We start from the raw sequence: 44,281 nt of genomic DNA, 5'->3' as shown, positions 1-44,281 counted from the left end.
CACTACAAACAAATTGAGACTAATCCTTGTCCTGATTTGAAACTGATACAGTTTCTTAATTTCGAAACAGTTGCAGTGACGGCGACGCTCCTGTATGATTGTCCCCTTGTCAAGTTGGACATGAGACTGAATCTACGGAGCTGATCACAGATGATACAAACTATCAAGAAAGCATTCCCGGCGGGGGTCTTGGCTTTAAGCCTGTTCGCTCTAATGATTCTCGTCGCCTGCTCTGATGGTGCTACTGAACCTGCGCCCCCGCAACAGGCCGCCGCGCCGACAACGGCTCCCGCAGCTACGGCGGCTCCGACCGTTGCACCCACTGTGGCGCCAACTCCCGAACCCGAACCCCTCACCATTGTGACGACCATGAGCATCACTGCCGACTGGGTAAGTAACATCGGCGGCGACAGGGTCAATGTTATCAGCCTGCTTCCCGCAGGCGCCGACCCGCATCTATATCAGCCTACTCCGCGAGATGTCGCAACAGTCGCGGATGCCGATCTGGTGCTGCCCGTCGGTTTGGGGCTAGAAGCGTCCTGGCTCGACGATTTGCTGCATACCGCTGCGGCAGACGAATCTGCCATCGTTGCGTTGGCGGAGCTCGTCGATCCAATCCCGTTCGAAGACCCGCATGCTGGAGCCGGGATGTCCCTTGCTAACGCGGTTCTCGATGTCGTCCACGAAGTTGAGGACGGGCACATAAGCGCTGACGAGGGCTTGCACGAAATTCATGAACTAATCGAACATGCGATGGAAGAGGAAGAAGCACACGACCACGGCCACGGTCATGGGGAAGAAGAGCATTGGGAAGACCATGCCCTTGAGTTGATCGAGCAGGCGGAAGCCGGCCAGTACGACGTTATGATGGCGATCGAAGAGATTGATCACATCGTCCATGAAAGCGGAGAGGCGATGGCGATGGATCACGATGATCATGGCCCTGAAGACGAACACGATGGCCACGGCGAGTCCCTTGTTGCGGCAATTCTCCATGTCGCTCATGAAGTTAAGGACGGTCACATAAGCGCGGATGAAGGCATCCATGAGATCCACGAGCTTATGGAGGCGGCGGAAGAAGAGGCGGGGCATGATCACGCTCACGAGGAAGAATGGGAGCACGAGATCCACGAGATTGTCGCGCAGGCAGAAGCCGGCGAACTCGACGCTATGAAGGCGATCGAAGAGATTGATCATATCGCCCACGAAGAGATGGATGGCCACGACGAACACGATGCTCATGACGATCATGATGACCACGGCGAGGCCCTTGCCATGGATATTCTCGATGTCGTTCACGAAGTTGAGGACGGCCACATAAGCGCGGAGGAAGGCGTCCATGAGATTGAGCATCTCATGGAGGCAGCGGAAGAAGAGGAAGGGCACGCTCACGAGGAAGACTGGGAGCACGAGATACATGAGATTCTCGAGCAGGCGGAAGCCGGCCAGTTCGACGCTATGATGACGATAGAAGAGATTGACCATGTCGCCCTTGAAGTGGTAGGCGATCACGACGACCATGATGATCATGGTCATGACGACCATCATGGTCACGACCACGGCGAGTTCGACCCGCACTTCTGGCACGACCTTGTTCGGGTGCAGGTCGCCTTAACCGACGTCGCGGTTCGCCTGTCTGTTCTCGACCCAGCCGGCGCCGATACCTATATGGCAAACGCAACCGCGTACAACGCGGAGCTGGACAAATTGCACCATTGGTCGGAAGAGCAACTCGGCACGATACCGGAAGACCACAGGCTGCTAGTTACCACGCACGAAGCCTTTGGGTATTTCGCGCATGTGTATGATTTCAAAGTTGTAGGCACCATCCTGCCGTGGACGACGGAAGTGGAGCCGACGCCTGCTGAGATAGCGAAGCTGAGCGACGACATCGAAGCCTACGGCGTGTCTGCCATATTCAGTGAGACTACCATAAGCGATCGAGTCGCCAAAGCCATTGCGGACGAGACCGGCATTTCGTTGCACAGTCTATATTCCGAATCGCTCGCAGCCGACGGCGAGGCGAGTACCTATGTCGGCATGTTCCGCGCAAATGTCAACACCATTGTTGAAGCGTTGAAGTAGAATTGATTCGACTATTTCCAAACATGGGTCGTTCATCGGTTACCCTCCCCGATGGCGGCCCATTCTGCCATGATTACGGCTCAGATAATGCTGTCCGTCCAACCGTTCACAATTACGCGACCGGAATTGGTGAAGTTGGGCTGGGAGCACTCGGGCGGGTGACGGCGCCTTTCGGGAGGGCAAATGACATGAGTCCGTACAGTCCCCGACTTGTCATAGAAGACTTGTCAGTCGAACGCGGCGGTCATATTGTGCTGGAAGACCTGAACTTCGAGGTCGAGCCCGAAACGATGATAGGCGTGATAGGCCCAAGTGGCGGAGGCAAGAGTACGCTATTCCAGACGCTTGCCGGCATACTGCCCCCCTGCGAAGGCGGCATCGAGTTTCAAGGGTCGCTGAACGGCAAGGGTGATGTGGCGTATGTGTCGCAGTCTGAAACGATGAACTGGCAGTTCCCGGCGACGGTGTTCGACGTCGTATCGATGGGCAGATACACGAATGGCAACAGCTGGCTGGGCTGGCTAGGCAGACGCGACAAGGAAATGGTGCGCATGTGCCTCAACCAAGTTGGGATGTGGGAGCGGCGCTCTTCTCTGGTAACCGACCTGTCCGGCGGCCAACGACAACGTGTCTGCATCGCCCGCGCGCTTGCGCAGGAGGCGAGCGTCATCCTGCTTGACGAGGCACTCAGCGGAGTCGATGTAGGCGCGGAAGAGGGCATACTCGATCTGCTTCGCACTTGCTGCGTCGCCGGCAGGATCGTTATGCTCGCAACGCACGACCTGACGGATGTGATGGAGCGCTTCGACAAGCTGCTCTGCATCAACTGCAACTTGCATGCCTACGGTTCGCCTGAAGAGACATTTTCTCCGGAGCTGATCGCAGACCTGTACGGGGCGCGGAGTTTCGAGATTCAGACAGCGCGGTAACTTTATCGGAGCATGTCCTGTGCTCGGCTACATCTTTGACCCCCTCCAGTATAGCTTCATGGTGCGCGCCCTCATTGTGTCGGTGCTTGTCGGCGTCATGTGCCCGATCATTGGCGCGTATGTCGTTACGCGCGGACGCTCATTCTTGGGAGACGCCCTTGCTCACTCCGTATTGCCGGGCATGGTCGTGGCGTTCCTTCTTGGCATCAGCCCGTTCTTCGCTGCGGTGCCTGCCGGCGTGGTTGTCGCGTTGCTGATGGGCACGGTGAGCAGGCACACCGGCATCAGCGAAGACACATCCATCGGCATCGTGTTCGCGGGAATGTTCGCGCTCGGCATGGTTATGCTCTCCAAGGCGAGCGACAGCATTAATGTGAGGATCGAAGACCTGCTGCTTGGGCAAGTTCTCGGCGTTACCCAAACCGATGTGTATGTTTCGGTTGTCCTAGCGGTGCTTGTCGTGATAGGTTTATACATATTCCATCGGCAATTAGTATTTACCACATTTGACGAGATTGGCGCTTCGGCGGCAGGAATCAGAACGGGCGTAGTCGAATATGTTCTGCTGGGATTCCTGGCGCTAGTGGTAGTCATAGGCATTCAGGCGGCAGGAATTGTGCTTGTGATGGCGATGCTAATCACGCCCGCCGCGACCGGCTATTTGATTGCAAGGCGCTTCGTGGGAATGATGTTTGTGGGCGCGATAGTGGGCGCATCATCAGCGGTAGCAGGGATGTACTTGTCTTATTACGCCGACCTGCCTTCGGGCCCCACGATGGCGCTGCTGTCCACCGGCTTGTTCGCCGCAGCTGCGCTGTACAGAGTCAAGTGGCCTAGAACCAGAGACTAGATGTGAGGTGCCTGATTGGCTACAACCCAGACGAACGCTAGCATCCGCTACGAACCGGATGAAAATCCACCGCTTCTAATTGTCATTGGCGCCGGCGTTCAAGCCGCGCTCATCAACTTGGCGGCCGTCGTCCTCGCCGTCGTGATAGTCATCCGCATCTCCGGGGTGTCCGAAAGTTACATCCCTTGGGCGATATTCGCCACGCTCGTCGTCAGCGGTATTTCCACTTTCTTGCAGGCTGCGCGAGTCTGGCGAATCGGCGCTGGGCATGTGCTCGTGATGGGCACATCGGGCGCGTTCTTCGCCGTGTGTGTCGCCGCGCTTGCAAACGCCGGTCCCGCAACGATGGCGACGCTGATTATCGTCTCCTCGCTCTTCCAGTTCCTGTTGGCGTCTCGTCTGTCGCTGCTGCGCCGCATATTCACGCCTCTGGTAACCGGCACGGTCATATTGCTGATTGCCGTAACGGTAATGCCCCTCGTTTTCGACTTGCTGACCGATGTGCCGGAAGGCTCTTCACCGATAGCCGCGCCAATTGCCGCGATCGTGACGCTTGTGGTTATCGCGGTGATGGTGATGCGTGCGCCGCCGTCAATGCGCCTGTGGTCCCCTATAATCGGCATCGTCATCGGCTGCCTGGTCGCTGCTCCGTTCGGCTTGTACGACACGGAAGCCATCATCGACGCGGCGTGGTTCGGAGTGCCGCTCGGCACATGGCCCGGCATTGAATTAACGCCCGGGGTCGAGTTCTGGGCGCTGCTGCCTGCGTTCGTGGTCGTTACCCTGGTCGGCGCAATGGAGACGGTCGGCGATGGCGTTGCTGTGCAGCAGGTATCGCGCCGTACTCGCCGCGCAACGGACTTCCGCGTGGTACAGGGTGCGCTAAACGCGGATGGCGTGGGCAATCTGCTATCCGGCTTGCTCGGCACGCTACCTAATACCACATATTCGTCGAGCGTTTCGCTTGTGGAGGTAACCGGCGTGGCGTCGCGGCGAGTAGGAATCGCGATAGGCGTCGTATTCTTGATACTCGCATTCCTGCCAAAGGCGACAGCGCTACTCATCGCCATCCCGCCGCCGGTAGCCGCCGCGTACTTCACCATCCTGATAGTGATGCTGTTCGTGCAGGGCATGCGAATGGTGATGCAGGATGGCGTGGACTATCGCAAGGCGATGGTGATAGGTCTGGCGTTCTGGCTCGGCACGGGCTTTCAGCTAAAGGTCATATTCCCGGATTTGCTCACCGGATTCGTGGACGTGCTGCTCAGCAACGGCATGACGTCCGGCACAATCGTGGCAATCGTATTGATGCTGTTCCTGAACTTGACTGGACCGCGCCGCAAGCGCCTGACCACGCAGTTCAGCGAAGATGCGTTGCCGGAGATCGGATCCTTCCTGCGCGAGACCGCCTCCGCCGGGCACTGGAATTCCGAGTCAGCCGACAGACTGTTAGCTGCCGGTGAAGAGGCGTTGACCGTGTTGCTGAAAGAGTCGACGGAGTCTGACTCGGACAGCCGTCGCAATCTGGTGCTGTTTGCGCGGCGCGATGGCAGAACCATCGAATTGGAATTCGTTACTGCGCTAGAAGGCCAGAATATGGAAGACCAGCTGGCGTATCTCAACGATCTGCCGCCGGTGCCGGATGAGCACGAGGTATCGTACCGCCTGCTGCTGCACTATGCGTCGTCCGTGCGCCACCAGAAATACCACGGCATCGACGTAATCACGATTACGGTTGAGCAAGCGTAAGGGAGGCGGGCAGCGCAATCACGGACCGACGCCGAGCGGCACTGGCGGCAAGTCCAGAATGTCGTAGTCGTTTGCGCCTTCGCGTATGCTGATGTGGCTGTCGAGCGGCACATTCCTGAAGTCTTGCCGTATCCTGGATGCGGGCCAGTGTACTTCCAGCGACGCAATCTCTTGTGCCCGCCCTAGTCCGATTTCTTGCGTCAGCGTGGATGCGCCGAAGCTGCTGCCGTTGCTGACGGTCGAATATATGCTGCGCCGGGTGCCGTCCGCATCCACGACCGTAATCCTGACGCGCGCGCCTATGGCGGCGCGGTTCGACTGGCTGCCGACAAGCTTGACCGATAGCCAGTGGTTGCCGTGCCCGGGATTCTCGTACAGCGCGTTCACGAAACCGTCGCCGGGATAGAAGCCGCCAATCTGCACGAATAGGTCTTGGTCGCCGTCGTTGTTCAAGTCGCCAAACGACGCGCCGTGTCCTTTTTGCAAATGCCCGAAGCCGCCGGAGAATGTAACATCTTGGAATCGCTTGCCCGCATGGTTTCTATACGCCATATTGGGCGCGAGTGCGTCATAGGACGGCGCGCCGGTGCCGAGGAAGATGTCCAAATAGCCGTCGTTGTCCAAGTCGCCGAAGTTTGCGCCCATAGAGAGATGCACACGCCATAGACCGCTCTCACGCGTTACATCCTCGAAACCCACCCCTCCCAGATTGCGATATAGGCGCGGTCTAGTGCCGTCGTTCTTCACGCCCATGTAGTCTGCCGCCACGTCTTCGATGTCCTCGCCATATCCGGCGACGAATATGTCGAGCCAGCCGTCGTTGTTGTAGTCCCAGAACCATGTGGCGAAGCTGTCGGATGGCGCGGTAATTCCCAATTCGGCCGCCACATCGCTGAAAGTGCCGTCGCCGTTGTTGTGGTATAGCCGATTATCTTCGCCGAAATTGGAGACGTACAGGTCCGCGTCGCCGTCGTTGTCGTAGTCGCCCCACGCGCTGCCCTTGCAGTACCGCCAGTTCTGCACGTCAGCATCCTGCGCCACATCCTCGAAGCGTCCGTTGCCATCGTTGCGGAATAGCCGGCTTGGAAACATCAGCGCCGTTGACTCTACGCCCGCCTCGCGCGTCGATTCGTTGCAGGAGAACAGGTCCAAATCGCCGTCATTGTCGTAGTCCGCCCACGCCGCGCTCTGGCTCGGATAGGCAGGCTTGGCAAGCCCGGCGGATTCCGTAACATCTCTGAAAGTTCCATCGCCGCTATTGCGCAGAAGCGACATTCGCATCTGCCCGCGCGCCTTCATCCAGCCGCCCCTCATCACCAGCACATCAATCCAGCCGTCGTTGTCGTAGTCCGCTTGCGTTATATTCAACCCGCCCAGCTGCCCGGACAAGCCCGCCTTCTCGCTGAAGTCTGCGAATGTGCCATCGCCTTTGTTGCGGTAGTAAGCGATTGGCTCGCACGGGTCCCATGTGGAAGTCATCACATCCGGCAGCCCGTCATTGTCGAAGTCATCGACAATGCTTCCGCCCGCTGTGTTGACCGCGTACAGCGCGGCGTACGGCGCGATTTCCTTGAACCTGCCGATGTCGTATTCGGACTGCAGTGTGTCCGGCGCGACTCTGTATTCACTTGGCACGCCGCCCGGATATGTCCCCAACGCCATGTGCGCCACATTCAGCAGCCAAATCGCTCGAATATTCTTGTGAAAGTCGTCCGCTTCAATCTCCATCAATTGCGTCAGGTATTCCACTGCGCCGCTTGCCCCTCGCTTGTCCGCATGTGCAAGATTGGCGTCCAATGGCAGCGCGCATATCAGCCGCCCGTCGGGACTAACGCAGTTGTCCAACTCGCCCATCTTCATGCTTGCGATTGCCAATTCTTCCAGCAGTTCCGCTTCGTGCCGCACCTCCGGATTCTCCTGCCGCTCGATGTGCAGCGCATCCGATAGCAGGCGTATTGCCTCGCTCGCATCGCCAAATCGCAAGTGGTCTCGCGCTAACTCCCGCGTAATGCTGATGTGCCAAGACAGGGTAGGGAAGGTTGGATGTTCCAACTCCGCCGTCAGCCTTTCGCGCTGCTGCGTGCCGAAGAACGGATCGCCGCTGTTGCGCAAGTTCGTGCAGTACGCGGCGATGTCAGCGTGCTCGGATTTGCTATCTGCCACGGGCGTGGCTGTCGCCGGAATCGTGGCGACCGGAGTCGTTGTGGTAGCACGACTTTGCGATGTGCAAGATAGACTTGCGAATAACGCAAGAATTAGCGTGAAGGCTATGGCCTGGCGCATCGTTGTTTTCATAATCCATGGATGATTAGGTTGGGTCAATCTGTGGCGTATATTGCAGGCGCGAATCGCAATCATATCGCAAGTTGGATGCAGAGAATTGGCTATCGTTCATTGTAAGGCTTGGATGTTATAATGGCGCAAGTGTGACTATGTGCAGGAACATCCGTCAACCCTTCGCCCTCATCGCCCTGATTTGGGCGATATTGGGCTGCTCTTTCATTGCGCCGGCCGATGAGCAGTCTCAACCAATTGTACTTTCATCTTCGTCTGAATCCACTGCCGGCAACACGCCCGCCGCGCCGACAACACAGGTCACGCCGTTCACTAATGTTGCGAGTACGGCGTTGGGCGGTGACTTTCAGCTTTGGAATGACCGGCCCGGAGTCGCCGTTTTCGATTACGACCGCGACGGCGATTTGGACTTCTATGTAACTTCGCACGGCGGCGAGCCGAATCGCCTTTACCGCAACGATGGCGATGCCACATTCACCGATGTTGCGGCGAGCTCGGGCGTTCAGGCGACCGACAGCCACAGCACCGGCGTCGTCGCATGCGACCTGAACAATGACGGCTTTCAAGACTTGTATGTCGGCGCTTGGGGCAATCCGGACGACGGCTTGGGCTTTCGCTCGCAGCAGCAGGGCAACATCGACAGCTTGTTTCTTAACAATGGCAATGGCGGATTCCGTACCATCACGCAGTCGGCGTTCGGTGATGGCGTGAATGTGCGCTCTGCGACTGGCATCGCTTGCGCGGATGTCAACGGCGACGGCTGGCTTGACATCTATGTTGGCAACATCATGGATAACGATTTTCGCACATTTTCCGATTATAACCATCCTGGGCACTACAATGTTCTCTACTTGAACAGCGGCAACCTGACATTCACCGAAATCGCGCATGCCGCGGGCGTCGCCGGTCCGCAGATAACGATGATTAACCCGGACGGCACGCATGTCGTCCATGAACATCCTGTAACGGGCGCAAAGTTCGAGGGCTACGATCCCGCGAGCGTGGACGACATGGGCAACCGCGCAGGCGAGCCAACGGGTCAGACGCACGCCGTCGCGTTCTTCGACTACGACGATGACGGCGACCCAGACCTGTTCGTCGCCAACGACGGCGACCGTATGCACCTGTTCCGCAACGATTCGACGACGGACGAAGTGCGATTCGCGCCTGTCGCGCGGGAACTGGGCATTGACCTCGCAGGCTCATGGATGGGCTTTGCGGTTGGCGACTACGATGCCGACGCCGATCTTGATGTGTTTTCCACGAACATCGGCTTTCACCCGCTTCTGCAGGAGCCGGTCGAAGAACCGCGCGGCAACTGCGAGTATGTTGGCAGATTTCGCTGGGGCACCTGCGCGCACTTCCTGCTGCGAAACGACGGCGGCGGCAAACTGCTGGATGTCGCGTCCGTTACCGATGTCGCGCCGAGCGAATGGCTGCCACCGGAGTCGCTTGATGCGTCTGTGTTCAACAAGGCACACCATGTTCCGACCGGTCTCGCCGCGTACGATTTCGGCTTCGGGACGACATTCCTCGACTACGACAACGATGGCTATCAGGACTTGTACTGGTTCGGTTCGACGCTCGGCAGAGGCGAGGGACCGGGCGGGCAGGTCTTTCCGGCGGCGGGGCGAATGCTGCGCGGTCTTGGCGACGGCTCGTTTGAAGACATTACCGTTCGCGTGCGCCTGCTCGACATTTCGCGCGTGAACTACGAAGGCTTGGAGGACGACGATGCGGCGAAGGACAACCCGGTGCTGCTTAAGGTCCGCCGCATCGACACCGCTCTGCACGAGAATGGCAAGGGGCTGGCGCACGGTGACCTGAACGGCGACGGTTACACCGACCTTATCGCGACGAATAGCAGCGGGCCGATATTCTCCGGTCCATTCGACCCGATGGCAGGCGCGGCGCCAACACGAGATGCGCCGGGGCCGATGTTCCTGTGGTTAAACGGCGGCGGCGACAGCAATTGGCTGACGCTGCGGCTGAAGGGGCGCATGGCAATCGATGGCACGGGCAGCAACGCGGATGCGGTCGGCGCGCGCGTGTATGTTACGACACGTCCTAATGGCGGAGGGCATCCTCACGTCCAAGTGCAAGAAGTCATCGCCGGTTCCAGCTACCTGTCAATGGACAGCCTTGAGTTGGAGTTTGGGCTTGGGGGTGCGACTGTTGTGGACAATATCGAGATACGCTGGCCTAGCGGCGTTGTGCAGACATTGCAGAATGTAGCTGCCAATCAGGTGATGGAGATTGTTGAGCCGCAGGGATAGAGGGCGTGCTTACCCCGTGCCGCGCAGTCGTGGGTCCAGAGTGTCTCTCAGTCCGTCGCCTAGCAGATTTGCGCCTAGGACGGTTAGAGATAGGAACAGCCCCGGGAAGAAGATCGTCCAGACTGCTAGTTGCATGAACAGCTTGGCGTCGCCCATCATGTTGCCCCAGCTGGGGATGTACGGTGGCACGCCCGCGCCAAGGAAGCTTAGCCCCGCTTCGACGAGAATCGCGAGCGCGAAGACGTAGGTCGCTTGCACGGTCAGCGGCGCGACTAGGTTTGGGAAGATGTGTGTTGCTAGGATTCGCAGCGGTCTAGCGCCTACTGCCAGCGCACCTTCGACATATTGCCGCTCTCGTAGGCTTAACACAGAGCCGCGCACGATGCGCACGACGCGCGGCGTTTCCACTACGGACAGCGCTATCACAACATTCTGGAAGCTCGCTCCAAGCAATGCTACCAACGCTATCGCCAGTAGGAACGACGGGAACGCCATCAGCCCGTCCATGAAGCGCATCACGATGTTGTCCACCATCTTGTAATAGCCCGCGACGATGCCGATCACCACGCCGATGAATATTGTCGCGATGGTGACGGACGCTCCGATTGCCAGGGACAACCGGCTGCCGTATATCGTGCGCGAGAACACATCGCGCCCGACGCTGTCCGTGCCGAAGAACGCTTCGCCGGACGGACCTTTCAGCCGGTTGACAGGGTCGAGCGCCTGTGGATCGTCGGTGGAAATCAACGGTGCGAATATCGCCATCAGCAGCGCGAGCACGAGGATGAACAGACCGAGCGCCATGTTCGGGTTGCCCCGCATCGTGTACTGGAACGCTATCAGCCTCTCGCGGCTGCGCTCTCGGATGCCGCGCTGCGGAATCGCGCCAGCCTCAATTCGCTCTTCTGTCGCCATCAGTATCGTATCCTCGGGTCGAGGTAGCCGTAGATTAGGTCAACTATGAGGTTGATTAGCACATACGCGACGGTAACCATCAGTATGACGCCTTGAATCACGGGGTAGTCGCGGCGCGTAACTGCGTCCACAATCAGCCGCCCGACGCCCGGAATGGCGAATATCGCCTCTGTTACGACAAGGCCGGACACTAGGCCCGCGATGCCGATGCCGATAATCGTTACAACTGGAATAGAGGCGTTCTTGAACGCATGGCGTAGCAGTACGACGGTCTCGCCCAATCCTTTGGCGCGCGCCGTTCGCACGTAGTCTTCGCGCAGCACTTCGAGCATGCTGGCGCGCGTCATTCGCGCTATAAGCGCCGCCGATATGAACCCAACCGATATGGACGGCAGCGTGATGGACTTTATCCACGGCACGATCCCCTCAGTGATTGGCACATAGCCGATCGCGGGGAACCAGTGCAGTTTGACCGAGAACACCCAAATCAGGTTCGCGCCAAGCCAGAACGACGGTATCGCAAGCCCCAGCACGGCGATGACCATCACCACGCGGTCGATCCACGTGTTCGCCTTCCACGCCGCGAGTATGCCCAGCGGTATGGCGATGACGATTGCCACCAGCTGCGAGAACAGCGCGATGAACAGGGTTGGTTCGAGCCGTTGCTTGATTAGCTCGGTCACCTTGAACTTGCTGAATATGGATTCGCCCAAGTCGCCCCGAAGAATGTCCGCGAAGTAAATAACCAGCTGCTCGTATATGGGCTTGTCCAAGCCCATGTCCTTGCGGATCGCCTCTTTTTGCTCCGGCGTCGCTTCGTCGCCCGCCATTAGCGCCACGGGATCGCCGGGCGTGATGTGAATCAGCGAGAATGTAACAACCGCCACCACTAGCAGTACGGGGAACATTGCCAGTAGTCGTTGCAGCGCGTAGCGTGCCACTATTTCGTCCTCAAACGGTCAATTAACTGGCCGGTCAATCAGTTAGTAGTTTGGTCGGTGAGATTATACTCAAAAGCGGGAGCGCCGCAATTCTGCCGCACCCCCGCTCTGTTGCTCGAATTGTGTTTCAGCGTGTTAGCGCCGTATGAACTTTATCGGAATGCGCTATCTGTCCAGCCACAAGCCTTGCATCAGGATGCGCTTGTGCGGCACATAGCCCTCCACATCTTCCTGCATTGCGACCACGAACTTGAACCAGCCGTACATTATGGTTGCCGGGTCTTCCTCGAAATACACTCGCTGAATCTCCTCGGTTATCGCCTTCGCCTCGTCGAGCGAAGTGGAGTTCAGGAAGTCGTCGCGCAGCTGAATGACCTTCTCGTTGTGGTAGCCGCCGTTCCAAGACTGCCCAATGGCGGAATCCGTAATCGGGTCAAGCGGGCCGCCCCAAGTGTGGTAGAAGTGCCAGTCGCCTTCTTCAACTGTCTCTCTCGCATTCGCCGCTTCCTTGCGCGAAATGACCGTCGCCCAGTCGCTGACTTGGAAATCGACCTCAGCGCCAAGGGACTCCAGAACCTCCTTAGTTATCAGCGCGGATGCGTAGAAGTCGGAGTAGTCGGTGTTCGTAAGCAACACGAGCTTGCCGTCGAAGCCAGTCTCGGCGACCGCTTCCTGCCAGAGAGCGCGCGCCTTCTCTAGGTCAACTTCGTAGTATTCGGTGGAGCCGACATCGCTGCCCCACTGCGCGCCGCATGCCCAAAGGCAGGGTCCCAGATCCCAAAGGTCAGGCGCGCCGTAAGCGGCCCGGAGATACTTTTCCGGGTCTGTTGCCGCCTGAATGGCGAGTCGCGCCTTCGGGCTGGTCAGCGGCGGGTTGCGTTTGTTCGTGCCGAGCTGCGGACGCGCCCACTGAGGGATCACGACCGCCTTGATGCCCGGCGAGTTGACGATGGTGTCGTAGAAGTCGTTTGGCAAGCCTTCCGCAAAGTCTGTCTGTTTCGTCTGCAGCGCGGCGAGCTTTGTCGCAGCGTCCGGCACTTCAAGGTTAATTACGCGGTCAACATAAGCGATGCGCGCGCCGGCGTCGCCGTTCGGCTCGTCAGAACGCGGGTTGTAGTTCTCGTTCCGGTCCATCACCACGCGGTTGCCAGGAATCCACTCGACATACTTGAATGGACCGGAGCCGTTGTACTCGGTCATGATGTCGGAAATCGACAGCGGTTCGACGACTTCTTTCGGCATGACATAGGTGGGCAGAGACACCCAGAAGGGTATCCACAGACCGAACGGCTTGCCCGGTGCGAGCTTGAATGTCTGGTCGTCGATGGTTTCGACTGTCGGTTCGTCGGCGAGGTCCCAGAGCGTGCCCGGCAAGCCCGGCGTCGTCTTCCAGCGCAGTATGGATGCGGTTACATCCTCGCTGGTAACCGGATCGCCGTCGTGGAATGCAAGTCCGTCACGCAGCGAGAAGGTGTACTCGGTGGCTTCGTCGTTCACCGACCATGTGTCCACCATCTGCTCCTGCGCGACCCTGTCCAAGTTCCAGCCGAACGGGTAGTCGTACCACTGGTGGACGATCGAGTGCGTTACGAACGATGTCTGGCGCGTAGGGTCGAGATTCGCCACCGACGCTTGCGGTGTCCAGCGTAGAATGCCGCCCGACTTCGGTCCGGTCGCCGGCGCGGCTTCCATCGCTTCGCGACGGACGGGTGTGGCGATTGTTCTGCCTGTTGGCGGCGCAGGGCTGAATGCCTGCGGCGCTGTTGCAGGCGCGGCAGGCGCTGCGGGCGCGGGAGCTGCAGGTGCGGCAGGCTGCTGCGGCGCTTGCGGTGCCTGCGGTGCAGGCGCCGGTGCAGGCGCTGCTGCTGCCGGCGCTTGAGGCGCCGCGGCAGCCGGTGCGGTCTCAGTAGGCGCAGAGCCGCAAGCCAATGCGGCGATCATTACTAATATCGAGCCGAATACCAGAACAAGTGGGATGCGTCGCATAATATCTCCAATCGCTAGTCCCTTGAAATCGGTATTTTCCAATTCTTTCGTGCGGGTCAAATATATCACAGCAATCTTGAAAGTCAATCTGATGTTGTTCTGCAATCACGCTCATCATGACCTTCGCCCGTCAATGGGGAAGAGACAAATCGTCTGTCAACATAGCACTCGCTGTCGTGGTAGAATTTGCTGCGAATTCACACTTCAATGCTCGCGAGGCGTCGCGAAGTCGGTTAAGTAGGAGGGCAATATGGTACTAGCGGAACAGCCGGTTAGGCTCACGGCGGTCAATCATCTGACATACAACGTCATCGACAAGGAACGCGCGACACGCTTTTGGGTGGATGTGCTGGGCGTCAAGCAGATTCCGAGCGCGGTGGACAGCGAGCATATCATTTGGCTGCAGCTGCCGAGCGGCACGATGGTACATCTCATAGAAAACGCGGACGGCATATCCGAGCCGTCGCACCACGGCGCGTTCGAGGTGGACGACATAGACACTGCCTACGAGCTGCTGAAGGAAAAGGGCGTAAAGATCGAAAGCCCCGAAATCGGCGTCCGCAACGACGGGCAGCGCGTCTTCTTCATATCGGACACCGAAGGTAATCGCGTCGAGATTTGCACCAAATCCGGCTTCGGCGTTCTAGTCTAAGAAGACGTCGCAAGTGCAATTTCTCTCTGTCATTTCGAGCGAAACGAGAAATCTAAGGGCGGAAACGGGTTTGCGTGCAATAATTTCAGATTCCTCACTGCGTTCGGAATGACAAAAACAGTGCGAAATGACGACATCAGGATTCGTGAAATCGTCTCAGTCTAGCTAGACTGAGTTCTTTCTCGCAGAGGAGAAAGGATTGGAAGGGGTCAAATTCGCTGACGCACACACCCGTCCGGTTGGACAGGCCGTAGTTTAGGCGGCAGCTTACACGAAAGTCAGCACATCGGCCGGATTGCGCACCGTTATCGCGTCGATGTCGTCTTCCGCAAAGCCCTTGCGCCGCATCCTGGGGACGATGTTCTCCAAGATGTGTCCGTAGCCATGACCGCCGTATCGCGCGAGCCGGTGGTTAGTGCAAATGTCCTGCCCTACGACAATCTTGGTAGCGTATCCTTCGTCGCACATACGCTTGATGTAGCCTAGCCTCTGCGCGTCGCTTGGCATGTCCAAGTCCGCCAATGGGTAGTATGACCCTTCGCTGCCGAATAGGTCCCATTCGAGGTAGCAACCGGACGCCGCGACCGCGCGCAGCCGTTCCATGTCGAAAATCGTCCTGTCCAAATGCCCGATGACGACGCGCTCGATGTCGGCGCCACCGTCCGCCAAGGCTTGCAGTATTTCGGCTGGCGCGTCCGGGTGTCGGCCCGGGTGAATCGAAATCGCGGCGCCCGTTTCCTGCTGCGCCAGCGCAGACGCCCGTAGAGACAGTCGCTCGTTGTCAGTCAGAGGCCAAGAGCAGCCGATCTCGCCGATGATGCCAGCCCTTATGCCCGTGCCGTCCACACCGTTGCGGATGTCGTCGATGATGCGCTGCGCGACAATATCCACAGTGCGCTGGTGCATGTCGTCGGGCAGCACGGCATCGACATAGAAGCCCGCACCCATGACCACATGCACGCCGGCTTCGCGCGAGATTCGCTCTAATGCGGTAGCGTTCCTTCCAATGCCAATCGTGGTCACATCGACAATTGTGCCGCCTCCCACGTTCTTGTACAGCGCCGCCTCCGAGATTGCCGTGTCCACATCCATCAGCTGCAAGTTTGCGTGGTTACTATAGTGGTTGTGTCGAATCCAGCCGAGATTTTCCATAGCAATTGGCGCATCCGCAAGATCAGTCAGTGCGTCTTGCGGCGGCCTATACATAAAGGAAAAGTCGATGTACAGATGCTCGTGCGTGGTCGTCGGTCCCAGTTCGGAAGGGTTGATCGTTCCCAGAACAGTCTGCGCGAAACCTCGAAGTTCGGTGGATGGCATGTGCTCTCTCCTTTCACATCGTGGTCGGGCAAGGGTAGCATGCGGGGTGCCTGTTGCTCAATGCGGCAATGGCTTGCAGGCGAACCTGTGGGCGTGGGACTGAATGCGGAGCAAGCCTCATAAGGGTTATGAGCGTTCGCTGTGCAACGATTTAGCACTGTGTTGGATAAGCCCGCTCTATGTGCTTGTAGTGTGGTTGTGAAGTCGCCGCTATTCAATCCGTCTGAACGCCGGATACGCGAATGCGAATGCGAGTATCAGCAGCGAGAGCATCGCGCCGCTTATCGTCAGCGCGTTTGCGGTGCCGATATACTCGGCGATTGTGCCGAAGGGGAGCGCGCCGATGGGCATTAAGCCGAATGTCATCATCATGATGCTCATCACGCGACCGCGCATTTCCGGCGCGGCGATTAGCTGCGTCAGTGTCATATTCAGCGACATGTGAACGCTGCTTATCAGCCCGATTATGAGCAGGAACGGCATGGCGACCGGGAATATCATGGAGTTTGCCAAAGCAATCAGCGCTATTCCCCAAGTTACGCCGCAGCCTAGAAGCAGCATGCCACGCCTGTTGAACCCGCGTACTCCTGCCAGCCCAAGCGTACCGATTAGCGCGCCAACGCCCATCATCGTCATCAGGATGCCGAGGTCGGACGAGTTGACGTTCAGCGCCTCGCGCGCCCAGACGGGCAGCAGCGCGAATAGCGTGAAGCCGAATAACGACGGCAGGAACGCCATCATTATCAGCCCGCGCAGCTGCATGTCTGCCCACACATAGCGCAGTCCCTCGAATATGTCCTTGCCTACGCTCTTCTTCGCATCCTTCCGCGCCTGCACGGTGTTCGTCTTCACCATGAACAGAGACAGCACGGCAAACACGTAGATGAACGAAATGAGATAGAACACGCCCGATGTGTCGATGAATATGATGAGAAAGCCAGCCACCGCCGGACCGACAATGCGTGTCAGGTTCATCGCGGAATTGTTGAGTGCGACGGCGTTCATCAGCTTGGTTTCCGGCACGATGTCCGAGATGAGCGCTTGACGGCTAGGCATGTTTATTGCCATCATCGAGCCGTTTAGCACGCCGATGATGAGCACTGCGCCAAACCATATTGTGCCGCTCGCGTCCAGCATTGCCAAAATAAAGGTCAATACGGCGTTCACGGTCTGGCTGATGATAACGAGATTCTTCTTGGGGAATCGGTCGGCCAACGCGCCGCCAACCAGCGATACTATCGTCATAGGCGCGGCAAACGACACCATGACCAGAACCAGCGCGAGTGGCGAGTCGTTCTCCAGACGCAGAACCAGCCAGCCGCGCGTTATCATCTGCATGTTCATCGCCATAAACGAGATGAACGACCCGACCCATATCCAGCGGAAATCGGAAATCTGCAGCGTCTCGAATATCGGCGACGACAGTATCGAATCTCTGCGGCTACCGCGTCGTCGGCGTGGCGCATCGGCAGCAGGCGGAGCCGTTTTTGGCTGCGCTGCCGTCTGCGTGGCAGGTGCGGCTGGCGCCCTTATCGCGTCCTGTGCCAATATCTATGTCCTTCTAAGTCAGGCATTCTATGTTGTGTGGACATTTGCGTCATTCCCGTGAAAACGGGAATCCAGATGCTCAGAATGTGGCCCCTTTTGTCTCATTGACACCGTTTGCAAGCACTGGATTCCTGCTTTCGCAGGAATGACAGGATGTAATAATGGACTGTCAACATAGCCTAGTGGTGGTGACTTGAACTGCCTGATATGTGCAGCATATTTCAGGATTTGCTTTGCAGTGTAAGCTTTATGCCAACGCAATCGCAACTAACGCCACTTGATTATCAACATCGCTTGCAATAATAATGCCCCTATCACACCCATCACATTCATACCCATCACACTCCAGCGGCGCTCGAGGCAGCAGATGACGAAGTTCCTGACATTTGGTGAAACAATGGGACAATACAACGCGGACTTCATTGGCGTCTATGGTGATGAAGGCGCGTATATGCTGGATTGCGCCGGAGCTGAGTCCAATGTCGCCGTCGGACTGCAGAAACTAAGTGTCGCAGGAGTGGAAGCGGTGTGGGTCAGCAGGCTGGGCGACGACGAAGCAGGCAAGTTCGTGCTTGACGAATTGGACGGACGGATTTGCGTAAAGGCTCAGCGACACCCCGGCGAGAAGACCGGCATCTCGTACCTGAATCATCACAAAGACGGCGAGCATTTCAAGACTTACTTTCGCAATGGCAGCGCGGCGAGCCGCTTGACATTCTCCGATGTCCAGCCGCATCTGCAAGACGCGGATATTCTGCATGTTACGGGCATCACGCCGGCGCTCAGCGACACCTGCCACGATGCTGTGATGCAAGCAATGCAGTATGCGCGAGACAGCGCAATCACCGTCAGCTTCGACCTAAACTACCGCGAGCAGTTGTGGTCGCCTGCGGAATGTCGGCCGGTACTTGAGCGCATGGTGAAATACGCCGACATATTCAAGCTGGGACACGATGAAGCGGAGGCAATTTGGAGCTGGGATTGGAGCGCGGAAGAATACGCGCGCTACTTCCAAGCCATGAACGGCGGTCTAGTCGTTGTAACGCGCGGGATGGAAGGCGCGGTTGCGTTCGATGGCGCAAATCTGCTTGAGCACACAGGATACACCGTCGATGTGGTCGATCCGGTAGGGGCAGGGGACGCATTCGTCGCGGGGCTGCTTGGTGGCATTCTTGAGTGGTCGGATGGGCGCGGTTACCTGGGACTTGACGCGGCAGCGCGCGCGCCGATGCTCGAACACGCGCTTGAAGTGGCGAATGTGTGTGGCGCGCTGACTTGCACACGGCACGGCGACACTGCGGCGATGCCGTCGATGTCGGAAGTGCGCGAATTCGTCGCAGCGAATCGCTGATCTATCGCCAACGATTCGCTGCGAATGTAGTGCGGTACTGGAAATAGATGGAGATACGCGCGACTAGCGTATTAGCTGGCTTAGCGTTTGCGGGAAGGCTTCCTGCGCTCGCGCCATAACCTCTTCTTCGGTCAGACTACCCATTGGATGTCCTATGACGGCGTATTCGTAGCCCGGCATCGCCAGCAGGTTCGTCATGGCGCGCGCCTGCGTGTTGAACGGCTTCGTTACCAGCACGGAGCAGGGAATACCCAGCCTTTCGAGTGATGCTGCGTCCTGCATACAGCAGGATGTGCAGCTCCCTCATTCAGCGGTTGCGGTAATCACCACATCGCACCGTTCCGCAAGGTCGGCAATCATCTCCGGCGGCGCAGGGACGCGATGGCTGCCCTTGTTCGCCTCTACGATTTCCTTGATGGCATACTGCTCGCCGACTAAGCCCGCGACATCGCGCAGCAGCAGTTCGGAGTTCGGCTTGTTGTTCGACAGCAGCCCTATGACCAACCCATCTAAACTTGCGGGTCGGGTTGCGATGCCTGTGTCTTCGTGCGTGCTGCTGCCGCGCGGGTCTAGTGTAACCAGTTCATTTTGTTGCGCCATTGCGTTCACCTTTATGTTTGGATTTTCTTGGTGATGGATATGACATCACCCCACGCGCCGATTAGCATCGCGAAAGGACCTGCATCGCCGCCCGCGCCAACGACGGTTATCTCGTTCGTGCTTGAGACGACCGGGATGCGCCTGTCGAGGTCGTCGCCCTTGTACAGCGTTATGCGGCGGTGCTTTTCATTCAGCTCTCGTCCCGTGCGCGTGCCGCGTTCTAGCACGAAATCCTTGATGCGCTGTTTCGACCAGCCGGCATGTCGAATATAGTTCATCAGCTCTGGGCTGAGCACGAGCACGAATTCGGAGTGCCGCTCACCCAGCACTATCGAAGCGTCCGCCGCAATGCTTAGGAAATCTTCGGGCGCGCTTTCGTTCTGTGTGTTCACCTGCACGGGCGAGTTCGCGGCGAACACCGTTACCGTGCTGTCCGAGTCGGCGTATCCCTTCTCAACGCGCAGTGGTTCCCATGGTATAATATCATCGTTCTCTGCGAAGCAGAACGAATACTTGCCGGGATGCCCGAAAGTGCTCTTGTCCATTCCGTGCGGCACAGAACCGTAGGCATTAATCTTGATTAGCCCCATCGCGCGTCCGATGGTGGCATTCGCTCGGAATCCGTGTCCCATGGCAACGGTGCCGGAGTTGATGCCGATGCGCTTGGCGATGTCGCCGCTGACGATGACTAGCACGCCCACGCCATTGGTCGATGTGCTGTTCGCGTGGAAGTTGAACGGCCCTTCGGATACCGCTTGCACTGCCGCCACGACGACCGGCATATACTCGGGCTTGCATCCTGCCATAACCGCGTTGATGGCGACCTTCTCCGCGGTGAAGTTGACGCCGCGCACGCCCTCTTCGGCTATGACGTCGGACGGCTGCATCCCCACATAGTCGAGCATCGCGTGGACTTTCGCCTCGGTGGGCGGCACGACGGGCAAGCCGTCACCGATTCCTTCGGACATGTAATACTCTTGCGCGTCTTCATAGTCCGTGTGCCGGACTCTCGCCGATGTAAGATTGCTCATCTGCTGCCATTCTCCGGCGGCTGTCGCTCGCCGCCGGTGTCCGCCGACCAATGCCTGATGCCGTATGCCTAGTGCCGTGTGTCGTATAGCGATGCTTTCTCTCCAAAGCTACGCCGCGCCGACCTGTTCCTTGATGAAATCGCCCATCTGCTCCATCGCTTGCTGACCTTCGGGCAGGAACGGCGCGAACCAGGGCCAGATGTGCACCATGTCTTCCCAGATTTCCAGTCTGCTGTTCACGCCGGCTGCTTCGGCCTTCTCGTGCAATCTCACCGCATCGTCGAGCAGTACTTCCGCGGTGCCGACGATAATAAGCAGCGGCGGAAGTCCGGTAAGGTCGGCGTATAGTGGCGCGGCGAGTGGATCGCGCCTGTTGCCGTCGCCCAGAAATTGCGACGCCATGTCCAGCAAACCAGCCTCCGAGACCGTCGGGTCCACGCCTGCTTTCGTCTTCATGGACTCGCCGGCGCCTTCCATATCAACCCACGGCGATATGCACACACCTGCGGCAGGCAGCGGGTCGCCGGCGTCTCGCGCCGAGAGCAGCGTGGCAACTGTGAGACCTCCGCCTGCGGAATCGCCCGCCACGATGGTCGTCGATGGGTCTGCGCCGTTTTTCAGCATCCAGCGGTATGCGGTGTGCGCGTCTTCCACCTGCGCGGGATGCTTGTGCTTCGGCGCGAGCCGGTAATCGATTGTCAGCACACGGCAACCGCTTGCACGCGACAGATTCGCCGCCATGCCACGATGGCTCTTCGTGGAACCCATGACATAGCCGCCTCCATGCAGATAGAGAATCGCGCCGTTGCCTGCATCGGCTGTCGTCACCCATTCTGCGGGTACGCCATCCGCATCAATCGCTTCAATGAAGATGCCGTCGAGGTCCTCAAATCTTGCGCCCATCATGTTGATGCCCGCGCGCCGCTCTTCCAGCGACGGAGGCGTCTCCGCGAATATCGCCGCGCGTTCCGCGAACATCTCCAGTAGTTCCTGCAGTTGTGCGCTTGCCATGTTGTTCTCCTGTTCTGCTAGTTCTATGCCTTGTAAATGTCATTACTTTAATTATCGGCGCGGTTGAACCTGTATTTCGCACGATTATATCGTTCGGAGTGCGAAGTGCCAAGTTGAGGCGAGCGGCTGGAAGGCCTTTTGATTACATTTTCTTTGCCACGATGCTCCGCACTACTTCCTTGTCATTTCCAGCGTAGCGAGAAATCTGAAATCGCTGACTGTGGTAAATCTTGTTTGTTTGCCTAGATTTTAGTTCCTTCACTCCGTGTAGGGCGATAACCGAAAGACCCTGAATAATCCGCCGACACCTGTTCCCTGTGCGCCGCACTTTAATATGATATGATTTGCGCGCGTCTAGGGGCTGATTTCTTGCTGATGGGAGTTCACATTGGCGCGCCGCAACTTTTCCATGATCGACTACTTCAATCGCCGTGCCGAGTGTTGGACGCCGCGAATGTCGTTTTGTGGCGAAACGCTGGCTGATTGGCTGGAGTGGCGCGCTGTCGCGCAGGCAAAATTGCTTGAACTGCTGGGCGATTTTCCTGAGCCGGTTGATCTTGCGGCGGAAGTCATCTACTCAGTCGAAGAAGACGGCATTATTCGCGAGCGCGTAGTATTCGACTCGGAAGAGCACATGTCCGTGCCGTGCGTGGTGCTGAAGCCTGCCGGCATGCCGCACAATGGCAGCGCGCCGGCGATACTTTGCAGCCACGGTCATGGTCCGTTTGGCAAAGAGCCTGTCGCGGGCAACGCATCGTCCGCTCCATTGCGCGAGAATATGGCGCGGCACAACTACAACTACGCCGAGCAGATGGCGCGCAGAGGCTATCTCACCATCAGCCCTGACCTGCGCTGCTTCGGCGAGCGAGCGGACGGCGCGGACCCATATCCCGGCCGTGACAGGTGCAATGTCAACTTCGTGCGCGGCGCGATTATGGGCGTGTACACGCTGACGCTGAACATTTGGGATATGATGCGCTGCATAGATTACTTGCAAGGCAGGCCGGAAGTCGATCCCGACAGAATCGGCATGATGGGACTGTCGCAGGGCGGCACGATGACTACCTTCACTGCGGCAATCGAGCCGCGAATCAAGGCGGCGGACATTATGGGCTATGTCAATCCGTGGGCGGGCTTCGGCATAGCGGACGCGGACTTTTGCGGATCGCAGATCGTGCCGGAAATCTATCGATACTTGGATACGCACGACATCGCCGGACTCATCGCGCCTCGTCCGCTGCTGCTTGAGATGGGCGTCCACGACACGACATTTCCGATTGAAGACTTACTGAAGGGCTACGAAGGCGTCAAGCCGATTTATGCTGCGGCGGGCGCGTCTGAAAGTCTCTGGGCGGACATTCATCCCGGCGGACACGCCTTCGCCGCGAACAAAGCGTTTGACTTTTTCGACGAATATCTATGACGAATGCCAATGGGCTGGGCGGATGGCACGATGTACAAGAATCCGCTCACACCCCCAATCCTAACCTTCCCTCGTCAAGGGAAAGGGACAATTTGAACGACAGAGGAGAGAACTATGGACTTGGAACTCGTTGGCAAGAAGGCGCTCATAACCGGCAGCAGCCGCGGCATAGGCAAGGCGATTGCGGTGGAACTTGCCAAAGAGGGCGTTGACATTGCCATTGCCGCGCGCAATCAGGACACGCTCAATACGACGGGACGCGAGCTTGCGGCGCTCATGGGTAGCCCAACCGCATTTCCACGACCTTTCGGACCCGGTCGCAGCGCCAGACGCTACGAAATGTCAAATTCAGGCAGACGGCTCGTCACCATGCAGGCGGACACCACCAGCGATGAGGATGTGCGAAATTTGGTCGCCATCGCCGCTGAGGAGCTTGGCGGCATCGATATTCTCATCAACAATGCGGCGGCGCCCGGCGGCTTGGTCGGCGGCGGCTTGGAATACGCGAATACCGACGACCTGCTAATCGACATCGACACCAAGGTCGTCGGCTACCTGCGCTGCGCGAAGGCGGCTGCTCCGCACATGCGGCGCACAGGTTGGGGACGCATCATCAACATAGGCGGCTTGGCGGCGCGAAACGCAGGCACATACAGCGGTCTGCGCAACCTGTCGCTGGTGCACATGACGAAGACAATGTCCGCCGAACTTGGTCAGTTTGGCATAACCGTGAATGTCATACATCCCGGCACGACGATAACCGAGCGGTCAGTCCCGATGTACGAAGCGCAGGCTCAGCGCGAAGGCACGACGCGCGCCGAAGTGGAAGCGCAGGTCGCGTCCGGCATCGCCGTTGGCCGCATCATCGAGGCATCGGAAGTAGCCTATGTAGCGGCGTTCATTGCATCGCCCAAGGCCGGCGCGATAACCGGTGAGGCGATTGCGGCAGGTGGCGGAGCCGGAAACGCCGTGCATCAGTAGAGAATCTACATCAAAGAACCTGAAGCGATACACAAGATAAGCAAGATAGCGCGCCAACGGCTCCGTTTCCGATTTCTGTTGGCAGCGAATAGCGGTGCCTTGTATAATTGTAATAGATGATATTGAGTTCATAGTTCTGCAACACATCCAGCGAAGAGGTGTCATAGATGGCGAAGCAGTTTCGAGACCGAGAAGAAGCATGGCGGCAGCTACTCGATGGAATAGGAACGCTGGCGAGAGCGGTAGGGTCCACACTGGGACCGAGCGGGCGCAACGTGGTGCTTGACCAAGAGTTTGGTCCGCCGCAGATTTGCAGCGACGGCGTTACCATCGCCAAGGAAATCGAGCTTGAAGAGCCGTTCGAGAATATGGGCGCGCAGCTAGTCAAGGTTGCCGCCAGCCAGACAAACGACGTGGTAGGCGACGGCACTACGACTTCGACCATTCTCGCGCAGAGCATCATTCAGCAGGGCTTCAAGAATATGGCAGCCGGCGCGAACCCGATGGCGCTCAAGACAGGCATCGACCTCGCGGTCGATCTGATGAAATCTGAGATAGCGAATATGTCCGTGCCTGTGTCCGGCTACGAGCAGATACGGCAAATTGCGGTGCTTGCGGCGCACGAAGACGAGATGGGGACACTCATCGCCGATGTGCTGAACAAGGTCGGCGCGCAGGGCACCATCACTGTCGAAGAGTCACGGACGATGGGCTACGAGACCGAGTATGTCGAAGGTATGGACATTGACCGCGGCTATCTCTCGCCGTACTTCGTAACCGACCAGGACAAATTGGCGACTGAAATTGACGAGCCGTACATCCTGCTTACATCCGAGAAGATTTCTTCGATTTCCGACATCCTTCCGCTTCTTGAACAGATGAGCGCGGTCAGCCGAAACATCGTCATCATCGCTGAGGATGTCGATGGCGAGGCGCTCGCGACGCTGGTCGTCAACAAGCTGCGCGGCAACCTTAACGCGCTCGCTGTGAAGGCGCCCGGTTTCGGCGAGCGGCGCAAGGCGATCCTCGACGACATGGCGATCTTGTTCGGCGCGAATGTTATCAGCGCCGAAATCGGCCGCAGCCTGGACTCCGCCACGATTGAAGACCTCGGACGCTGCCGCAAGGTAATCGCCACCAAGGACGACACGACATTCGTCGAAGGCACGGGGAATCCGCAGGACATCGAGGCGCGTATCCACCAGATTCGACAGCAGGCGTTGGAAACCACATCCGACTACGACCGCGAAAAGCTTGAAGAGCGAGCAGCCAAACTCTCGGGCGGTGTCGCCATCCTGAAGGTTGGCGCGGCGACGGAGATCGAGTTGCGCGAGAAGCGCGACCGCTTGCAAGACGCACTATCGGCAACGCGCGCGGCTATGGAAGAAGGCATTGTGCCCGGCGGCGGTACTACATTGCTCCGCGCATCGCAAGCAGGACGTGGCGAGATAGACGCGGAGGGCGATGTGCGAACCGGCGCGGACATCACATTCGCCGCCACCGAAGCTCCGCTCACGCTGATTTCGGACAACGCCGGCTACAGCGGCGTGGTCGTGCTGGACGATGTACGCAGAGGCGAGGGCGACTACGGCTTCGATGCGGAGGATGGTGTGTTCGGCAGCATGTTCGAACTGGGTATCGTTGACCCGACGAAGGTCGTCAGGTCGGCGCTAGAGAACGCGGCGAGCGTTGCGGGCATGATTCTCACCACCGAATCGCTCATCACCGAGCTGAACCCGCCGAAGCTGCCTGCGCCCTACGACGACTAGGCTTAACGGCGGTATCGCGGAAACCGGGGCAGGTGTTGTGCCTGCCCCTTTTTGTTCGCGCGAATTACATTTGATATAATTCTTCGCAGGGACGCGAGAGAAGGGTGTGCCCGCCTGAATTGTTCAGAGTGGTGTTTGACTGCTAACCGTTCCGGGATATTGGCGTTCAACTCTGTGGAGGCACTAGGTTATGACGACTGCCGAGCAGAATACTAAAACTAGCGCGAGTAACGGTGCCGATGTGAGCATCGAAGTCAGCGGCGTGTCTAAGTTCTTCGGCGAACTTGCGGCGGTGAACGACCTAACTTTCAGCGTCAGGAAGGGCGAAGTCGTGGGTTTTCTGGGGCCGAATGGCTCCGGTAAAACGACCACGATGCGTATGCTCACTTCGTTTTACACGCCCGATGTCGGCGGCATTAACATCGACGGTCTTGACACGAAAGACCACGACATCGCCACGCGCGAACGAATTGGCTATCTGCCCGAAAACAACCCCGTTTACGCCGATCTGCTGGTAAGCGAGTACCTCGATTTCGTCGCCGACCTGCGCGGACTGACCAAGCAGGGCAGGCGCGAGAACATCGCGCAGACGGTTGAAGAGACAGGCTTGCAGGATGTCTATATGCGTCCAATCGGCCAGCTCTCCAAGGGGTACAAGCAGCGCGTCGGCTTGGCGCAGGCGATTGTGCATCGCCCGTCCATCCTCATTCTTGACGAGCCGACGGAAGGGCTTGACCCGAACCAGCGCCTGACCATCCGCGATCTCATCCGATCGCTTGGGCAGGAGCGCACGGTGATGCTCAGCACGCATGTGATGCAGGAAGTGGAGAACACCTGCGAGCGCATCCTGCTCATCAGCCGCGGCAAGCTGGTCGCCGATAGCACGGTGAAGGAACTGCTGGAGCGCGCTCAGGGCATCCGCACGGTGCACATCGAAGTTGAGGGCAACGATGTGGAACGACCGCTAACCGCGCTAGACGGAGTGGCTGATATCGAGCGCCACGAATCGGTGGACGGCAGAAAGCGCTACACGATTACGGCGGACGGCAACTCGACCGATCTGCGTCCGGACATATTCCGCCTCGCCAAACAGCGCGACTGGGTGCTGTGGGAACTGCGTGAAGACCGCGCGCGGATGGAGGATGTGTTTGTGTCGCTGACTGCCGCCGGGCAGCAGGCGCAAAGCTCGGAGGACAACGAATAACCGATGCGATCTTTCCGCGCGCTCATCCGAAAGGACCTGAAAGGCTACTTTGACCAGCCCACGGGCTACATTCTCATTGTAGTATTTCTCGCGCTGCTTTCGTGGTCTTTCTTTCGCTCCGCATTCGTAACATCTGAGGCGTCGTTACGCCCGTTGTTCACGGTGGACTTCGCCGTGGAAAGTCCGTCTATCCCGTGGCTGCTCGCACTGCTTGTGCCCGCCGCCACGATGCGCCTTCTCGCCGAAGAGCAGCGCGACGGCACTCTGGAAATCCTGCTGACTCAGCCCATTCAAGGATGGGTCATACTTCTCGCCAAATTCACAGCGGGGCTCGCGTTCGTCACTATCGCGGTTCTGTCCACCATCGGCATACCGCTGTCGTTGATGACGGCGGGCAACCTAGACTGGGGCGCGATTGTCGCGCAGTACATCGGCAGCATATTCTTGGCAGCGTCGTTGGTGTCCATCGGGCTGTTCACATCCAGCCTGACGCGCAATCAGATTGTGTCGTTCATTTTAGGGCTGTTCGTAACACTCGTGCTGATGCTGCTGGGTTTGGACGCGGTCGGCGTTACGCTGCCTGGGCAGTTCGCCACGCTGCTCCAATCGCTCAGCCCGGTCACGCACTTCTCCAGCATCGCGCGCGGGGTAATCGACCTGCGCGATGTGCTGTATTTCGTGGCAATCGTATCGACATTCCTCAGCGCGACATTCTTGAGCGTACGCGGACGGACGCTTAGCCATCGCACAATACAGTATCGCAACTTGCAGCTCGGCACCGCCGCGCTCATAGTATTGAGCATCCTTGTCGGCTGGTTCGGCGCATCCGTGAAGGGGCGCCTAGACCTGACCGCCGACAAGGTGTACACGCTCAGCGACGGAACAGAACAGATTCTGTCCGGCTTGGACGACTTGCTGACCATAGAATTGTACGAATCGGCAGACCCGCCGGTGCAGGTTGACCTAGTTGCCCGGGACATCAACGACTTTCTCGAAGACCTTGCGGGCAATTCCGGCGATGTAACGCTGGTGCGGCGCTTCCTAGATTTTCAGGAATTAGAACAGGCGCAGCGGGCGTTGGAGAGCGCGCAAGACGCCGTGCTGAACGCCGACAGCGAAGAAACCGCTCTCGCCGCACAGACCGCGCTGACATCCGCGAACAACGCCTATCGTGAGGCGCAGGACACGGCGCGCAAGGCACAGCTAGCGGGCATCGAGCCGCAGCAGTTCAATGTGCAGACTCCAAACGGCTTGGAAATCAAGAACGGCTTCTTAGGCTTGGCGATGACATACACCGACAGGCGCGAGGTCATACCGTTCATTCGCTCGCTTGACGGCTTCGAGTATCGCGTTGCCACGCTCGCCTACAATATGTTGCAGCAGGATGTCGAACGCAAGACCATCGCGTTCTTGACAGGGCATGGCGAAAAGCCGCTGGAAGAGAATTTTAGGGAACTGGGCAGACTGCTTTCGCAGCAATACAACCTAGCCGAGCTGCCGTCCGACGGCGAGACGCCGCTGGATTTGACCGGAGTTGATGTGCTCGTCGTCGCCGGCCCGACGCAGCGCATGTCGGCGCAGGAATACGAAGCGATAAACGCCTACCTGCAGAACGGCGGCAAATTGCTGGCGCTCGTCGATCCCGTATTCGTAACGCCGCAGCAGATGGCGGCATTCCCCAATCAGTTCCACTTCGGCGACTTCCTGGAACCGTATGGCATTTTGGTAGAAGATAATCTCGTATTCGACTTGCGCTCGAACGAGACGATTACGCTCGGCACCGTGATGCTGCCGTATCCGTATTGGCCGCGCGTGCCGACCGTTGACCGCAAAGTTGCGGGCGATGTCGAATCCGTTCTGATGCCGTGGTCGAGTTCGCTGGGCATCACCGACTCGCAGGTCGGCAATGTCGAAGTGATCCCACTAATGCGCACATCCCCGTTCGCCTCGGTTGACTATGCGTATGGCGATGTATCACCTGAATCCGAGCAGCTGGATGTAACCGACCGTCAGCTTTTCGAGAGCGACATGGGTGTGGCAATTGAATCGCTTGAAGCGCGGCAGAACGGCGCAAGCGCGTTCAGGCTGGTGGTCGTCGGCGACTCGGACTGGCTCACCGACCCGTTCGTCAATCAGGCGCAGGAAAATCTCGCACTCGGTCTGAACCTAATCGACTGGCTCGCGCAGGAAGAGAACTTGGCGGAGATTCGCTCCAAGGTCATTACGACGCGCAACCTGACATTCAGCTCGCCGACGCACCGCAGCGTTGTGCAGTTGGCGAATGTCGCGGGCATTCCGATTGTGTTCATCGCGCTAGGCATTATCCGCTACGTTACACGGCGTAGAAAAGGGTTAAGGACGTACATTCGTGGGGAGTAAACAGGTAGGCTATGTCCTCATAGCCTTGATCGCGATTGGCGTCGTCGGGCTGGTGATACGGCTGATTGCCGCCGGCTCGAGCGAACTTACGCTCGAGGGCATACTGCCCGTATCGCCGGACGTCATCGACCGCGTTACCATAACCGCGCCCGCACCTGTTGGCAGTGAAGCCAGATTGGACAAGATTAACGATGTCTGGCAGGTCGAGCGCGAGAACGCGTTCGTGCCGAAACTTAACCAGCTTTGGACTGCGGCTGCCGACATAGACGGCGCGCAGTTGGTCGCCCGCAATCCCGCGAGCCACGAGCGAATGGGCGTGCTGGAAGGGCAGGGCGTCAATGTGGCGTTCTGGCTGGGCGAATTCAAGCAGGAAGAGTTCATCGTCGGCAATTGGTCGCAGGAAGTGCGGCTGTGCTACCTGCGCAAGCCCGCGCGCAACGAAGTGTATGCCATTCCCTGCCCATTCGGGAACATCTTCGATTCCAGCGCAGACGGCTGGCGCGACCCCGTTGTGACGAGCATCCCCCGTGACGCTATCGAAGCAATCGAGTATGAGTACCCCGACGGCAGTTTCGTACTGCGCCGAGTTGAACGCGGCTGGATAGCAGAGAGCGCGGACATCCTAGAACCGGCGAATGTGTTCGCTGTCAACGCCGTGCTTGGCACGCTCGAAGGGTTCATCGCCAGCGGATTCGCGCCGGAGCAGGAAACAGAAAACCTGAACTTCACGGGACCGCAGGGCATATCGGTGCGCATCATCACCAACGAAGATTCAGGCTACCCGACCACGCGCGTCCGCCTGCTGCCGCGAGACGATCTATCACTCTACGCCACCACACCGCGAAGACCAAACGTGTTCCTGATGGGCGCTCGTGCCGCTTCCGGCCTTCTACTGACGCTCGACGACTTTATCGCCGCGCCGGGCCAGTAGCGCCGGTGGCGATTTTCCTGCCCTGTGCACTGTCATCAGCCGACCAGCCGCCGATTATTTGCATACTTGATTTTCTCGCTCTTGTCGTTCCGAGCAAAGCGAGGAATCCAGAATCGTCGCGCCTAACCGTTCACGAACTTGAGCAGCCTTAGCTCGAATTACACAGTTCAAATTGACACGCTGCTAATCGCCGTCATTGAGACCGATGACAAAATCGCTCAATACCTTGTCCGCACGATTGGGCAAGTGTTATCATGAGTCGGGCTGTAACCATCGCTTACCAGCGGCGGTTTGGCAAGCGCTCCGCAGTAGCTCAGTGGTAGAGCAATCGGCTGTTAACCGATCGGTCGTAGGTTCGAATCCTACCTGCGGAGCCAGATATCCCATCCCCACCAAGCGGAAGGCACCTACGATAAGTGCACGCACGCCAGAGTCTGTCCCGCAGTCGATTGCAAGCGACTCGCAATTGGCGGCGCTTGTCGATATTGCGCTGACACAACCCCGCGTGGCAGTTGACCTTGAGGCGAATGGCTTTCACCGTTATCCGGAGCATGTCTGTCTCGTTCAGCTCGGATTTGCTGACCGGGTATTTCTCATCGATCCCATCGCCATAGACGACATGTCGCCGCTTGGTGTACTGCTTGCTTCGCCGGATGTGGTGAAGATTTTCCACTCCGCCGACTACGATGTACGAAGTCTGGATAGGGATTGGTCGTTTCATATCGATCCGCTCTTCGATACCAGCATCGCTGCGGCATTCTGCGGACACACACGACTTGGTCTTGGCGCGCTGCTCAAGGATTGCCTCGATGTTGACATTCCTAAAGAAAAGAAGCTGCAAAGGGCGGACTGGACGGTGCGCCCGATAACAGGTGAGCTGCGAGAGTACGCGGCAGAGGATGTGAGGCATCTCGAACGCCTCGCGTACTTTCTTCACGATCGCCTCGACGAACTGGGAAGGGTCGATTGGGTGCGCGAGGAATGCGAGCGCCTTGCCAATGTGCGCTTTACGCACGTCGATGCCGAACACGCCTTCCTGTTGGTTAAGGGCAGCAAGGCGCTGAATGGACGGGAGCTGGCAATCCTGCGCGCGCTGCACGATTTCCGAGAAGACGAGGCGATAATGCGTGACCGTCCACCATTCAAGGTGTTCTCGGATGCCGCGATGGTGGCAATAGCCGAAGACCCGGAGTGCGACATATCCGAAATCAAGGGAATCGGCAGTTACGCCTATGGCAGACGTCGGTCATCCTTGCGAAGCGCGATTGCGATTGGCCTGGAAGACGACCCAGTCGAGCGTCCACGCATACCGGCGAAGCGTGGCCGCCCGCCAGGTCATTCAGGCATCGCGAGGCAGCTCGCAAGATGCTTCGCCGCCTAAAGCAGTGGCGGCTCGAAGTTGGACAGGATTTAGAAATCGATCCAGCACTAGTCTGGCCCGCCGCAAGCCTTGAACGGATCGCAGCCAACGAGGCTGCGTGCGAGTATGAAATGCATAGCGAACCAGTCCGCAACTGGCAGCGCCGTGAATTTGGCGATTCATTGTGCGAATTCATTGACGAAGCGAGAGTATAGCGCTGGCACTTGCGCAAAATTCGCCCCTTGCGGCTGCGAACCGTCAATTTACTTCCTTGAAATTCTCAATTTCGTGTCTTTATAATCCTAGAAGTTGTCGAGCTAATAGTGTAGTAGCCGTAAATTTCGAGGATTTTGAAGCACTCAATTCACTCCGCACCACTCTTGTCGCTATTGCTTGCGGTATTTCTGCTGTCGGCATGCACACGCGAAACGCCGCCGGTATTGCCCGGCACGCCGTCGGCGGACGGCGCATCCGCGCTAGAGGTAGAGCAGTCTGATTCAGCGCAAACTTCGCCACAACTGACCTCTCAGACCCCTTCTGCTACCAGCAGCGATTCTGAAGCGTCAACTGACTGTCGGGTAGGGCAGGTCGTTTCGCCGGGCGATAGTTGCACATATCCTGCCACCACAGAAGAGTTTCGCGTTGATGAGTCCGGCACGGCTTCCTTCCTATTCCTCAACGCTACGACGGTCCTTGAAGCGCAGAACGCCAGCATAAACGACCAAGCGTACAACTTCGCCGCCAGAAAGCAGGACGATGGCAACTGGCTTGTCGAAGTGGTCGGCGCACCTTCGGAGTCCCTGCGGGTTGCCGACCTTATTGCGACCGCGCAGCCCACAGCCACGCCATTGCCGACGACTGCGCCGGTGCAGCCGCTGACCGGAGGCTTGCCGACTCCGCCTGCCCTGCCAACTCGAGTTGCGCAAACGCCTGTGAGTTCCCCTACGCCAACGGTTTCGCTTACGGTTGTCGCAACGCCCGCTGCAAGTGTCATCGTGGGAACTACACCCACGCCAATGCCAACCACGCGCGTGCCGCTGGCACCTACCCCGACTCCGACTAGCACGGTGCAACCAACCGTAATAGTGCAGCAATCTACGCCTACGGCAGTTGCCGTTACAGCCATTCCGACTGCGACGCAAGTTAGCACACCTGCGCCAGCTCCTATTCCTACCAGTGAGCCGGAAATTCCCGCAGCCATTGGTGGGCATACGGTCTTGGTTGGTGAATCGCTTGTATTGGACGCGTCGAAGACATTCGCGGACACGCAGCGCGATGGCGCGCTACGCTACAGGGCAATAGTAAGCGATACTTCTGTCGTACAAGGGGATATTGACACATATACCGGGCTGCTGACGGTTACAGGCATCAGTGAAGGGGAGTCTTGGATTGCGTTGAACTTGTGTGTCGGAGGGGAATGTTCTGAGACGGACAATGTGGCGGTTCTGGTGAATGTTGTATATCGTAATCGGCCGCCGCAGGCAGTCAGCGGTATCGGCGATCAGCAAGTGCGTGTGGGCGAGACAATTGCGGCACCTCTGGCGCGGGCATTTTGGGACTTTGAGGCCGACAAGATTATCGGCTATCAGTTGTACATTGACGACGGCGAATTTGCAACGGGCAGCGTTGACCGATTTCGTCGCATCGTAGAACTTGTAGGCGTGCGGGAAGGCGATACGGCAGTGTCAGTCAGCGCCTGCGACTCGCACGGGTGCGGCGGCATCGCGGACGCGTTGCGATTCACGCTCACAATACTGCCGCCGCCCAACAATCCGCCGGTCGCGGCCGGAATCATCGACGACCATACGACCCGTGTAGGGGAGACGATTTCGATTGATGTTTCAACGCTGTTCGATGACCCTGACGGCGAGGCGATTGCGGAGTATCCGGTCTGGCATTCGGACGGCAAGGTCGCCGCACTACGCACGGACGCCGCCACGGGCATTTTGTATGCTACAGGCTTGTCGATGGGCTTTACGCTTGTTTCCCTTAGCGCGAGCGATGGCAAGAGTACTGCTGTCAGCGAAAAATTGCTATTCCGCCTTGATGTGACTGAGCCGCCGCGAATGCCTCCGACAGTCGTGGGCAAAGTACCTGACCAAACCGTGAAATTAGGAAGGTCGATTGATGTCTCAGTGAGCGACTCGTTCGAGGCGCCGGAGCGATACCGAGTCACGCGCTACGACTACATTCTGCAGAAGCCCGAAGTTGCCGAGGAAAGCGACATCTCGCGGGCAGGCATTCTCACACTAGAAGGCACGGAAAAGGGCAGAAGCGTGGTGTCGGTGCGGGCTTGCAGCTACGCGGGCTGCAGCGATTTCTCCGATCTGACATTTGTGCTGTTCGTTACCGATCCGGATGAAGAGCTGAATAAAGGGCCGGATGTTGTGGGCGCACTGCGGGACAGGACCCTTGCCGTCGGTGAGTTGGAAGTTCTGGACGTGTCGCTAGTCTTTGATGATCCGGACGATGACCTGATAGTAGATTACTTCTTCGAGGTTGATAAGCCGTATTTGGCGATTGGCAGCAGCATCACGAACACGGGCGTCTTGCGGCTGAAGGCGTCCAACATGGGCACGACGACGGTTTACCTAAGCGCCTGCGACGACGAGGACAACTGTAGCAACGAGGACGATTCGTTCTTTACGCTAACGGTGGTGGAGCCGTGAGCCCGGGTAAAGACAACGACAGGCGTTATGCTCTTGCCGCGTGCGCTTCGTCTGTCCCCGCGCTCTTCTAAACTGTGTTATTCCGAGCAAGAAGGGCTGAGAGTCAGGTTGCAGATGCGCAGCGCCAAGTTGATGCCGCGCCGATTGTCCCTTTGCCACTTAATGGGAAGTAAAGGCGCGAGACATTGACGAGATTCTCGTCACTCTAGTCGCTACGCCAAATGCGCGGACAACCACCGTTCCACTTCGCGCGCTGACATTCCCTTTCGCCGCGCGTAATCCTGCACTTGGTCTGTGCCGATTCGTCCTACGCCAAAGTATCGGGCTGCCGGGTGCGCGAAATACAAGCCTGCGGTGGATGCCGTGGGCAGAATGGCGTAGTTCTCAGTGAGTTGCGTGCCGATGCGCTGTTCGGCGTCCAGGATGCTCCACAGCGTGGCGTTCTCAGTGTGGTCGGGGCAGGCGGGGTATCCGAATGCGGGCCGAATGCCTTGGTATTCTTCCTTCAGCAGGCGCTCGTAGTCGAGGCGCTCGGCTGGCGCGTAACCCCAGAATTCGCGCCGCACGCGTTCGTGAAGCCGCTCACTGAACGCTTCCGCCAATCTGTCCGCGAGCGCTCTGGACAAGATTGCGTTGTAGTCGTCGTTCGCCGCTTCGCGTGATGCTGCGTATTCGTCGCCGCCGACTCCCGCCGTTACCGCGAACGCGCCGATGTAGTCCACGGTTCCCGCGTGTTTGGGCAGCACGAAGTCCGCTAGACAGAAGTCCTGCTGCGGCAAATTCGCGCGCTGACGAGACTTGTCCCACTGCTGGCGCAGGAAGTGGAAGGTCGCCAAGATTTCGCTGCGGCTGTCGTTCGTATAGACTTCCACATCGTCACCCACGGAGTTCGCCGGGAAGAAGCCTATCACCGCGCGGGCGGTCAACGCATTCTGTTCGATCATTTCGCGCAGCAGCGATTGGGCGTCGTCGAACAACTTCCGCGCTTCTGTGCCGTATGTCGGGCTGTCGAATATCGCCGGGTATGCGCCGCGCAGCTCCCACGCGCCGAAGAACGGCGTCCAGCTGATGTAGTCCACCAACTCGTCGAGCGGGTAGTTGTCGAATACCTTGGTGCCCTTTAATTTCGGTCGTGGTGCAACTATGGATGCGTCAATTTGCCAGCGCCGCGACCGCGCCTCTTCCAGCGAGAGCAGCTGCGACTGCGCCCTGCGTGACTCGCGGTCGGCACGGATTGCGGCATAGCGCTCTGCCGTCTCTTCCAGTGTGCGCTGCCGCGTGTCGTCGCTAACCAGTGCGTTCATTGTGGTGACTGACCTCGACGCGTCCCGTACGTGGATGACGCCGTTTGGGTATTCCGGCGCGATTCGCACCGCCGTGTGCGCGGGCGATGTCGCCGCGCCGCCGATGAGCAGCGGAATGTCGAATCCCTGTCGGTTCATCTCGCTCGCCACCGTCATCATTTCGTCCAGCGACGGCGTTATCAGCCCGCTCAATCCGACCACATCGGCGTCAAATTCGCGCGCGGCGTCGAGAATGTGCTGGAACGGTGCCATCACTCCCAGGTCGATGACCTCGTAGTTGTTGCAGCCCAGCACCACGCCCACGATGTTCTTGCCGATGTCGTGCACATCGCCCTTGACGGTGGCAATGACAATCTTGCCGTTGGAACGCAGAGCGTCCTCGCCGTCGTTCTCGGCGTCGATGTGCGGCACCAGCACGGCGACCGCCTTCTTCATCACGCGCGCGCTCTTGACCACCTGCGGCAAAAACATTCGCCCCGAGCCGAACAGGTCGCCGACGACATCCATGCCCGCCATTAAGGGACCTTCGATCACATGCAGAGCGCGCTCAGACGCGAGCCTTGCCTCTTCGACATCGCCTTCGATGTATGCGTCGATTCCGTTGACTAGCGCGTGTTGTATGCGCTCTTCAACGGGCAATTCGCGCCAAGAATCAGTTGATTGCTTGCCTGATTCGCCGTCGTCACGCTGTTGCAGCGTGCCACTTTCCGCGATTGCCAGCAGCCGTTCGGTGGCGTCGTCACGCCTATTGAGAATCAAGTCTTCCGCCGCATCGCGTAATGCCGGGTCTATCGCCTCATAGACTTGTAGCTGACCGGCGTTGACGATGCCGAAGTCCATTCCTGCCTTGATGGCGTGGTACAGGAAGACTGTGTGAAGCGCCTCCCGGACCGGGTCGTTGCCTCTGAACGCAAACGACACATTGCTGACACCGCCGCTCACATGCGAGTGCGGATAGCGGCGTTTCAACTCGCGTATGGCTTCAATGAACGCGACAGCGTAGTCGTTATGCTCTTCGATTCCGGTGCCAACGGCGAAGATGTTCGGGTCGAAGATGATGTCCTGCGGCGCGAAGCCCGCTTGTGTGGTGAGAATGTCGAATGAACGTGCGCAGATGGCGACCTTGCGCTCGACTGTATCTGCCTGCCCGTCTTCGTCGAATGCCATCACCACGACTGCCGCGCCGTACCGCCGTATCGTCCGCGCCTGCCGCAGGAACTCGCTTTCGCCTTCCTTCAGCGAGATGGAATTGACCACACCCTTGCCCTGAATGCACTTCAGACCCGCCTCGATGACGCTGAATCGGCTGCTGTCAATCATTACCGGCACGCGCGAGATGTCTGGTTCGGCGGCGAGCAACTTCAGGTAGCGCTCCATCGCGGCCTCAGAGTCCAGCATGCCCTCATCCATGTTGATGTCCAAAATCTGCGCGCCGTCTTCGACCTGCTGCCGCGCGATGGCGATGGCTTCTTCGTACTTGCCGTTGCGGATGAGACGCCTGAACCGCGCTGACCCGGTAACATTCGCCCGTTCTCCGATGTTTACGAAGTTGGAATCCGGTCGAACTTCAAGCGCTTCGAGACCGCTCAGGATTGTGTTCCCGGTAGCATCTGGACGGCGGCGCGGCGCGGCGCCGTCAACGGCGTTTGCGATTGCGCGCGTGTGCTCCGGTGTCGAACCGCAGCAACTGCCTACGATATTTGTCAGTCCGCTTGCGGTGAAATCGGCCATGTTGGCGGCGAAGTGCGACGCGGATTCGTCGTATTCGCCGAATTCGTTGGGCAGACCGGCATTCGGGTGGCACGATACGAAGTTCGGCGATACGGCGGACACCGCGCTCAGGAACGGCCGTATCTGGTCGCTGCCGAGCGAGCAGTTGATTCCCAGGCTGAGCAGGGGCATGTGTGACACGGACGCGCAGAACGCCTCGGCTGTCTGCCCGGAAAGATTGCGCCCGCTAAGATCAACGGCGGTAAAAGAGACCATTATCGGCACGCGCGTGCCAATCTCATCGCATACTGATTCGATGGCGCACAGCGCGGCTTTGGAGTTAAGCGAGTCAAAAACCGTCTCGACCATCAGGATGTGCGCGCCGCCGTCCAGTAGCCCTCGAACCGCTTCGGAATACGCAGCGACCATCTCGTTGAAAGTAACATCCCGGTATGCCGGATCGTTCACATCGGGCGATATGGACAGAGTCTTATTCGTAGGCCCGATGCTGCCCACTACGAATCGGGGCTTGTCCGGATTGCGCTGTGTGAATTCATCCGCGGTCTCGCGCGAAATCTGCGCCGCGGTCCGGTTTATCTCGTATGCATAGTCTTCTATACCGAATTCTACCAAGCCGTAGGTTGTTGCGGTGAAGGAATTCGTGGTCAGGATGTCCGCTCCGGCCTCGAGGTATTGCCGCTGGGCGTCTCGAATGATTTCGGGCTGCGTCAGGCACAGCACATCGATGCAGCCGCGTAATTCGTGGGTATGGTCAGCAAATCGTTCGCCGCGATATTCCGCCTCCGTAAGCCCCAAATCTTGCAGCATCACGCCCCACGAGCCGTCCATAACCATGATGCGCTCTTGCAGAATGCGCTCAAGTTCATCGGTGCAATCGTGGATGGCAGGCGTATCTGCCTGCTGCGTGTCCAACGCCGTGTTTGTCGTATCTGTCATTGAGTAGTCCGTATCTGCAGTAGTCGCGTTAGCATAGGGAAGAATCCCTTACTTCTTGACGGGAGGGAGACTTGAGAAGGCTACGAAGGATGAGTGAAAAGCGCCAACATCGCATTGACTGTGCCCTGTTAGCGATACTGCACTGCGAAAATACAGCGTTTCCTTTTCAGGTAAGAGGAAACGCTGCACCTTCACTTGCATCTGAAATATGTCTGATGAACTGCGCCTAGACGACGAGCGGCGTGCCTTCACGGTTTGCCCACTCGCCCATAGAGCCGTCGTAATTTCGCGCCCGGTCGTATCCGAGCAGCTTCAGGATGAACACGCCGTGCGCCGCACGGATGCCGCCCTGTCAATAGGTGATGATTTCTTTTTCCGGCGTCGCGCCCACCTCGGCGAGCATCGCCCGTAGTTCGTCCGCAGGCTTGATAGTCTGATGACTGTCGTCAGTGATGAAGTTCAGCCATTCAAGGTGAACGGCGCCGGGGATTCTGCCCGCGCGGGCGTTGCCGCGCGAATTGCTGCCGTCCCACTCGCCGTCCGAGCGCACATCAAGGAACACTACATCGTCGTTGCCCACATTGGCGACGCCGTAGTCCAGCGTGCAGACGAGGCTGTCGTTGGCGCGCGGCGTGAATGTAACACCCGCGTCCGCCGCCGCGCTGATGGATGTGGGGCGGCCTTCGTCGTACCACTTCTTCCAGCCGCCGTTGAGCACCTTTACATTCGTGTGCCCGTAGTAGTTGAGCACCCACCAGAAACGGGTTGACCACAATCCGCCGTTGCTGTCGTATGAGACGACGAGAGTATCGTCGCCGATGCCCATGCGCTCCATCAATTCTTTCATCGTGTCCGGCGGCGCGACTAGCGGATTTCCGCGTGGGTCGCCATCGTAGCCCGGCTCCTTGATGTAATGGTGTACCGGAATGCCCACCGCGCCCTTTATGTGCGCCCTGCCGTAAGCGTCATACGGATCGCAATCGACGATGCGAATGTCGGAGTTGTCCAATCGGGCTTCGAGCCAGTCGCCGTCAACCAAAATGTCTGGGTTCGCGTATCCCTGAGTCGTCATATCGTTGCCTCTAGCGTGAGTGAATCGTACCGAACCTTGTATTCTATACTATAGCAGAATTCGCGATGTTGGCGAATTAGTCAAGGAATCAATTAGTCGTCCGGATAGCGATACTCTCTTATGCCGCGCACTGTCAACCACACTATCAGCACGACGGCGATGCCGATGCCGCCGCCGAGTATCAGCGTGTTGTCCGCGCCGATTAGGTCGGACATCACCCCGACTTCGAGTGTGCCAAGGTTGTTCGCGGTCATGGCAGACACGGACGAGAAGCTGACGGCGCGTCCTCGCATGTTGTCCGATGTGGTGAGCTGCACTGTCGTCTGGCGCGTAGCCATTCCTACGGCGTCCGATGCGCCAAGCCCGGCAAGAATTATCAGCCCAAGCCACAGCGCTGTGGTGAAGCCGAGCGCGATGAGCAGTGACGCGTATATCAGCGTGGCTATGACGACCATCATGCCCTTGCGCCGAAAGTTCGTCAGGAACAGCACCGAGAATGTGCCGAGTATGCCACCTGCCGAGTTCGCAGCGTTCATGTAGCCTACGGTAACCGCGCCGCCCTTGAACAGCCTGTCCGCGAATAGCGGCAATATCTGCCGGTAATGGCTAACGATGGTTACGCCGATGTCCATCGCATACAAGCCGGGCAATATGGGATGCCCTTTGACGTATCGGAAGCCGTCGATGATGCGCTTGATGACCGAGCCTTCCTGCTGCCTGTTCTGCGGAATGCCCGAAGTGCGAATCAGCAGCGGCATTACAACGCTCGGCAGCGCTATGAGCGTCGTAATGCCAAATATGTAGGCGTAGTTGTTGTTGAGCAGATACACGGCTGCGGAGAACGCCAGCGGTGCCGCGACTGCGCCAATCTGGAAAGTCGCGGTGTTCAGCGCTACGGCGTGCATCAGGTGCGAGCGCGGCACGACATTCGCGGTCAACGCTGAACGCGACGGATTGCCCAGTGTGCTGGACACACTCAGGATGGCGGTCACAGCGTAGATGTGCCAAGGGCGCAGGCTGTCGGTTGCCGCGAGCACTGTCATCACGCCGATGAGCACAACGCTGACGAGCTGCGTGTATGCCATCAGCTTCTTGCGGTCGATTTGATCGGCAAGCGCGCCACCGTACAGGATTGCCGGAAGTTGCACCAGCAGTTGCACGCCTCCAAGCAACCCCAATTGCAGGCCCGATCCGGTGGCTTCATACAGCCACACGGCGCTGACCAGCGTTCGCATCTGCATCGTGAGCATCTGCGCCACGCCGGACAGCCACAGCATGCGGTAGTCGCCGTACGCGAGCGCAGACCACGGCATCAGCCATCGCCCTCGTGACGGAGGAGGCGGGCTGCCTGTGCTTGTACGCCCTAGCCCACGCCTTCTAACGAATCGCAACGGTCGCTCGAAGACGTAGATTGGTAATCTGACAATTCATTGCGAGGAATTATACTCGCGCACCGAACACTGGCGCAAAGAATTACTTGTACATGCCAAGCGATTTCTCAACTGGATTGAATCTCTACCCTCCAATGCCTACAATGGCAATATCGAAGCAGTCAGATACGACAAGCGGGTATCAACCATGAGCAGCCTCATAGACTCTGTAGCCAGCGCGATAGCCGACTTGGACAGTCGGCAAGTGCCGCAGCGTATTTGGCAGCGCGACCATACCGTCTGGAAGTCCGATCCGTCGGAGATTGTTGATAGGCTCGGCTGGCTCACCGTTGCGGGCGAAATGCGCGGGCGTGTCGCTGAATTGCAAGCCTTCACGGATGAAGTGAAGGGCGACGGCTATAGACTTGTCGTTCTGCTGGGAATGGGTGGCAGCAGCCTTGGCGCGTTGGCACTGCAGCGCCTGTTCGGCAGCGCGGACGGATACCCGGAACTGCTGGTGCTGGACACCACGATTCCGGATACCATCGCGGAGGCATCGCAGGCTATTGATTGCACCAAGACTTTGTTCATCGTCGCGTCCAAGTCCGGCACGACCATTGAGCCGAATATGCTCTATCGCTACTTCCGCGCCGAAGTCGAACGCGAACTTGGCGCTGCCGACGCCGGACAGCATTTCGCAGCGATATGCGATTCCGGCACGGCGCTAGAGCGCTTGGCGGAAGAGCAAGGATTCCGGCACGTTTTCACGAACCCGGCAGACATTGGCGGGCGATACTCGGCGCAATCGCTGTTTGGCCTTGTGCCTGCGGCTCTGATAGGCATTGACATCGCCGCGCTGCTGGATCGCGTAGTTGCGATGGGCGCTGCGTGCGCTCCGGGCATACCTGCGCGGGATAACCCGGGCGCGTGGCTTGGCGCTTTCATCGGCACGAATGCCGTAGCCGGTCGCGACAAGCTGACCGTCGTCTCGACGCCTTCGCTTGACGGCTTTGGATTGTGGGTAGAGCAGCTCTTGGCGGAAAGCACGGGCAAAGATGGCAGCGGAATCGTGCCGATTGCGGGCGAGCCGTCCCTCGATGTCGATGCCATCGGTGATGACAGGTTGTTCGTCTATGCGCGGCTGAATGGCGATGATACGGCGGACACTGACTCGTACATCGACCGTGTTGAGTCTGCCGGTATTCCTGCTGTCAGGTTGACGCTGGAAGACAGGCACGACATCGGCGGCGAGTTCTTTCGCTGGCAGTTTGCCACCGCGGTCGCTGGCAGTCTGATCGGCATTCACCCATTCGATCAGCCGGATGTGCAGAGCGCAAAGGACAACACCGAGCGCCTGCTCGCCGACTACCACACTACGGGAATAGCGCCATCGATAGATACCGTTGGCTCGCTGGTTGCACTGATAAACGAAGTGTGCGACGGGGACTATCTCGCCATTACCGCATTCGCTAAACCGACTGTTGAATTGGAATCTGCGATTGATCGCCTGCGCGGCAAGATTAGCGCGGCATGTGGTATTGCTACTACGTTCGCCTACGGACCGCGCTACCTGCATTCCACTGGGCAGTTGCACAAGGGCGGCGCGGGGAACGGGTTGTTTCTGCAATTGACGCAGCTTGACGGCGCCGATGTTACAATACCTGACGCGGCGTTCACATTCCGCACGCTCGCCGCGGCGCAGGCACAGGGCGACCTTAATGCGCTTGCCGCGCTGGGTCGTCCGGTCGCACGTATCAATCTGCCACGCGATGCGGCGCAGACTATATTCGACTTGGCGAACTGCCTTGACTGACGCGCATGAATTTCGCATTCCGGAGGATAGCATCTTGGAACTTGGAATGATTGGGCTTGGGCGAATGGGCGGCAATATGACCTTGCGCTTGCTGCGCAACGGGCATCGGGTTGTCGTGTTCGACCGGGATGAATCCGCTCGTCGAGCGGCTAAGAGTGGCGGCGCGGTCTCGTCAGGTTCCATCGAAGAGCTTGTGTCGCTGCTTGCGCCGCCTCGCGCGGTGTGGGTGATGGTGCCGGCTGGCGACACTACAGACAGCACGATAGATGCCCTATCCGGCGCGCTATCCGAGGGTGATACTGTAATCGACGGCGGCAATTCGAATTACAAAGACACGATTCGCCGCGCCGACGCCTTGCAAGCCCACGGCATTTCGATGTTGGACGCCGGCACGAGCGGCGGTATTTGGGGGCTAACAGAGGGCTATAGCCTGATGGTCGGCGGCGATGCTGATGCCTACGCGCGGCTCGAACCGATATTTCGCACGCTCGCACCGGGCGACAATATTGGCTATGGTCGTGTGGGGCCGTCAGGAGCGGGGCATTTTGTGAAGATGGTGCACAACGGCATCGAGTACGGGATGATGCAAGCGTTCGCCGAGGGCTTCGAGCTGATGGAAGCCAAGCAGGATATGGACTTCGACCTGGCGCAGGTCGCGCATATCTGGCGCTACGGCAGCGTCGTGCGCTCGTGGCTGCTTGATCTGACCGCGGCGGCGCTGGATGAAGACGGCGATCTGGCGGGCATACAGGCGTATGTTGAAGACTCCGGCGAAGGGCGCTGGACGCTCGAAGAGTCCATAGACCTTGCCGTGCCTATGCCTGTTATCGCAGCGTCGTTGCAGGCGCGCTTTCGATCGCGTCAGGATGCGCCGTTCGGAGCGAAACTGCTCGCCGCGATGCGCAACCAATTCGGCGGGCACAGCGTGCGCAGGACTGAGTGATGGGCATGCCAAGCACAAGCATCGTCATCTTCGGCGGCACGGGCGATCTCGCGCAGCGCAAGCTGATGCCCGCGCTGTTCGAGCTGACTTACCGCAAGCGCATACCGGACAACCTGCGGGTCGTCTGCTTCGCGCGGTCGGACTTCAACAGCGATTCGTACCGCGAGTTCATGTGGAACAAGGTCAGCGAATTCCGCGATCTTGCGGCGCAGCGCGACGCTTGGCGAGCGTTCGCGAGCCGCATCCATTACATTCGCGGCGATCTTGGCACTTCGGACGGGCTTGGCATTCTGAAGCGAGGTTTACAGACGCTCGACGGCGGCGCGGATGTTCCCGCGAACTGGCTATTCTACCTATCCATCGCGCCATGGCTATTCGAGACTGCGGTCAGAAACATCAAGGCGCAGGGTCTCGCGGCTGAGACGACGGGCTGGCGCAGGGTCGTCATCGAAAAACCATTCGGCAATGATTTGCGCTCCGCTGTCGAGCTAGACAATCTGGTCGGGCAGGTGTTCGACGAAAGCCAAGTCTATCGCATCGACCATTACTTGGGCAAGCACATGGTGCAGAACCTGCTGGTCTTCCGCTTTGCGAACGCGATTTTCGAGCCGCTGTGGAATCGCAACTACATCGACAATGTGCGCATCACCGTTGCCGAGGAGATTACGGTGGAAGAGCGCGGCGGATTCTACGACGAGTCCGGCGTCGTGCGCGATATGGTGCAAAATCATCTGTTGCAGCTGCTGACTTTGGTTGCCATGGAACCGCCGAACAACGCCGATTCCGAGTCGCTCAGGAACAAGAAGGTCGAGGTATTGCAAGCGATTCGCAAGCAGGACGGCTACGAGATGGCACAGAAT

Annotated in this window: 30 protein-coding genes, 1 tRNA gene and 1 pseudogene; 19 read left to right on the top strand and 13 right to left on the bottom strand. The window is 58.5% G+C overall.

Annotation, left to right across the window (positions count from 1 at the left end; genetic code table 11):
• The first annotated feature begins 150 nt into the window (after nt 1-150).
• From F4X57_00800 to F4X57_00785, 4 genes are read left to right on the top strand one after another with little or no spacing between them, the layout of a single operon-like run.
• Nucleotides 151-2,085 carry a hypothetical protein gene (locus F4X57_00800; protein ID MYC05715.1) on the top strand — a complete coding sequence of 645 codons (1,935 nt, stop codon included), beginning with the start codon at nt 151-153 and terminating at the stop codon, nt 2,083-2,085.
• A 2-nt stretch (nt 2,086-2,087) separates the two neighbouring features.
• Nucleotides 2,088-3,014 carry a metal ABC transporter ATP-binding protein gene (locus F4X57_00795; GenBank protein ID MYC05714.1) on the top strand — a complete coding sequence of 309 codons (927 nt, stop codon included), beginning with the start codon at nt 2,088-2,090 and terminating at the stop codon, nt 3,012-3,014.
• A gap of 19 nt (nt 3,015-3,033) precedes the next feature.
• Nucleotides 3,034-3,864 carry a metal ABC transporter permease gene (locus F4X57_00790; protein MYC05713.1) on the top strand — a complete coding sequence of 277 codons (831 nt, stop codon included), beginning with the start codon at nt 3,034-3,036 and terminating at the stop codon, nt 3,862-3,864.
• Nucleotides 3,865-3,879: 15 nt separating this feature from the next.
• Nucleotides 3,880-5,613, top strand: a complete 1,734-nt coding sequence (locus F4X57_00785) for a hypothetical protein (GenBank protein MYC05712.1) — start codon at nt 3,880-3,882, stop codon at nt 5,611-5,613.
• A gap of 18 nt (nt 5,614-5,631) precedes the next feature.
• On the opposite strand, the gene F4X57_00780 is transcribed toward F4X57_00785, so the two are convergent.
• Entirely contained in the window at nt 5,632-7,971 is a 2,340-nt protein-coding gene (locus tag F4X57_00780; protein ID MYC05711.1) for a CRTAC1 family protein, read from the bottom strand.
• A gap of 74 nt (nt 7,972-8,045) precedes the next feature.
• On the opposite strand from F4X57_00780, the gene F4X57_00775 reads away from it, so the two are divergent.
• A complete protein-coding gene (locus F4X57_00775) occupies nt 8,046-10,184 on the top strand; it encodes a CRTAC1 family protein (protein ID MYC05710.1) in 2,139 nt (712 codons plus the stop codon).
• 9 nt (nt 10,185-10,193) lie between these two features.
• Here the strand turns inward: F4X57_00775 and F4X57_00770 are convergent, their stop codons facing one another.
• From F4X57_00770 to F4X57_00760, 3 genes are all read right to left on the bottom strand, one after another.
• Nucleotides 10,194-11,006, bottom strand: a complete 813-nt coding sequence (locus F4X57_00770) for an ABC transporter permease (protein MYC05709.1) — start codon at nt 11,004-11,006, stop codon at nt 10,194-10,196.
• A gap of 92 nt (nt 11,007-11,098) precedes the next feature.
• Complete coding sequence (locus F4X57_00765) at nt 11,099-12,040, bottom strand: ABC transporter permease (GenBank protein ID MYC05708.1); 942 nt, start codon at nt 12,038-12,040, stop codon at nt 11,099-11,101.
• Between the two features lie 165 nt (nt 12,041-12,205).
• A complete protein-coding gene (locus F4X57_00760) occupies nt 12,206-13,732 on the bottom strand; it encodes a hypothetical protein (GenBank protein ID MYC05707.1) in 1,527 nt (508 codons plus the stop codon).
• A 544-nt stretch (nt 13,733-14,276) separates the two neighbouring features.
• Here F4X57_00760 and F4X57_00755 point away from each other — a divergent pair.
• Nucleotides 14,277-14,678: a hypothetical protein gene (locus tag F4X57_00755; GenBank protein MYC05706.1), complete on the top strand. Its 402-nt coding sequence runs from the start codon at nt 14,277-14,279 to the stop codon at nt 14,676-14,678.
• Nucleotides 14,679-14,945: 267 nt separating this feature from the next.
• Here the strand turns inward: F4X57_00755 and F4X57_00750 are convergent, their stop codons facing one another.
• Together F4X57_00750 and F4X57_00745 are read right to left on the bottom strand one after the other, a co-directional pair.
• A complete protein-coding gene (locus F4X57_00750) occupies nt 14,946-15,995 on the bottom strand; it encodes a phosphotriesterase-related protein (GenBank protein MYC05705.1) in 1,050 nt (349 codons plus the stop codon).
• A gap of 210 nt (nt 15,996-16,205) precedes the next feature.
• The gene (locus F4X57_00745; protein MYC05704.1) at nt 16,206-17,546 is read right to left on the bottom strand and encodes an MFS transporter; all 1,341 of its coding nucleotides are present in this window, start codon (nt 17,544-17,546) and stop codon (nt 16,206-16,208) included.
• Between the two features lie 364 nt (nt 17,547-17,910).
• On the opposite strand from F4X57_00745, the gene F4X57_00740 reads away from it, so the two are divergent.
• Nucleotides 17,911-18,894 carry a sugar kinase gene (locus F4X57_00740; protein MYC05703.1) on the top strand — a complete coding sequence of 328 codons (984 nt, stop codon included), beginning with the start codon at nt 17,911-17,913 and terminating at the stop codon, nt 18,892-18,894.
• A 63-nt stretch (nt 18,895-18,957) separates the two neighbouring features.
• Here F4X57_00740 and F4X57_00735 read toward each other — a convergent pair whose 3' ends face one another.
• From F4X57_00735 to F4X57_00720, 4 genes are all read right to left on the bottom strand, one after another.
• Complete coding sequence (locus F4X57_00735) at nt 18,958-19,176, bottom strand: hypothetical protein (protein ID MYC05702.1); 219 nt, start codon at nt 19,174-19,176, stop codon at nt 18,958-18,960.
• A 21-nt stretch (nt 19,177-19,197) separates the two neighbouring features.
• Nucleotides 19,198-19,494, bottom strand: a complete 297-nt coding sequence (locus tag F4X57_00730) for a hypothetical protein (protein ID MYC05701.1) — start codon at nt 19,492-19,494, stop codon at nt 19,198-19,200.
• Between the two features lie 11 nt (nt 19,495-19,505).
• On the bottom strand, nt 19,506-20,525 hold the full coding sequence (locus F4X57_00725; protein ID MYC05700.1) for a hypothetical protein: 1,020 nt from the start codon (nt 20,523-20,525) through the stop codon (nt 19,506-19,508).
• A gap of 108 nt (nt 20,526-20,633) precedes the next feature.
• Nucleotides 20,634-21,536 (bottom strand): alpha/beta hydrolase, encoded by a 903-nt coding sequence (locus F4X57_00720; protein ID MYC05699.1) that lies wholly within the window; start codon nt 21,534-21,536, stop codon nt 20,634-20,636.
• Nucleotides 21,537-21,924: 388 nt separating this feature from the next.
• On the opposite strand from F4X57_00720, the gene F4X57_00715 reads away from it, so the two are divergent.
• The 9 genes and pseudogenes from F4X57_00715 (at nt 21,925) to F4X57_00675 (ending at nt 34,252) form a co-directional block, all read left to right on the top strand.
• The gene (locus tag F4X57_00715; protein ID MYC05698.1) at nt 21,925-22,959 is read left to right on the top strand and encodes a prolyl oligopeptidase family serine peptidase; all 1,035 of its coding nucleotides are present in this window, start codon (nt 21,925-21,927) and stop codon (nt 22,957-22,959) included.
• A 114-nt stretch (nt 22,960-23,073) separates the two neighbouring features.
• Nucleotides 23,074-23,940, top strand: a complete 867-nt coding sequence (locus tag F4X57_00710; protein ID MYC05697.1) for an SDR family oxidoreductase — start codon at nt 23,074-23,076, stop codon at nt 23,938-23,940.
• A gap of 167 nt (nt 23,941-24,107) precedes the next feature.
• On the top strand, nt 24,108-25,709 hold the full coding sequence (gene groL / locus F4X57_00705) for a chaperonin GroEL (protein ID MYC05696.1): 1,602 nt from the start codon (nt 24,108-24,110) through the stop codon (nt 25,707-25,709).
• A gap of 190 nt (nt 25,710-25,899) precedes the next feature.
• Entirely contained in the window at nt 25,900-26,913 is a 1,014-nt protein-coding gene (locus F4X57_00700; protein MYC05695.1) for an ATP-binding cassette domain-containing protein, read from the top strand.
• Between the two features lie 3 nt (nt 26,914-26,916).
• The gene (locus F4X57_00695; protein ID MYC05694.1) at nt 26,917-29,292 is read left to right on the top strand and encodes an ABC transporter permease subunit; all 2,376 of its coding nucleotides are present in this window, start codon (nt 26,917-26,919) and stop codon (nt 29,290-29,292) included.
• Nucleotides 29,282-30,223, top strand: coding sequence for a DUF4340 domain-containing protein (locus F4X57_00690; protein ID MYC05693.1), 942 nt, complete (start codon nt 29,282-29,284; stop codon nt 30,221-30,223). The genes F4X57_00695 and F4X57_00690 overlap by 11 nt, the downstream gene beginning before the upstream one ends.
• 302 nt (nt 30,224-30,525) lie before the next feature.
• A tRNA-Asn gene (locus tag F4X57_00685) sits at nt 30,526-30,600 on the top strand.
• Nucleotides 30,601-30,608: 8 nt separating this feature from the next.
• A pseudogene (locus tag F4X57_00680) lies at nt 30,609-31,169 on the top strand (ribonuclease D).
• Nucleotides 31,170-31,933: 764 nt separating this feature from the next.
• The gene (locus tag F4X57_00675) at nt 31,934-34,252 is read left to right on the top strand and encodes a hypothetical protein (protein ID MYC05692.1); all 2,319 of its coding nucleotides are present in this window, start codon (nt 31,934-31,936) and stop codon (nt 34,250-34,252) included.
• Between the two features lie 212 nt (nt 34,253-34,464).
• On the opposite strand, the gene metH is transcribed toward F4X57_00675, so the two are convergent.
• From metH to F4X57_00660, 3 genes are all read right to left on the bottom strand, one after another.
• Nucleotides 34,465-38,169: a methionine synthase gene (gene metH / locus F4X57_00670; GenBank protein ID MYC05691.1), complete on the bottom strand. Its 3,705-nt coding sequence runs from the start codon at nt 38,167-38,169 to the stop codon at nt 34,465-34,467.
• A gap of 406 nt (nt 38,170-38,575) precedes the next feature.
• Nucleotides 38,576-39,295, bottom strand: a complete 720-nt coding sequence (locus F4X57_00665; protein MYC05690.1) for a sulfurtransferase — start codon at nt 39,293-39,295, stop codon at nt 38,576-38,578.
• 92 nt (nt 39,296-39,387) lie between these two features.
• Nucleotides 39,388-40,608, bottom strand: coding sequence for an MFS transporter (locus F4X57_00660; GenBank protein ID MYC05689.1), 1,221 nt, complete (start codon nt 40,606-40,608; stop codon nt 39,388-39,390).
• A 265-nt stretch (nt 40,609-40,873) separates the two neighbouring features.
• Here F4X57_00660 and F4X57_00655 point away from each other — a divergent pair, with 265 nt between their 5' ends.
• The 3 genes from F4X57_00655 to F4X57_00645 all read left to right on the top strand — a co-directional run.
• A complete protein-coding gene (locus tag F4X57_00655; GenBank protein ID MYC05688.1) occupies nt 40,874-42,478 on the top strand; it encodes a glucose-6-phosphate isomerase in 1,605 nt (534 codons plus the stop codon).
• A gap of 34 nt (nt 42,479-42,512) precedes the next feature.
• Nucleotides 42,513-43,421 carry a decarboxylating 6-phosphogluconate dehydrogenase gene (gene gnd, locus F4X57_00650; protein ID MYC05687.1) on the top strand — a complete coding sequence of 303 codons (909 nt, stop codon included), beginning with the start codon at nt 42,513-42,515 and terminating at the stop codon, nt 43,419-43,421.
• Nucleotides 43,421-44,281, top strand: an 861-nt coding sequence (locus F4X57_00645) for a glucose-6-phosphate dehydrogenase (NADP(+)) (GenBank protein MYC05686.1), incomplete at its 3' end; no start/stop codon positions are given. The genes gnd and F4X57_00645, both read left to right, overlap by 1 nt.

It is taken from the genome of Chloroflexota bacterium (genome assembly GCA_009840355.1).
In the GTDB taxonomy this organism is placed as follows: Bacteria; Chloroflexota; Dehalococcoidia; order Lucifugimonadales; family JADFKI01; genus Bin90.
The sequence above is the reverse complement of the archived record's forward strand: the minus strand, read 5'-3'. Positions and strand labels throughout refer to the sequence as shown.

Excerpts from the sequence above, each read along its gene's own strand:
- F4X57_00660 (MYC05689.1), bottom strand. The coding sequence starts at position 40,608 with ATGCCGTGGTCTGCGCTCGCGTACGGCGACTACCGCATGCTGTGGCTG.
- F4X57_00750 (MYC05705.1), bottom strand. The coding sequence starts at position 15,995 with ATGCCATCCACCGAACTTCGAGGTTTCGCGCAGACTGTTCTGGGAACG.
- F4X57_00780 (MYC05711.1), bottom strand. The coding sequence starts at position 7,971 with ATGATTGCGATTCGCGCCTGCAATATACGCCACAGATTGACCCAACCT.
- F4X57_00655 (MYC05688.1), top strand. The coding sequence starts at position 40,874 with ATGAGCAGCCTCATAGACTCTGTAGCCAGCGCGATAGCCGACTTGGAC.
- F4X57_00735 (MYC05702.1), bottom strand. The coding sequence starts at position 19,176 with ATGCAGGACGCAGCATCACTCGAAAGGCTGGGTATTCCCTGCTCCGTG.
- F4X57_00760 (MYC05707.1), bottom strand. The coding sequence starts at position 13,732 with ATGGAAGCCGCGCCGGCGACCGGACCGAAGTCGGGCGGCATTCTACGC.
- F4X57_00730 (MYC05701.1), bottom strand. The coding sequence starts at position 19,494 with ATGGCGCAACAAAATGAACTGGTTACACTAGACCCGCGCGGCAGCAGC.
- groL (MYC05696.1), top strand. The coding sequence starts at position 24,108 with ATGGCGAAGCAGTTTCGAGACCGAGAAGAAGCATGGCGGCAGCTACTC.
- F4X57_00755 (MYC05706.1), top strand. The coding sequence starts at position 14,277 with ATGGTACTAGCGGAACAGCCGGTTAGGCTCACGGCGGTCAATCATCTG.
- F4X57_00725 (MYC05700.1), bottom strand. The coding sequence starts at position 20,525 with ATGAGCAATCTTACATCGGCGAGAGTCCGGCACACGGACTATGAAGAC.
- F4X57_00720 (MYC05699.1), bottom strand. The coding sequence starts at position 21,536 with ATGGCAAGCGCACAACTGCAGGAACTACTGGAGATGTTCGCGGAACGC.
- F4X57_00700 (MYC05695.1), top strand. The coding sequence starts at position 25,900 with ATGACGACTGCCGAGCAGAATACTAAAACTAGCGCGAGTAACGGTGCC.
- F4X57_00740 (MYC05703.1), top strand. The coding sequence starts at position 17,911 with ATGACGAAGTTCCTGACATTTGGTGAAACAATGGGACAATACAACGCG.
- F4X57_00695 (MYC05694.1), top strand. The coding sequence starts at position 26,917 with ATGCGATCTTTCCGCGCGCTCATCCGAAAGGACCTGAAAGGCTACTTT.
- F4X57_00770 (MYC05709.1), bottom strand. The coding sequence starts at position 11,006 with ATGCGGGGCAACCCGAACATGGCGCTCGGTCTGTTCATCCTCGTGCTC.
- F4X57_00665 (MYC05690.1), bottom strand. The coding sequence starts at position 39,295 with ATGACGACTCAGGGATACGCGAACCCAGACATTTTGGTTGACGGCGAC.
- F4X57_00710 (MYC05697.1), top strand. The coding sequence starts at position 23,074 with ATGGACTTGGAACTCGTTGGCAAGAAGGCGCTCATAACCGGCAGCAGC.
- F4X57_00800 (MYC05715.1), top strand. The coding sequence starts at position 151 with ATGATACAAACTATCAAGAAAGCATTCCCGGCGGGGGTCTTGGCTTTA.
- F4X57_00775 (MYC05710.1), top strand. The coding sequence starts at position 8,046 with ATGTGCAGGAACATCCGTCAACCCTTCGCCCTCATCGCCCTGATTTGG.